This is a genomic window from Streptomyces sp. NPDC102274 (assembly GCF_044766385.1).
Taxonomy (GTDB): Bacteria; Actinomycetota; Actinomycetes; order Streptomycetales; family Streptomycetaceae; genus Streptomyces.
In genome coordinates this window covers 1-54,544 of record NZ_JBIWLW010000010.1, presented here as the reverse complement: position 1 = coordinate 54,544, position 54,544 = coordinate 1, and the positions used below count along the sequence as shown (strand labels likewise).

General features: G+C 68.0%; 58 protein-coding genes, 1 tRNA gene and 4 pseudogenes (1 of these 63 cut by a window edge). 28 read left to right on the top strand and 35 right to left on the bottom strand.

The window, feature by feature from the left end; all coding sequences use genetic code 11:
* The 5 genes from ACIRQP_RS16235 to ACIRQP_RS16215 form a co-directional block, all read left to right on the top strand.
* Positions 1-256, top strand: partial view of a serine/threonine protein kinase gene (locus tag ACIRQP_RS16235; RefSeq protein WP_403889602.1) — the 3' portion only. The gene continues 1,517 nt to the left of window position 1, outside the view; 256 of the gene's 1,773 nt are visible here — the last part of the coding sequence; its start codon lies off the left edge, out of view; the stop codon is at positions 254-256.
* 37 nt (positions 257-293) lie between these two features.
* The gene (locus tag ACIRQP_RS16230) at positions 294-665 is read left to right on the top strand and encodes a hypothetical protein (RefSeq protein WP_403889599.1); all 372 of its coding nucleotides are present in this window, start codon (positions 294-296) and stop codon (positions 663-665) included.
* A gap of 124 nt (positions 666-789) precedes the next feature.
* Complete coding sequence (locus ACIRQP_RS16225; RefSeq protein ID WP_403889596.1) at positions 790-915, top strand: hypothetical protein; 126 nt, start codon at positions 790-792, stop codon at positions 913-915.
* Positions 916-969: 54 nt separating this feature from the next.
* Positions 970-2,427 carry a dihydrolipoyl dehydrogenase family protein gene (locus tag ACIRQP_RS16220; protein WP_403889593.1) on the top strand — a complete coding sequence of 486 codons (1,458 nt, stop codon included), beginning with the start codon at positions 970-972 and terminating at the stop codon, positions 2,425-2,427.
* A 436-nt stretch (positions 2,428-2,863) separates the two neighbouring features.
* Positions 2,864-3,424: an HPP family protein gene (locus ACIRQP_RS16215; RefSeq protein WP_403889590.1), complete on the top strand. Its 561-nt coding sequence runs from the start codon at positions 2,864-2,866 to the stop codon at positions 3,422-3,424.
* A 339-nt stretch (positions 3,425-3,763) separates the two neighbouring features.
* Here ACIRQP_RS16215 and ACIRQP_RS16210 read toward each other — a convergent pair whose 3' ends face one another.
* Positions 3,764-3,961: a hypothetical protein gene (locus tag ACIRQP_RS16210; protein ID WP_403889587.1), complete on the bottom strand. Its 198-nt coding sequence runs from the start codon at positions 3,959-3,961 to the stop codon at positions 3,764-3,766.
* Positions 3,958-4,377 (bottom strand): ATP-binding protein, encoded by a 420-nt coding sequence (locus ACIRQP_RS16205; RefSeq protein WP_403889584.1) that lies wholly within the window; start codon positions 4,375-4,377, stop codon positions 3,958-3,960. The genes ACIRQP_RS16210 and ACIRQP_RS16205 overlap by 4 nt, the downstream gene beginning before the upstream one ends.
* Positions 4,378-4,606: 229 nt before the next feature.
* Between ACIRQP_RS16205 and ACIRQP_RS16200 the strand changes: the two genes are divergently transcribed.
* Genes ACIRQP_RS16200 through ACIRQP_RS16190 form a run of 3 tightly spaced genes read left to right on the top strand, consistent with a single transcriptional unit; the run spans position 4,607 to position 6,975 of the window.
* Positions 4,607-5,872 (top strand): XRE family transcriptional regulator, encoded by a 1,266-nt coding sequence (locus tag ACIRQP_RS16200; RefSeq protein ID WP_403889581.1) that lies wholly within the window; start codon positions 4,607-4,609, stop codon positions 5,870-5,872.
* Entirely contained in the window at positions 5,869-6,396 is a 528-nt protein-coding gene (locus ACIRQP_RS16195) for a GNAT family N-acetyltransferase (RefSeq protein ID WP_403889578.1), read from the top strand. The genes ACIRQP_RS16200 and ACIRQP_RS16195 overlap by 4 nt, the downstream gene beginning before the upstream one ends.
* 57 nt (positions 6,397-6,453) lie before the next feature.
* Entirely contained in the window at positions 6,454-6,975 is a 522-nt protein-coding gene (locus tag ACIRQP_RS16190) for a hypothetical protein (protein WP_403889574.1), read from the top strand.
* 81 nt (positions 6,976-7,056) lie between these two features.
* Here ACIRQP_RS16190 and ACIRQP_RS16185 read toward each other — a convergent pair whose 3' ends face one another.
* The 7 genes from ACIRQP_RS16185 to ACIRQP_RS16155 form a co-directional block, all read right to left on the bottom strand.
* Complete coding sequence (locus ACIRQP_RS16185) at positions 7,057-7,734, bottom strand: hypothetical protein (protein ID WP_403889571.1); 678 nt, start codon at positions 7,732-7,734, stop codon at positions 7,057-7,059.
* A 217-nt stretch (positions 7,735-7,951) separates the two neighbouring features.
* The gene (locus ACIRQP_RS16180; protein ID WP_403889568.1) at positions 7,952-9,943 is read right to left on the bottom strand and encodes an AAA family ATPase; all 1,992 of its coding nucleotides are present in this window, start codon (positions 9,941-9,943) and stop codon (positions 7,952-7,954) included.
* Positions 9,940-10,095, bottom strand: coding sequence for a hypothetical protein (locus ACIRQP_RS16175; protein ID WP_403889565.1), 156 nt, complete (start codon positions 10,093-10,095; stop codon positions 9,940-9,942). The genes ACIRQP_RS16180 and ACIRQP_RS16175 overlap by 4 nt, the downstream gene beginning before the upstream one ends.
* Entirely contained in the window at positions 10,086-10,277 is a 192-nt protein-coding gene (locus ACIRQP_RS16170; protein WP_403889563.1) for a hypothetical protein, read from the bottom strand. Before ACIRQP_RS16170 ends, ACIRQP_RS16175 begins: the two co-directional genes overlap by 10 nt.
* 187 nt (positions 10,278-10,464) lie before the next feature.
* Positions 10,465-10,824 (bottom strand): hypothetical protein, encoded by a 360-nt coding sequence (locus tag ACIRQP_RS16165; RefSeq protein WP_403889560.1) that lies wholly within the window; start codon positions 10,822-10,824, stop codon positions 10,465-10,467.
* 11 nt (positions 10,825-10,835) lie between these two features.
* The gene (locus ACIRQP_RS16160; protein ID WP_403889557.1) at positions 10,836-11,033 is read right to left on the bottom strand and encodes a hypothetical protein; all 198 of its coding nucleotides are present in this window, start codon (positions 11,031-11,033) and stop codon (positions 10,836-10,838) included.
* A gap of 1 nt (position 11,034) precedes the next feature.
* Positions 11,035-11,283 (bottom strand): helix-turn-helix transcriptional regulator, encoded by a 249-nt coding sequence (locus ACIRQP_RS16155; protein WP_403889554.1) that lies wholly within the window; start codon positions 11,281-11,283, stop codon positions 11,035-11,037.
* A gap of 274 nt (positions 11,284-11,557) precedes the next feature.
* Here ACIRQP_RS16155 and ACIRQP_RS16150 point away from each other — a divergent pair, with 274 nt between their 5' ends.
* Positions 11,558-11,920 (top strand): helix-turn-helix domain-containing protein, encoded by a 363-nt coding sequence (locus tag ACIRQP_RS16150; protein WP_403889551.1) that lies wholly within the window; start codon positions 11,558-11,560, stop codon positions 11,918-11,920.
* Positions 11,921-11,922: 2 nt separating this feature from the next.
* A complete protein-coding gene (locus ACIRQP_RS16145) occupies positions 11,923-13,179 on the top strand; it encodes a tyrosine-type recombinase/integrase (protein ID WP_403889549.1) in 1,257 nt (418 codons plus the stop codon).
* Positions 13,180-13,275: 96 nt separating this feature from the next.
* Here ACIRQP_RS16145 and ACIRQP_RS16140 read toward each other — a convergent pair.
* A tRNA-Pro gene (locus ACIRQP_RS16140) sits at positions 13,276-13,349 on the bottom strand.
* Between the two features lie 138 nt (positions 13,350-13,487).
* Between ACIRQP_RS16140 and ACIRQP_RS16135 the strand changes: the two genes are divergently transcribed.
* From ACIRQP_RS16135 to ACIRQP_RS16125, 3 genes are all read left to right on the top strand, one after another.
* On the top strand, positions 13,488-14,189 hold the full coding sequence (locus ACIRQP_RS16135) for a transketolase (protein WP_403889547.1): 702 nt from the start codon (positions 13,488-13,490) through the stop codon (positions 14,187-14,189).
* Between the two features lie 90 nt (positions 14,190-14,279).
* The gene (locus ACIRQP_RS16130; protein ID WP_403889544.1) at positions 14,280-15,182 is read left to right on the top strand and encodes a transketolase family protein; all 903 of its coding nucleotides are present in this window, start codon (positions 14,280-14,282) and stop codon (positions 15,180-15,182) included.
* A gap of 238 nt (positions 15,183-15,420) precedes the next feature.
* Entirely contained in the window at positions 15,421-15,933 is a 513-nt protein-coding gene (locus ACIRQP_RS16125; protein WP_403889542.1) for a DUF664 domain-containing protein, read from the top strand.
* A 57-nt stretch (positions 15,934-15,990) separates the two neighbouring features.
* Here the strand turns inward: ACIRQP_RS16125 and ACIRQP_RS16120 are convergent, their stop codons facing one another.
* Positions 15,991-16,902, bottom strand: a complete 912-nt coding sequence (locus ACIRQP_RS16120) for a LysR family transcriptional regulator (RefSeq protein WP_403889539.1) — start codon at positions 16,900-16,902, stop codon at positions 15,991-15,993.
* Positions 16,903-17,060: 158 nt separating this feature from the next.
* On the opposite strand from ACIRQP_RS16120, the gene ACIRQP_RS16115 reads away from it, so the two are divergent.
* The 3 genes from ACIRQP_RS16115 (at position 17,061) to ACIRQP_RS16105 (ending at position 22,567) form a co-directional block, all read left to right on the top strand.
* Positions 17,061-17,918 (top strand): aldo/keto reductase, encoded by an 858-nt coding sequence (locus ACIRQP_RS16115; protein WP_403889537.1) that lies wholly within the window; start codon positions 17,061-17,063, stop codon positions 17,916-17,918.
* Between the two features lie 354 nt (positions 17,919-18,272).
* Positions 18,273-21,671, top strand: coding sequence for a ThuA domain-containing protein (locus ACIRQP_RS16110; RefSeq protein ID WP_403890029.1), 3,399 nt, complete (start codon positions 18,273-18,275; stop codon positions 21,669-21,671).
* A 17-nt stretch (positions 21,672-21,688) separates the two neighbouring features.
* Complete coding sequence (locus ACIRQP_RS16105) at positions 21,689-22,567, top strand: sugar phosphate isomerase/epimerase family protein (RefSeq protein ID WP_403889534.1); 879 nt, start codon at positions 21,689-21,691, stop codon at positions 22,565-22,567.
* 269 nt (positions 22,568-22,836) lie between these two features.
* On the opposite strand, the gene ACIRQP_RS16100 is transcribed toward ACIRQP_RS16105, so the two are convergent.
* From ACIRQP_RS16100 to ACIRQP_RS16090, 3 genes are all read right to left on the bottom strand, one after another.
* Positions 22,837-23,709, bottom strand: coding sequence for an ABC transporter ATP-binding protein (locus ACIRQP_RS16100; RefSeq protein ID WP_403889531.1), 873 nt, complete (start codon positions 23,707-23,709; stop codon positions 22,837-22,839).
* The gene (locus ACIRQP_RS16095) at positions 23,706-24,725 is read right to left on the bottom strand and encodes an ABC transporter substrate-binding protein (protein WP_403889528.1); all 1,020 of its coding nucleotides are present in this window, start codon (positions 24,723-24,725) and stop codon (positions 23,706-23,708) included. The genes ACIRQP_RS16100 and ACIRQP_RS16095 overlap by 4 nt, the downstream gene beginning before the upstream one ends.
* Positions 24,726-24,821: 96 nt before the next feature.
* Entirely contained in the window at positions 24,822-25,649 is an 828-nt protein-coding gene (locus ACIRQP_RS16090; protein WP_403890027.1) for an ABC transporter permease, read from the bottom strand.
* Between the two features lie 282 nt (positions 25,650-25,931).
* On the opposite strand from ACIRQP_RS16090, the gene ACIRQP_RS16085 reads away from it, so the two are divergent.
* Entirely contained in the window at positions 25,932-26,981 is a 1,050-nt protein-coding gene (locus ACIRQP_RS16085) for a LacI family DNA-binding transcriptional regulator (protein ID WP_403890024.1), read from the top strand.
* A gap of 51 nt (positions 26,982-27,032) precedes the next feature.
* Here the strand turns inward: ACIRQP_RS16085 and ACIRQP_RS16080 are convergent, their stop codons facing one another.
* From ACIRQP_RS16080 to ACIRQP_RS16055, 6 genes are all read right to left on the bottom strand, one after another.
* Positions 27,033-27,572, bottom strand: coding sequence for a GAF domain-containing protein (locus tag ACIRQP_RS16080; protein WP_403889525.1), 540 nt, complete (start codon positions 27,570-27,572; stop codon positions 27,033-27,035).
* A 13-nt stretch (positions 27,573-27,585) separates the two neighbouring features.
* Positions 27,586-28,287, bottom strand: coding sequence for a GTP-binding protein (locus ACIRQP_RS16075; protein WP_403889522.1), 702 nt, complete (start codon positions 28,285-28,287; stop codon positions 27,586-27,588).
* Complete coding sequence (locus ACIRQP_RS16070) at positions 28,265-28,636, bottom strand: DUF742 domain-containing protein (RefSeq protein WP_403889519.1); 372 nt, start codon at positions 28,634-28,636, stop codon at positions 28,265-28,267. The genes ACIRQP_RS16075 and ACIRQP_RS16070 overlap by 23 nt, the downstream gene beginning before the upstream one ends.
* A 2-nt stretch (positions 28,637-28,638) precedes the next feature.
* Positions 28,639-29,076, bottom strand: coding sequence for a roadblock/LC7 domain-containing protein (locus tag ACIRQP_RS16065; protein ID WP_403889517.1), 438 nt, complete (start codon positions 29,074-29,076; stop codon positions 28,639-28,641).
* A gap of 7 nt (positions 29,077-29,083) precedes the next feature.
* Entirely contained in the window at positions 29,084-30,970 is a 1,887-nt protein-coding gene (locus ACIRQP_RS16060; RefSeq protein WP_403889514.1) for a sensor histidine kinase, read from the bottom strand.
* Between the two features lie 333 nt (positions 30,971-31,303).
* A complete protein-coding gene (locus ACIRQP_RS16055; RefSeq protein WP_403889511.1) occupies positions 31,304-32,191 on the bottom strand; it encodes an SIS domain-containing protein in 888 nt (295 codons plus the stop codon).
* 146 nt (positions 32,192-32,337) lie between these two features.
* Here ACIRQP_RS16055 and ACIRQP_RS16050 point away from each other — a divergent pair, with 146 nt between their 5' ends.
* Entirely contained in the window at positions 32,338-33,135 is a 798-nt protein-coding gene (locus ACIRQP_RS16050) for a DeoR/GlpR family DNA-binding transcription regulator (RefSeq protein WP_403889508.1), read from the top strand.
* A 130-nt stretch (positions 33,136-33,265) separates the two neighbouring features.
* Here ACIRQP_RS16050 and ACIRQP_RS16045 read toward each other — a convergent pair.
* Positions 33,266-33,667, bottom strand: a pseudogene (locus ACIRQP_RS16045) (MBL fold metallo-hydrolase); the annotation flags it as partial.
* A 205-nt stretch (positions 33,668-33,872) separates the two neighbouring features.
* Between ACIRQP_RS16045 and ACIRQP_RS16040 the strand changes: the two are divergent.
* On the top strand, positions 33,873-35,441 hold the full coding sequence (locus ACIRQP_RS16040; protein WP_403889505.1) for a recombinase family protein: 1,569 nt from the start codon (positions 33,873-33,875) through the stop codon (positions 35,439-35,441).
* Positions 35,442-35,893: 452 nt separating this feature from the next.
* Positions 35,894-36,358, top strand: a complete 465-nt coding sequence (locus ACIRQP_RS16035) for a GNAT family N-acetyltransferase (RefSeq protein WP_403889502.1) — start codon at positions 35,894-35,896, stop codon at positions 36,356-36,358.
* A 55-nt stretch (positions 36,359-36,413) separates the two neighbouring features.
* Here ACIRQP_RS16035 and ACIRQP_RS16030 read toward each other — a convergent pair.
* From ACIRQP_RS16030 to ACIRQP_RS16000, 7 genes and pseudogenes are all read right to left on the bottom strand, one after another.
* A pseudogene (locus ACIRQP_RS16030) lies at positions 36,414-36,988 on the bottom strand (helix-turn-helix domain-containing protein); the annotation flags it as partial.
* A 160-nt stretch (positions 36,989-37,148) separates the two neighbouring features.
* Complete coding sequence (locus ACIRQP_RS16025; protein ID WP_403889499.1) at positions 37,149-37,886, bottom strand: class I SAM-dependent methyltransferase; 738 nt, start codon at positions 37,884-37,886, stop codon at positions 37,149-37,151.
* Between the two features lie 61 nt (positions 37,887-37,947).
* Complete coding sequence (locus ACIRQP_RS16020) at positions 37,948-39,339, bottom strand: hypothetical protein (protein WP_403889496.1); 1,392 nt, start codon at positions 39,337-39,339, stop codon at positions 37,948-37,950.
* 2 nt (positions 39,340-39,341) lie between these two features.
* Entirely contained in the window at positions 39,342-40,106 is a 765-nt protein-coding gene (locus tag ACIRQP_RS16015; protein WP_403889493.1) for a hypothetical protein, read from the bottom strand.
* Between the two features lie 36 nt (positions 40,107-40,142).
* Positions 40,143-40,727: a CYTH domain-containing protein gene (locus ACIRQP_RS16010; RefSeq protein WP_403889490.1), complete on the bottom strand. Its 585-nt coding sequence runs from the start codon at positions 40,725-40,727 to the stop codon at positions 40,143-40,145.
* A gap of 155 nt (positions 40,728-40,882) precedes the next feature.
* The gene (locus ACIRQP_RS16005) at positions 40,883-41,182 is read right to left on the bottom strand and encodes a hypothetical protein (RefSeq protein ID WP_403889487.1); all 300 of its coding nucleotides are present in this window, start codon (positions 41,180-41,182) and stop codon (positions 40,883-40,885) included.
* Positions 41,183-41,262: 80 nt separating this feature from the next.
* Entirely contained in the window at positions 41,263-41,772 is a 510-nt protein-coding gene (locus ACIRQP_RS16000; RefSeq protein WP_403889485.1) for a nucleoside-diphosphate kinase, read from the bottom strand.
* A 407-nt stretch (positions 41,773-42,179) separates the two neighbouring features.
* Between ACIRQP_RS16000 and ACIRQP_RS15995 the strand changes: the two genes are divergently transcribed.
* Together ACIRQP_RS15995 and ACIRQP_RS15990 are read left to right on the top strand one after the other, a co-directional pair.
* A complete protein-coding gene (locus ACIRQP_RS15995) occupies positions 42,180-42,839 on the top strand; it encodes an NUDIX hydrolase (RefSeq protein ID WP_403889482.1) in 660 nt (219 codons plus the stop codon).
* Positions 42,836-43,249: an NUDIX hydrolase gene (locus ACIRQP_RS15990; protein WP_403889479.1), complete on the top strand. Its 414-nt coding sequence runs from the start codon at positions 42,836-42,838 to the stop codon at positions 43,247-43,249. The genes ACIRQP_RS15995 and ACIRQP_RS15990 overlap by 4 nt, the downstream gene beginning before the upstream one ends.
* A 233-nt stretch (positions 43,250-43,482) precedes the next feature.
* Here the strand turns inward: ACIRQP_RS15990 and ACIRQP_RS15985 are convergent, their stop codons facing one another.
* Both ACIRQP_RS15985 and ACIRQP_RS15980 read right to left on the bottom strand, forming a co-directional pair.
* Complete coding sequence (locus ACIRQP_RS15985; protein WP_403889476.1) at positions 43,483-44,424, bottom strand: IS3 family transposase; 942 nt, start codon at positions 44,422-44,424, stop codon at positions 43,483-43,485.
* A 90-nt stretch (positions 44,425-44,514) separates the two neighbouring features.
* Positions 44,515-44,778, bottom strand: coding sequence for a helix-turn-helix domain-containing protein (locus ACIRQP_RS15980; RefSeq protein WP_403889473.1), 264 nt, complete (start codon positions 44,776-44,778; stop codon positions 44,515-44,517).
* Between the two features lie 836 nt (positions 44,779-45,614).
* Here ACIRQP_RS15980 and ACIRQP_RS15975 point away from each other — a divergent pair.
* Both ACIRQP_RS15975 and ACIRQP_RS15970 read left to right on the top strand, forming a co-directional pair.
* Complete coding sequence (locus tag ACIRQP_RS15975; protein ID WP_403889470.1) at positions 45,615-45,827, top strand: DUF397 domain-containing protein; 213 nt, start codon at positions 45,615-45,617, stop codon at positions 45,825-45,827.
* Positions 45,828-46,111: 284 nt separating this feature from the next.
* Positions 46,112-46,909, top strand: a complete 798-nt coding sequence (locus ACIRQP_RS15970) for an SAM-dependent methyltransferase (RefSeq protein ID WP_403890021.1) — start codon at positions 46,112-46,114, stop codon at positions 46,907-46,909.
* Positions 46,910-46,931: 22 nt separating this feature from the next.
* Here the strand turns inward: ACIRQP_RS15970 and ACIRQP_RS15965 are convergent, their stop codons facing one another.
* On the bottom strand, positions 46,932-47,867 hold the full coding sequence (locus tag ACIRQP_RS15965; protein ID WP_403889467.1) for a helix-turn-helix domain-containing protein: 936 nt from the start codon (positions 47,865-47,867) through the stop codon (positions 46,932-46,934).
* A gap of 259 nt (positions 47,868-48,126) precedes the next feature.
* Between ACIRQP_RS15965 and ACIRQP_RS15960 the strand changes: the two are divergent.
* Positions 48,127-48,351 (top strand): annotated as a pseudogene (locus ACIRQP_RS15960) (transposase domain-containing protein); the annotation flags it as partial.
* Positions 48,352-48,413: 62 nt separating this feature from the next.
* Here the strand turns inward: ACIRQP_RS15960 and ACIRQP_RS15955 are convergent.
* Both ACIRQP_RS15955 and ACIRQP_RS15950 read right to left on the bottom strand, forming a co-directional pair.
* On the bottom strand, positions 48,414-48,836 hold the full coding sequence (locus tag ACIRQP_RS15955) for a hypothetical protein (protein WP_403889464.1): 423 nt from the start codon (positions 48,834-48,836) through the stop codon (positions 48,414-48,416).
* Entirely contained in the window at positions 48,833-49,663 is an 831-nt protein-coding gene (locus ACIRQP_RS15950; protein WP_403889462.1) for an IS5 family transposase, read from the bottom strand. The genes ACIRQP_RS15955 and ACIRQP_RS15950 overlap by 4 nt, the downstream gene beginning before the upstream one ends.
* Between ACIRQP_RS15950 and ACIRQP_RS15945 the strand changes: the two are divergent.
* The 3 genes and pseudogenes from ACIRQP_RS15945 to ACIRQP_RS15935 form a co-directional block, all read left to right on the top strand.
* Positions 49,556-50,314, top strand: a pseudogene (locus ACIRQP_RS15945) (IS4 family transposase); the annotation flags it as partial. The gene ACIRQP_RS15950 and the pseudogene ACIRQP_RS15945 sit on opposite strands and share 108 nt — an antisense overlap.
* Positions 50,229-50,792 carry a transposase gene (locus tag ACIRQP_RS15940; protein WP_403889459.1) on the top strand — a complete coding sequence of 188 codons (564 nt, stop codon included), beginning with the start codon at positions 50,229-50,231 and terminating at the stop codon, positions 50,790-50,792. The pseudogene ACIRQP_RS15945 and the gene ACIRQP_RS15940, both read left to right, overlap by 86 nt.
* Before the next feature lie 458 nt (positions 50,793-51,250).
* Positions 51,251-51,424 (top strand): hypothetical protein, encoded by a 174-nt coding sequence (locus tag ACIRQP_RS15935; protein WP_403889456.1) that lies wholly within the window; start codon positions 51,251-51,253, stop codon positions 51,422-51,424.
* A 44-nt stretch (positions 51,425-51,468) separates the two neighbouring features.
* Here ACIRQP_RS15935 and ACIRQP_RS15930 read toward each other — a convergent pair whose 3' ends face one another.
* Both ACIRQP_RS15930 and ACIRQP_RS15925 read right to left on the bottom strand, forming a co-directional pair.
* The gene (locus ACIRQP_RS15930; protein ID WP_403889453.1) at positions 51,469-53,301 is read right to left on the bottom strand and encodes a helix-turn-helix transcriptional regulator; all 1,833 of its coding nucleotides are present in this window, start codon (positions 53,299-53,301) and stop codon (positions 51,469-51,471) included.
* 850 nt (positions 53,302-54,151) lie between these two features.
* Positions 54,152-54,301, bottom strand: a complete 150-nt coding sequence (locus tag ACIRQP_RS15925; protein WP_403889450.1) for a hypothetical protein — start codon at positions 54,299-54,301, stop codon at positions 54,152-54,154.
* Positions 54,302-54,544 lie beyond the last annotated feature (243 nt).

Here is a 54,544-nt window from a genome sequence, read left to right as displayed (position 1 = left end):
CACCGGACGCCCCCTCAAGTCGGAGGGGAAGGGCATCGGTTTCACCAGCAAACCCATCGACCTCTACTCCCAGTGGTCGTCGGGCGGAACCATCAAGCTCACCTATCCCGACGACTTCCGGGCCCACTTCGGCGACCGGACCGTCGACGCGATCCCGGTCGGCGACGACCGGGGGGACTGGACCGTGGTGCTCTACCACGTCGAAGGCGGACCCACGAAGTACACGTCCATCGTGTGCAACGGCTTCCACGCATGAGCAGCGACGAGGAAGTGTCCGACGGCATAATGCGGTGGTGAAGATCAACCACGTGGTTCTCGACTGCGGCCTGCCCATCGAGGAGCGGCTCAAGCAGCTCGCCGAGGTGTGGATCCGCGACGGTCGTGGCCGCGACCATCTGGTGACCGGCAAGGCGTTCTTCGCGGTGTACTCCTGGCATCTGAGGCACTGGACCGACCACGACCTCACGTGGGCGGAGTATGTCGCCGCCTCGTACGACTCCATCGGTGGCGGCGACGGCTGGGCGGCCATGCTGCGTGAGCGTGCCTTCTGTGAGAGCTGTGGGGACAGATACCGGCTGGAGAACATCGGGCTGTGCACCGGGTGCATGCGGTACACCTGCTACTCCTGCGGCGCCCACGGGGCCTGCGTCGGCGAGATTGTCTGACCAGCACCGTTCGACGAACACCAGCCGGCCACACACCACCCGCGGTCAAGGCGGGAAGGGCTCAGCGGCAAGCCATGGGGACCGGCCCTTTCGAGTCCGGTCCCCGTGCCGAGGAAACGGTGCCGTGGTTGGTTCGGTCACCCCGCGGCAGGAGATCAGCCGCCGCGTGGCCGAAGGCACCCAGCTGGGCATGGCGGTCGAGGGCCTTACCGCCGCCGACCTCGCGTTCCGAAGCGGGTACGGAGCGTGACCGCCGCCGACCGCGAGCCGCGCGGATCGCCCTGATCCGAGGAACGATGAAACTATGAATACTTCACCCGAAAACCCTTCGGAAACCACTGCGGAAGACACCTTCGACGTGATCGTGCTCGGGGCCGGTCCGGTCGGCCAGAACGCCGCCGAGCACGCGCGCGCGGGAGGTCTGAGCGTCGCCGTGGTCGAGCGTGAACTGGTCGGCGGAGAGTGCTCGTATTGGGCCTGCGTGCCCAGTAAGGCTCTGCTGCGGCCGGTCATCACGGTCTCGGACACGCGCAGGGTGGACGGTGCCCGCCAAGCGGTCACCGGGCCACTCGACACCGCCCGGGTCTTCGCGCGACGCGATCACTACGTGACCGACTGGGACGACTCCGGGCAGGCCGGCTGGGTCAAGTCCATCGGTGCCGACCTGTTCCGCGGGCAGGGCCGGATCGACGGCCCACGCCGGGTAAGCGTCACGTCCTCCGGCGGCCGTCGCACCCTCACCGCCCGGCACGCGGTCGCGGTGGCCACCGGCAGCCGGCCCGCGCTGCCCGTCGTACCGGGCATCGACGAAGCCCACCCCTGGACCAACCGCGAGGGCACCGACTCCAGCCACGTGCCCGGCCGCCTCACCATCGTCGGCGGCGGCGGAGTGGGCGTCGAGATGGCGACCCTGTGGCAGGGCCTCGGCAGCCGGGTCACCCTGCTGGCCCGCCGCCCGCTCCTGCCCCGGATGGAGCCCTTCGTCGGTGATCTGGTCACCCGGGGACTCACTGAGGCGGGCGTGGACGTACGCGTCGGCGTCTCGGTGACCGCACTGCGCCGCCCCGACCCGGCCCGCCCCGTCACCCTGACCCTCGACGACGGAACACACCTGGAGGCCGATGAGGTCATGTTCGCCACCGGGCGGGCGCCGCGCACCGACGACATCGGCCTGGAAACCGTGGGTCTGGCCCCCGGATCCTGGCTCGATGTCGATGAGACCTGTCTGGTCCGAGGGGTGGAGGGCACCTGGCTGTACGCCCTCGGTGACGTCAACCACCGCGCGCTGCTGACCCACCAGGGCAAGTACCAGGCGCGGACGGCGGGTGACGCGATCAGTGCCCGCGCCAAGGGGCTGCCGCTCGACAACGGTCTCTGGGGCGACCACGCCACCACCGCCGACCAGCACGCCGTACCCCAGGTCTTCTTCACCGACCCCGAAGCCGCGGCGGTGGGCCTGTCCGCCGAACAGGCCACCGAGGCCGGCTATCGCATCACCGTGGTCGATGTCGACTTCGCCCAGGCCCAGGGGGCGAACCTGTACGCCGACGGCTATCAAGGCCAAGCCCGCATGGTCGTCGACCTCGACCGCGAAACCCTCCTCGGGGTGACCTTCGTCGGCCCCGGCATCAGCGAACTCCTGCACTCCGCCACCGTCGCCGTCGCGGGCGAGGTCCCCCTCAAACGCCTGCGGCACGCCGTCGCCTGCTTCCCCACCGTCAGCGAAATCTGGCTGTTCATGCTCAAGGCGTACCCGGGATAGCACGCACCCGCGCATGCCCGCGGGGGCAGTGCGGAGAGGCCGCGGCCCGCGGCCGTTTGATCGGCGGCGTCGATCAACCGATCGAGAAGCAGTCTTGGACGGCCGGTGATCCATCACGGCAGGATGTCGGGGCGTTCCCCGACTTTGCCGGACGACGAGCCGCCGTGAGCCGGGAGTGGGGGGCGCCCCTGAGGAGTCCTGTGCTGATTTCGCGCGCCCAGAAAACGTACGTCCCGCTCGGCGGTGCGGAGACCATACCCGCCCTCCGTCCGGCGCGGACGCACCGCGCTACCCCACCCAGCGCCTGCCGGGCGAGCGCGGCACTGGGGCGTGTTTCAGAAGTAGCGTCGCCCGCGCGCAGGGCGGTGCAGACGGGACTTCTGAAACACGCCCCAGGTAGACGTCGGCCCGCCACCGGGTCGGGGACGTCGTATTCATGACGCACAGCCGGTCCGAGATACGGGAAACCGAGGACGACACCCGCCCCGCCCGCCCCGCGAAGAAGCCTCGTACCCGATGGTGGAGAGTCGCCGAGCCCAGGCCGCCCCGGCGTACGGTCGCGTCGGCGGCCGTCACCACATCGGTCGCGCTGACCGTCCTGGTGGCCGTCGGGACGCTCATGCACCAGACGGTGCTGATACCGCCGCTCGCGGCTACGGCGGCGATCGTCACGGCGACTCCCGGCTCCCCACTCGCGCAGCCCCGCCATGTCCTGGGCGGACACCTGCTGTCCTGTCTCGTCTGTTTCGCGGTCCTCGCCCTCGGCTGGCACGGGCCCTGGGCCGCCGCCGTGGCCTGCGGCGCGGCCTGCGGCCTCGGGCTCGTACTCAAGGTGGCCCACCCGCCGGCCATGGCAACCGCCGTCATGATCATGCTCACCGATCCGCCTGCCACCCGCTTCGTGACCCTGCTGGCCGTCGGCGCGGCCCTGCTCGTCCTGGTGCAGCTGGTCTCCTCCCGTCTGCGGCGACAGGTGTATCCCACTTCCTGGTGGTGACTCGCCGTCCAGCCCCCCGGACACCACCCCGGACACCGCCGCTGGACCGACTGGTCCCCAACTGGTCCCCAGAACAACCGAAAAGGCGGTATCGGATTTCTCCGATACCGCCTACGACCTGTGAAAACACAAGTCGGGACGACAGGATTTGAACCTGCGACCCCTTGACCCCCAGTGAACGAAACACTGTCCAGGGGGGTCCGTGAGATCCAGGGAGTGCAGAAACGTCCAGGTCAGCGCCACAAATTCCGCGTCGGTCCGTACAGTCCGTGAGATCTGTGTGAGACGGACGTGAGACGACGAAGCCCCGCCCCTTGCCGGGCGGGGCTTCCCGCGTCTCTACAGCCGATCCCCCATCCGCTCTCGTGGCGTCACCACGGTCAACCGCTCGGGATGCTCGGAGGTCCAGCGGCCCGGACCGAGTTCCGGCCGCAACTCCCACACGGCGCCTCCCAGTACGTTCGTCACGATCCCGCGCCGGTCGGCGTCCTCGTCATGGATCAGGTCGCCCACCCAGGGCGTTCGTTCGCTGCTCATCCGTGTTCCTTCCCGCGCAGTTCTGCCCACACCCGCTTGCCCCACGGCAGCGGTTCGGTTCCCCAGTGATCAGCCAGCTCCGCTACGAGCGCGAGGCCGCGCCCGCCTTCTTCGTCGTCGTCCGGGACCTTGGGCTCCGGGAGCACCTTCGAGAAGTCCACGACGCCGATGCGCACGCACGCCCCTCCGGGGCGGTCGATGACGACCCGGATGGACTCCCGCCGGGCGTGCTGGACGGCGTTGGCCACCAGCTCGGAGACGATCAGCGCGCCGTCCTCGGTCAGCTCCTCCAGCTCCCAGGCGGCGCAGGCGGTGCGCACGAGGCGCCGGGCCGTCGCGGCGCTCTCCGGCTCGCGCGGCAGGGTCTCGCTGTAGCCGGGGTGCCCGGTGGGCCTGGAGGTGGTGGTCACGGTCATCAGGACCCCTCGTAGGTGAGCGGGAGGCACAGCCCGCCCCCGACGGGGGCCAGGGGCGGGCCTCTCTGACCTGCCACCGCGCTGTCCTTTCCGGTGGCGGCCTGTCACTCAGTCAACGACGCCTTGTGACTGCCCGTGAGGAAATGTCAGGCCGCCGTGCATCGCGGGCAACCGGAAATTTCGGCGCTGCTCCGCCGCCACGACCCTGCTACCTCGCTACCTTGAAGACGTGGAGGAGAACAGGCACCTGGCGGACGCGCTCAAAGAAGCAGGGCTGACCCAGACCGAGTTGGCGGAGTCGGTGAACGATTACCTTCGGTCCGTCGGCAGGGAGGGCACGGTCAGTGATCGCACGGTTCGCCACTGGCTGACCGGAAAGACCCGCTGGCCCCACCCTCGGCAGCGCGAAGCACTGGAGGCAGTATTCGGCTGTACCGCCGGGGAACTCGGCTTCACACCCCCAGCGGGCAGACCTAGCCCTACCAGGACGGAGGACCCTGTGCACCGCAGGAACTTCCTCACCGCCGCCACCGGTACAACTGCCGCCGTCGTGCCCCTGATCGCCGCCAGGCCGCACGCGGTCGGCACAACCGACGTGATCCGCCTCCGCAGCGGCCTGGACGCCCTGACAGCCCTGGACGCCTCCAGAGGCGGGCATGAGGCCCTGGAGCGGGCCGCGCTCGTGGGTGCTGCGGAGGCCCTAGACCTCCAGAGGCGCGCGGCCTCCCAACGCATCCGGCAGCGCCTCTTCAGCGTGGCCGCGAACTACACCGCGTCGGCGGCGTGGTCGGCCGTGGACGCCCGCCAGAGTGACCGAGCGCTGACCCACCTGAACCGCGCCCTCTACCTCGCGGGCATGGGCAAGGACCCTGTGGCGGAGCTGCGCGTGTGGAACAGCCACGCCATGCTCGCCGTCCATCGCGGGGAGTTCTCGCAAGCCGTGGACGCGGGCCAGGCCGCGCAGGCGACGGCCATCACACGGCGCGATCCCCTGTTCGCCTCCCTGGCGCACGCACGGACAGCCGTCGGACATTCGGTGGTCGGGGACCGCCGGGGCGCCCTGCGGTCACTGGGGCACGCGGAAGACGCTCTGGCGAAGGCGTCCCTGGAGGAGTCCCGACCGTCGTGGGTGGCGTTCTACGGCCCTGCGGAGCTACTGGCCATCACCGCCATCGTCCGGGACGACATCGGGGACTCTGCGGGCGCGGAGGCGGCCTCCCACCGGGCCCTGGCCGCCATCCCGAAGCAGTTCCGGCGGAACCGGGCGCTGGCCACCCTGCAACTCGCCCTGACGCAGCTTCACCAGCGGGACGTGGACCAGGCGTGCGCCACGGCGGATCAGGTATTCGCGCTCATGACCGGCAACCCCCTGCCAGGCCGGATGCGGTCCTACCTCGGAGACTTCCTCCGTGACTTGATCACTCTGGCGCCCACCTCCAGCACTGCGCGAGAGTGGGAAGACCGTTACCGATCAGAATGGAGCCAGGCCCGATGACCTCCGCCTTGGAGCTGCGCCACTACAGCCACGACGACCTGTCGGAGATCCGACAGACGTTGATCGACGTGCACGCGGATGTGCACGCCGACCGGATGGCGGACGACGACTTCCGGCAGAAGTTCCCCTGGTTCGTGGATCACTGGGGAGGCAACCCCGGCTTCTCCTGCGTGATCGCGTACGACGGCGCCGACGTGGTGGGCTTCGCGTACGGCGCCCCTGGCGCGGAGGGCCGCGAGTGGTGGCGGGAGCACCTGGACCCGGCGCCGGAGAAGGGCCGCACGTTCCACTTCTCGGAGCTGATGGTCCGCGAGCAGTGGCGGAAGACGGGCGCGGCCGAGCGCCTTCACCGGGCGCTCATGGACGCCCGAGACGAAGACCTGGCCGTCCTGCTGGTGGACGTGACGCACCCGAAGGTGGAAGCCCTGTACGAGTCGTGGGGATACCGGAGGGTCGGGAAGGACCAGCCGTTCCCGGACTCCCCGGTGTACGCCGTGATGCTCGTGGATCTCCCACTGTCCTGACGCCTCGTTCCCGGACCCGGGGCCCGGGGCGTTGCGGCGATCGAACATCATGCACGCATGGACTCAGGACTTGCAGCGGTGCTTGGCGCCGGGATCACGGGCGCCGTAGCGTCGTTGGGCGCGTGTCTCACCTACCGACAGTCGAAGGTCCAGATCAGGAGCAACGCGAAGCTGGCGCTTCGCGAGCCGAGGCGGAAGGTCTACAGCGACTTCCTGACTGCCTGCCGAGGAGCGGTTACCGCCGTACTGGATCTCGTAGATGAGGACACGGGAGAGGTTAGCCTCGGACCCCTCTGCCTTGCGCTTGACGAGCGCTTCCCAGCCCTGATGCATCTGCTTGCCGAAGTGGACCTGGAAGGGCCGCAAGCAGTGAGTGAGGCGGCGAACAAGGTGATCAAAGCACTCTCGGACCTGCATGCGACCGCTTACAGCGCGGACCTTTCCGGGCTGGTTGACGATGACGGTCGCCCTGTTCGGATCAGCGGCGACTTCATGGCCGAAGCCCGTACAGCGATGAAGGAGTTCGTGGCGGCGGGGCGCAAGGCACTCCAGACGGACGCGGACCCGGCGCGCAGCTAGTCGGATTGGCAGGACGCCGGCTCGCGTGTAAACGGCAGAAAGCCGCAGCTCTGACCGGCTGCGGCTTCCTTACGTCCGGGGTCACTCGGCAGGCAACTCCGGCGCCCCCTCCACGGCCATGCCACGGAGCAGACCAGCCATCACGTCCGGCACGCGCGCTCGCTGAACGGCCGTCAGCTCCAGGGCGTCCAGCGCTCGGTTCATCGCCTCGAACATGATCTTCGTCTGGATCTCCGCGATGTGGACCAGGCGCTCGTCCACGCCCATGCGGGACGCCACGGCGACCATCCGGACCAGGCGGTCCCGCTCTTCCCCGTAGAGGCGCACCCACCCGTTCACGTCGGCGGCGTACGTGGTGTCGACGCCGGGGAACTCCCCGCCCTCCCGGTGCACCTCGGAGGTCAGTCCCCACACCAGGGCGTCCGCCTCCGTCTCCCGGACCCGCTCAAGCAGCCACGCCACATGCCCGGACGCCTGCCGGATGAGCCGGGACATCACCACCGCAGGGTCCTCGGCCGGGCCGATCTCCCCGAAGGTGGTGCCCCACTCAGTGAGGGCCGCCCGGCGCCGGTCGTCCGCCTGCCGCTCCGCAGCCGCCGCAAGTACCTGCGGGGCGCTGCCCCCGTGAAAGCGGCAGACCGAGCCGCCCTTGATCGGGGAGTTCTTGCAGGGGCCGCGCTTGGTCTTGGCGGTGCACGTCGGCCGGGGCTTCCACCCATCGGCCGTAGCTTCGGCCGGGTACCCATCGAACGTCGTCATGATCTTGCCTTTCGGTGTCTGTGATCTTGTGTCGGATCGGGGTTCGTGGGACCTGTTCACCTGTTCACTCCTACGGAGTGTGAACAGGTTGAACAGGTAGGGTCCCGGCTGTTCCGAACAGGGCTGAACAGGTTGAACAGGTAGTGGCCTGACCTGCGGCGATACCTGTTCAAGCCGTTGAACAGGTCAGAGCCTCAGACCTGTTCAGAACAGGGGTTCATTTCAAGATCGTCTGAACAGGTCCGGCGGCCTTTTCGGCGTCCCCGAGGACGTAGCCCTTGACCCCGAGCTGAACGATCCGTCCGGCATCCTTCAGCTCCCCGAAGGCCGCCGACACGGCGGTGTTGTGGGTCTTCTCCGGCTTGTACGGGCCCGAACGGAAGCGGGCCTGCGACACCGGCTCGGGGTCGGACTGGCAAAGGTGCGCGAGGATCGCGGCCTTCAGCGGCGCCGCCTTGTCCGGGTCACGCGGGGCGTGCTTCAGCGGCACCAGGACCACGGACGTGACCGGGTCGCCGTCCTCGTCCGCCAGGCCGTCCAGGACCACCTGTCGGGGCTGGAACACCTTGTCCGGCAGTTCCTCCGCGTCCTTCTGCTTCTCGACCCCGAGCGTCACCGTCGTCTCGTCCAGCTCCTTGCCGTCCCGCTTCACGGACAGCTCGGTGTCCATCGCGCCCTTCACCGCCGACGCCCCGCGCGACCGGTCGGCGTTGTGCCCGGTGTGGTGCACCAGCCACACGCACGCCCCCGTGGTGGCCTTCAACCGGTCCACCAGGGCTACGACTTCGCCCATGTCGGTGTTGCTGTTCTCGTCCACACCGACCGTTACGCGGGCCTGCGTGTCCAGCACCACCAGCACGGGGCGCAGCCGCTCGCAGGCCGCCACCAGGGCGTCCCACTCGGGACCGGTGACCTGGACGGGGCGGGGCAGGAACTTCAGGTTCGGGCCGATCTTCTTACCGTGGTGCTGCTGCCAGGCGGCACCGCGCTTCCAGACACCGGCGGCGCCCTCGGCCACGATGTAGACCACCGGCCCGGCCTCCACGCGGTGCCCGTGCCAGTCCCAGCCGTTCGCCACGTGGACGGCAACATCCAGCGCCAGGAAGGACTTCATGGAGCCGGACGCGCCGTACATCCGCGCCACGGTGCCCCGGTACAGGTATCCCTTCAGCACGGGCCGCGCCGGAGGGATGGCCGCGAGGTCGTCCAGCGTGAGCATTTCGTCCAGCAGCGCGGCGGCCTGGTTCTCCACGGCCTCCGCCTCCGCCTGCTCGTGCTGCCGGGCCTCCGTGTCCCAGATGGACCGCATGGTCTTCAGCAGGTCAGCTTCGCCGATCGGATCGGCGGACGCGGAGTTGGCGGCGCGTGCCATGTCCGAGTACCAGGACCAGCCGCGCGGCGGGGCGAACTTCCAGGCGTCGGCGGCGTAGTGCCCGGCCACCGCCGCCAGCCAGTTGTTCCCGCGCGCGGGGTCGTCGGCAGGAAGAGAGAGCAGGTCAGAGAGGTGGGCCCCCTCCAGCCGGCCAGCTACCACGCTGCCACCCGTACCGGGCACCGCCGTGCGTGCCAGATCCGCCACCCAGGCGGGCAGCGGCGCCGGTTCGGCGCCGTGGACGACCGTGTAAACGTCGTACGTCTTGGACCCCGGGACCATGACGTACGCGCCCGGCCCCGTCTTGAAGTCCACGGCCTCCCCAAGGGTGTTCGAGTAGCCGTCGGCCTTGCCGCCGGTCTCCCCGTCGGGGAGCTGGAAGACCATCTGGAGGCCCGCGCGACCCGTTCGGTACGTCAGCGTCTTGGGCACGTCCTGAGCGGCGCTCAGCGCCTCCCAGGTGGCCTCTCCCGGCTTCCCCTCGGCCACGTCCACATCCACCACGGCGCGCCCGGTGAGCGTCTGCCCCAGGTTCAACCGCCCGTGCTGGCCCCACTTGATCCACCACATGCGGATCGTCTCCGGCTCGGTGGTGGCGTCCTTCGAGCCGTGGTCGTTGCGTGGATGCTTGCCGGGCGACTTGCAGGCGTAGTTGCCGCAGGTGCACCCGTCCTCGGTGACCCGGTGGCACGGGAAAACCTTCCCGCCCTCGGCCGCGAGAGCGAGGGCCGCCGCCAGCAGGCCGTCAGGGTCCGCCAGGGCGCCGTTCCCAGGGTCGGTGGACGTCGGGGCCACCGGAGGCAGTTCGGGGCGCTCAGCGCCCTTCACGTACTTCACGACTGTCCCCCTGCCTGAGCCTCGAACAGCTCGGCCAAGTGCAGCCAGAAGGCATCCCAGGGGTCTGCCGGAGCGTCCGCCCGGCCCTCGGGCATACGGCGGTCGGAGGGGTTCAACTCTCCGGCCGTTCCGTCGTTGCGGGTCACGTCCACGGCGATCCCTCCTTGGTGGGACGCATGGCGATCACGGTCCGCAGTTCGTCGATCGGCTGACCGGTCTCCCGCGCCACGGCTTCGAAGGCGTCCAGGGAGTCTCGGACCATCTCCGCGTTGTACTGCTCGTCCGTCTTGGACGGCATCCAGCTGCGCCCCTCATGAGCGCTGGACTTGATCATTTCGGCCCCTCCGCACGAGTAGGTTCGTCTCGCGTGCTCGGCCGATGGGGGATCGTCTGGGGACCGGAGACCAGGCCGGAGGGGCGGTATCCTGAATACGTAGATACCGGGCTCTCGGCGGGGCCAGGTCTGCACTTTGTCAGTCGGAGCGGCGTCCCCTGAGGGCGCCGCTTCGGCGTTTCCGGGGTCAGGCGGCGCGGCACTCGCCCGCGTGCTTGTTGGCATGCTCGCGGGCGCGGTCGTCCCAGCCGTAGCCGAACTCCCGGCGCTCACCGCAGCCGTAGCAGTACAGGAAAGCCACCTCGCCTTCAGCGGTGGTCGCCGTGGTGACGACGTTCCCGCCGACGGTCGTGTACTGCTTGCCGATGTGGTCGCCGCGCTCCGGCGCCATGGAGACCTCGCGGGCGTCGGCCGCATTGGACAGCTCGTACTGCCACTCGGTGTCGATCACGTCGTACATCTCGTCGTCCGTGATGTTGGCCAACGGGCCCTGCTGCTTGGCCGACAGCGTGATCCGGCCGTCTGCATCGGTGGTGTAGTTCGTCATGATCTTGCCTCTCAGAGGAATTGGTGCTGGAGGGTGTTGCGGTCGGTGGTGCATCCGGCGGCGTGCTTCTGGCCTTGCTCCTCGCCCTTGCCGTGCGCCTCGCAGGAAGAGCAGGACCAGACGCGTTCGCCGGTCTCGGGGTGGGTCACGCTCTCCACCCGGCCGCCGCCGTCGGCAGTCAGGTACAGGCGCGAGTCCAGGGCCGCCAAGTCAGGCCGCCACGAGCGCAGAGGCCGGGGCGGACGGGGTAGGGCCGCCGGTCTCCGAGAGCAGCGCCACCAGCGAGCTGGTGACCGCCACCGTGCGACCGGTGCCAAGCCGGAGCATCCGGACCGGCGCCTTGCCCTGCTTGACCAACTCGTACAGGGCGGACTTGCTGCACCCGAGCGCCGAGGCGCAACGCGTGATCGAGACCGTGGCGGGCCACGTGTTGATCTCTTCGAGCGTCGGCTGATTCATTCCATTGCCCTCGCTTTCTTGCCGGGACTTTCCGTCGTTGCACTAATTTTTCCACGGCACAGAGGGTGCTATCTGGCTGCATAGTGCCTGATCCCAGGTACTTTGGCAGCGTTTACACAGAACTTGATCAAGGACAGTGCAGGTCAGCCAATGAGGTAATGAACAGGCAAGTCTCCGCGACACAACATTTGCCGTTTAAACGGCGAGCATCGTCAGGTTATGCGGACTCCGCATCGTCTTGATGCGAACATCGCATCACTGCTACTATGCTGCTATGCCCAAGACCACACGCCCTTGGGGCGAACTCACGAAGCAGGTCGCACGCACCGTGCGTGACCTGCGAGAACGACGTCAGTGGACGACCGACGACCTGTCCCGTCGGCTCACCGAGGCGGGGTATCCCCTCGCGCAGTCCGGGGTGACCCGCCTGGAGAGCGGCGGCCGACGGATCACCGTGGACGACCTGGAAGCGCTCGCGGCCGTCTTCGGGGTCCACCCGACCGCCCTGCTCTCGTCCGGCGCCCCACCGGCCGACCCGTGTGCCGTCCACGGCCACAGCTACGACAACCGCGAGATCACCGGCCCCGGGCCGCGCACTTGCAACGACTGCGGCCACCCCGAAGACCTGGCGGTCTGACCATGCCCGACCCGATCAAGAAGCTGCCGCCGAACGCGAAGGGGCAGACGAGATACCGCGCCGTCGTGGACATCGGCTACGAGCCGCAGACGGACAAGGCCACCGGCGAAGTGGTCACCGACCCGGCCACCGGGCAGGCGAAGCTGAAGCGGAAGCAGCTCACGATCACCAAGGACACCAAGACCGAGGTGAAGAACGAACTGGCCCGCATCCGCCACCAGCGCAGTGCGGGCACGTACGTGGCCCCCGCGAAGATGACCGTGAGCGCCCTGCTGGACCTGTGGCTGAAGTCGGCCACCCGGGACGTGGAAGAGGCCACCGCCAGCAACTACGACAACGCCCTACGGCCCGTACGGAAGTACCTCGGACACAAGCCCGTCCAAGAGTTGAGCGAAGAGGACGTGGAAGCGTTCATCGACTGGATGGTGTCCGAGGGGCGCCAGCGCGGCGGGAAACCCGGGACGGGACTCGGCATACGGTCGGTGCGGCTCACCCTCGGGCGGTTCCGTGCGGCGCTGAACCTCGCGGTGCGGCGAGGTGTGGTGGTCCGAAACGTGGCGGAGCACGTGACCATCTCGAAGCAGGCGAAGGAAAAGGCGAAGAAGGCCACCGCCGTGCACAAGCCGTGGAACCAGGAAGAGGTGAAGAGGTTCCTGGAGGGCATCCAGGGCCACCGCTCGTACGCGCCCATGCTGCTCGCCCTGATCGCGGAGCGTCCGGCGGAGGTGTGCGGCGCCCGCTGGAGCCCGGACGTGGACCTGACGGCCGGGACGATCGCAGTCGGCACCAACACGCGGACGATCGTCTACGACCGCACGGCCGAGCGCGGCCAACGGAACAAGGTGGTGGAGAAGGGCGCCAAGACCGACGCAGGGAAGCGCACCTTGCCCCTGCCGAAGCCGGTCCTGCGGGCGCTGAAGGCGTTTCGGGCTCAGCAGGCAGTGGAGAAGCTGGCCGCCGGGGAGGCGTACACGGACAGCGGGTACGTGCTCGTGGACGACCTGGGACAACCGTGGAAGACGGACAAGCTGCGCCGCGAGGCGCACAAGCTGATGGCGGCCACCGGCGTACGGAAGGTGCGGCTGTACGACGCGCGGCACGCCTGCCTGTCGTGGATGGCGAACAACGGGGTGCCGGACACGGTGGTCTCCGCGTGGGCCGGTCACTCGGACCTCGGGTTCACGAAGCGGACCTACGTCCACCCCGACCCGCAGTCGTTGAAGGCGGGTTCGGAGAAGCTGGCCGAACTGCTCGGCTGACCTTGATCAACAGCGTTTGTGAGAAATTGTGAGACGGCGCCCCCGGAAACGATCAAGAGGGGCCCCGAAGGACCCCTCTGACCTGCTATCTCTCTGTCGGGACGACAGGATTTGAACCTGCGACCCCTTGACCCCCAGTCAAGTGCGCTACCAAGCTGCGCCACGTCCCGATGCCCGTCTGACCTGGGGTTTCCCCGGCCCGAACGCGCATGAGAACAATACCGCACTCGGACCGGTGGTCACGAATCGCTTTCCGGGCGGATCGGGCGCTTGACCTCAAGTGTGGTTGAAGTTGCACCGTGGATCGCATGACGACGACAGAGATGACTTCCGTTGCGGGATATCAGGATCTGAACCGGCTGCTGGCCCTCATGACGGGTGACGAGAAGCACGGACCGGCGGCGACCTCCACGCTGGACGCTCTGTGGGTGCTGTACGACCGGGTCCTGCGCGTGTCGCCCGGGACCGTCGACGCGCCGGGACGGGACCGGTTCCTGCTCTCGAAGGGGCACGGGCCGATGGCGTACTACGCGGTGCTCGCCGCCAAGGGGTTCCTCGCCGAAGAGACGCTGCCCGGCTTCGGCTCGTACGACTCGCCGCTCGGGCATCACCCCGACCGGACCCTCATCGAGGGCGTGGAGATCGGCAGCGGCTCGCTCGGGCACGGACTGCCGCTCGCCGTGGGCAGTGTGCTGGGGCTTCGTGCGCAGGGTCTCACCGACCCGCGGGTGTGGGTGCTGATCGGCGATGCCGAGCTGGACGAGGGCAGCAACCACGAGGCGCTCGCCTACGCGGGTCCGGCGGGGCTCGATCAGCTCCACACGCTGGTGGTCGACAACGCCTCCGCGACGTACGGCTGGCCGGGCGGCATCGCGTCGCGGTTCGAGGCGGCCGGCTGGTCGGCCGAGACCGTCGACGGCCGGGACCACGAGGCGCTGTACGCGGCCTTCACCGCGCCGCACGCGGGCCGACCACGGGCGGTCGTGGCCCGCGTCGAGCCCAAGTCCTGACCGCCGCGCCACGTTCGTCCGTCCGCGGCGCCCGCCGAAAACACCCGCGGAACCCATCCGCCGACCGCATCCGTCAAGAGGGGCATTTCCATGGACACCATGCGCGACCGCTTCATCTCCACCACCTCCCAACTGCTGGACGACGACCCGCGACTCGCCGTCGTCCTCGCCGAGATCAGCCGGGACGGCTTCGACGCGGCGGAGCGACGCCATCCGGACCGCGTGATCAATGTCGGGATCCGTGAACAGCTGCTGGTCGGAGTGGGCGGCGGGCTCGCCCTCACCGGGCTGCGGCCGATCGTGCACACCTTCGCGAGCTTCCTGGTCGAGCGCCCCTTCGAACAGGTCAAGCTGGATTTCGGGCATCAGGGCGTGGGCGGCGTGCTCGTCAGCGCGGGGGCCTCGTACGACTGGCCCGCGGGCGGTTTCACCCATATGGCGCCGGGTGATGTCGCGCTGATGGACACCCTCGACGGCTGGGCGGTGCATGTGCCCGGCCATCCCGACGAGGCCGAGGCCCTGCTGCGGCATGCCGCCGCCGGGGACGGACGGGATTACGTACGACTGTCCATGCAGAGCAACGAGCGGGCACGGCCGGTGACCGGCGCCGGGTTCAGCACCGTACGCCAGGGGCGCGCCGGGGTCGTGGTCGCCGTCGGGCCGATGCTGGACAACGTGCTGGCGGCGACGGAGGGCCTGGATACGACGGTGCTGTACGCGACGACCGTGCGGCCCTTCGACGGCGCGGCGCTGCGCCGGGCCGTCGCGGGCGGTGACGCGGCGGACGTCGTGCTCGTCGAGCCGTATCTCGCCGGCACCTCCACGGCCGCGGCCAACGACGCGCTGGCCGAGATCCCGCACCGGGTGCTGGGGCTCGGTGTGGCCCGCCGGGAGCTGCGCCGCTACGGACAGTTGGAAGAGCACCTGGCCGGGCACGGCCTCGACGCGCGGTCGCTGAGGGAGCGGATCTCGGGGTTCCTGACGCGCCCCTGAAGCGATCCTGATGCGGTCCTGGCAGAGTCCGAACGGGTTCGCATGGCATTCGTGAGGCGTCCCCGTCCGGATCGGTTCCTCGGAGCGCATGGCCGGGCCGCACGAGGCAACCTTGGATGGGGACCGGGACCCTCGATCCGGGAACGGCCGGCGTCGACGGCGCCGCGGAAGACGTGCGCAAGACGTACGGACGCAGAAGACGTACGGACGCAGAAGACGTACAGAAGTGGAGCCTGCCATGACCGCGAGCGGTGATCTGCTCATCGACGCCTTCGGCCGTATCCAAGAGACCGTCCATGAGGTGGTGGACGGCCTCTCCCTCGATGAGCTGGCCGTACGGCTGGACGAGGGGGCGAATTCGATCGCCTGGCTGATCTGGCATCTCACCCGGGTCCAGGACGATCACATCGCCGACGCGGCCGGTACCGAAGAGGTGTGGATCGCGCAGGAGTGGTCGGAGAGGTTCGAGCTGCCGTTCTCGCGCCGCTCCACCGGATACGGCCACTCCCCCAAGGATGTGGCCTCACTCGACGGGGTCACCGGGGAACTGCTCGTCGAGTACCACGACGCCGTTCACGAGCGGACGGTGAAGTACCTCGGCACGCTCAAGGACCCGGACCTCGGCCGGGTCGTCGACGACGCGTGGACCCCGGCCGTCACTCTCGGCGTACGGCTGGTCAGCGTCATTTCCGACGATCTCCAGCACGTCGGGCAGGCCGCGTTCATCCGGGGGTGGCTGGAGCGCCCCTGAGTCCAGCCGGAGACGACTGCCGGCGACGGCTCCGGGCGACGCCTCCAGGTGTTCTGTTCAGGGCGTGTGCGGTGCGGGGGGCCGCGCCCCGCCGTGCGTCAGGTACGACAGCAGCTCCCGGGCGGCCGGGCCCGTGCGCTGGTCCTCGGGAACGGCCGCCGAGACCTCCCAGAGGTGGTCCTCCGCACCGGCCAGCGGTATGGTCCGCAGCGCCGCGGCCTGCTCCTTGCGGGCGATCGGGCGGGGCACCACCGCGATGCCGAGGCCATGCCCGACCAGCTCGATCAGACTGTGCACGTCATTGACCTCCAGGGCGACCCGCCGCTCGATGCGGGCGGCGGCGAAGGCCCGGTCGGTGAGGCCGCGGGCGCCCCAGTCCTCGTGGAAGTCGACGAAGACCTCGCAGCCCAGTTCGGCCCACGCGGCCTTCTCCGCCCCGGCGAGCGGATGATCGGGATGGCAGAGCAGCACCATCGGCTCGCTGGCCAGCGGCACCAGTCGTACCCCCTCGGGCACGGCTCCGGACACGGCGACGAAGGCGAGGTCGAGCCGTCCGTCCGCCACATCCTCCAGGAGCGAGGCGGAGCCGGCCTGTCGCAGCCGTACCTCCACCTCGGGGTGCTCCGACCGGAACCGCGCGAGCAGGCCGGGTACGTGCACGCCCGTGACGCACTGCTCGGTGCCGACGGACAGGGTGCCGCGCAGCAGCCCCTGGACCGCCGCGACCGCCTCCCGGCCCGCCCGTACGCTCGCCAGCGCGCGTGCCGCCTCCACGAGCAGGGCGTGGCCGGCGCCGGTCAGCTCGACCCTGCGGGTGGAGCGCACGAAGAGCCGGGCGCCCAACTCGCGCTCCAGGGCGCGGACGGAGGCCGAGAGTCCCGACTGCGAGACCATCAGCCGCTGGGCGGCCCTGGTGAAGTGACGCTCTTCCGCGACCGCGACGAAGTATTCGAGATGCCGGAGTTCCACGACGTACGAGCCTAAGGGCTGTCGAGGCGATCCGATTGAGAACCCCGGCCACTCAATGCGTTCGTTTTCTTCTATTGGACGCCTCACGGGCCTGCGACGAAGCTGGAAGGTGTCCGCCGGATCCGGCGGGCGTCGCAGCAGGAAGGGTGCGCCACACCATGAAGACTCGCCGCATCGGAACCGTCGAGGTCAGCGCGATCGGTCTGGGCGGTATGCCGATGTCGATCGAGGGACGGCCCGACGAGGCCCGGTCCATCGCCACCATCCACGCGGCGCTGGACGCCGGGGTGACACTGATCGACACGGCGGACGCCTACCACCAGGACGCCAACGACGTCGGCCACAACGAATCGCTGATCGCCAAGGCGCTGGCCTCCCACAGCCGGGGCTCCGAGGTGCTGGTGGCCACCAAGGGCGGCCACCTGCGTCCCGGAGACGGCTCCTGGACGCTGGACGGCTCCCCCGAGCACCTCAGGCGCGCCTGCGAGGCGTCGCTCGGCCGGCTCGGTGTGGAGGCGATCGGGCTCTACCAGTTCCACCGTCCCGACCCGAAGGTTCCCTACGAGGAGTCCGTCGGCGCGCTGCGCGATCTGCTCGACGAGGGCAAGATCCTGCAGGCCGGTATCTCCAACGCCGACCCGGACCAGATCCGGTCGGCCAACGAGGTCCTCGGCGGCCGGCTGGCCTCCGTGCAGAACCAGTTCTCGCCGGCCTTCCGCTCCAGCGAGCCGGAACTCGAACTCTGCGCTGAGCTGGGCATCGCGTTCCTGCCGTGGAGTCCGTTCGGCGGTATCAAGCGCGCGGGCGATCTCGGCTCCTCGTACGCGGTGTTCGCCAGGATCGCGGAGGCTCACGGCGTGAGCCCGCAGCGGGTGTGCCTGGCGTGGATGCTGGCCAAGTCGCCCACCGTTCTGCCGATCCCGGGCTCCAGCCGCCCGGAGACCATCGTCGACTCGGTCGCCGCGGCGGATCTCGTACTGACCTCCGCCGAGGTGGCGGAGCTGGACGCGGCCTGAAGACACCGGCGACACCGGCGCTCACGGACACACACGCACCACTGACCCGCCCCGGCGCGAAGGCCCGGGGCGGGTCAGCCGTGTGTCGGGACGGAATGCCGCCGAGGACCGGCGCCAACTCTCGTATCACAGAGAGCCCTTCCGACCCATTGACCCCCTGTAAGTGCTGAACCTACGCTGTGCGACGTACTCCAGAAAGCGCTTTCTAACCCGCAGCTCGGCTCACCAGCACCGGGAGCGCCCATGAGAACACCCGCGAGAACGTCTTCCGTCAGAGCACTGTCCCCAACCTCCGCCTTCTTCTCCCCCTACCTCGCCATCCTCGCGTTACTGGCGCTCGTCCTCGGCCTGGGGATGGCCGCGCCGCCCCGCGCCGACGCGGCACCGTTCCGCGTTCTGGTCTTCTCCAAGGTCACCAACTTCGAACACGACTCGATCCCCGCCGGAATCGAGGCTGTTGAGCAGCTCGGCAGCGAGAACGGGTTCGAGGTGGAGGCCACCGACGACGCCGCGGCCTTCACCGCGGACAATCTCGCCCGCTTCCAGGCGATCGTCTTCAACAACACCAACTCCACCCCCGAGAGCGGTGATCTGCTCGACGCCGACCAGCGCACCGCCCTCCAGGGCTTCGTACAGGCGGGCGGCGGCTGGGTCGGCCTGCATGCCGCGTCCGCCAGTGAGCGTGACTGGGGCTGGTACGAGGGGCTGGTCGGCGCGATCTTCGACAAGCACCCCGCCGTCCAGACCGGCCGCGTGAAGGTACTCGACCAGACCCACCCCTCCACCCAGGGCCTTCCGCAGCTCTGGGAGCGTACGGAGGAGTGGTACAACTGGCGCACCAACCCCACCGGCAAGGTGCACACGCTCGCCCAGATCAAGGTGAACGACGGCGTCGACGGGCTGGACGAGGGCGTCGACCAGCCGTGGTCGTGGTGCCAGAACTACGACGGCGGACGCTCCTGGTTCACCGCGGGCGGGCATGACTCGTCCGCCTTCCAGGAGGACGCCTTCCGTAAGCATCTGCTGGGCGGGATCCAGTGGGCCGCGGGCAACAAGCCCGGCGACTGCACCGCCACCAAGACGGGCGCCTTCCAGCGCACCGCGCTGGCCACCAGCGATCTCGCCGACCCCTTCGAACTGGCCGTCGCCCCGGACCGCAGGGTCTTCTTCATCCAGCGCACCGGCAAGCTCAAGGTGATCGACCAGAACAACCTCAAGGTCTCGACCGCGCTGGACTTGGCGTACACCCCGGAGATGACGAGCCAGTCCGACGGGCTTCTCGGGCTGGCACTCGACCCGGATTTCGCGGCGAACAACTGGCTCTATCTGCTGCACTCCGACAAGACCGAGAAACGGCTCAATCTGTCCCGCTTCACGGTCACCGGAAACACCATCGATCCGGCCTCCGAGAAACGGCTGCTGACCGTTCCGACGCTGCGCGGCGAGGGCCGGGCCAATTCCCATATGGCCGGTTCGATCGCCTTCGACAAGAACGGCGATCTGTATGTCGCGACCGGCGACAACACCGATCCGTTCGCCTCCGACGGCTTCGCCCCGATCGACGAACGCGAGGGACGCCGCGCCTGGGACGCCCAGGGAACCGCCGGGAATACGAACGATCTGCGCGGCAAGATTCTGCGGATCACCCCGGAGGACGACGGCACCTACTCCATCCCGGACGGGAATCTCTTCGCGCCGGGTACGGAGAAGACCCGTCCCGAGGTCTACGCGATGGGCCTGCGCAACCCGTTCCGTATCACCACCGATCCCCTGAGCGGCGCGCTGCTCATGGGCGACTACGGACCGGACGCGCGGGAGGCCGTGGCCGACCGGGGACCCGAGGGTACGGTCGAGTACAACAGGATCACCGAGGCGGGGAATTACGGCTGGCCGTACTGCACCGGCAACAACACCCCGTTCAATGACTACGACTTCGCCACCGGGACCTCGGGGGCGAAATTCGACTGCGCCAATATCGTCAATGACTCGCCGAACAACACCGGTCTACGGGATCTGCCCGCGGCCAAGCCGGCGACGGTCTGGTACGCGTACTCCGCCTCGCCCGAATTCCCCGAGCTCGGCACGGGCGGCGCCGGGCCGATGAGCGGTCCCGTCTACGACTACGACCCGGCGAACACCTATCCGTCGAAGTTCCCGGAGTACTTCGACGGCAAATGGCTCACGTATGAGCTGACCAGGACCTGGTTCAAGGCCTTCTCGCTCCAGCGGGAGGACCAGACCTTCACGGATCCGCGGTTCGATCCGGTGAAGGCGGGCGATCTCCACTCCATCAACGGTGTCTTCGGCGATCTGAAGTGGAACCAGCCCTTCGACGCCGACTTCGGGCCCGACGGAGCGCTGTACGTCATCGACTTCGGACTCGGCAGCGGTACGGGCCGGGGCGGCAGCAACGAGGGCTCCGGCATCTACCGTATCGACTATGTCGCGGACGGCCGGCTGCCCGACGCCAAGTCCACGACGACCCCGGACAGCGGCCCGGCGCCACTGAAGGTGAAGTTCTCCAGCGAGGGGTCGGGGCTGCCCGGCGGCAAGCCGGTGACCTACGCGTGGGACTTCGACGGCGACGGGACCACCGACTCCACCGAGCCGAATCCCTCCCATGTCTACACGGAGAAAGGCCGGTTCACGGCCCGGCTGACCGTCACCGGGCCCGACGGGCTCACGGCGCTCTCCGTCCAGGAGATCACCGTCGGCAACACCAGACCGGTGGTCACGATCCAACAGCCCCCGAACGGCGGGATGTTCAGCTTCGGCGACACCATCCCGTTCACCGTGAAGGTGACGGACCGGGAGGACGGGAAGACCGGACCGGGCGGCGGAATCGACTGCTCGCGGGTGGTCGTACAGTCCCAGCTCGGCCATGACAGCCATCTGCATCCGCTGGACAACTACACCGGCTGTACGGGGGAGATCGTCACCGATGCCGGGGACAGCCACGGCCCCGGGCAGAACCTGTACTACGGCATCACCGCGCAGTACGAGGACAAGGGCGCCGAAGGCGTGCCCGCGCTGACGGGCTCGACGGCGCTGACGCTCCGTACGACCTTCCGGGAGGCGGAGCACCGTACCGCGACCGGCGGCGCGCACGAAGGCACCGTGATCGCCGACCGCGCCGACTCCTCGGGCGGTAAGCGGGTGACGGAGATCGAGGACGGTGACTGGGTCTCCTTCGAGCCGGTGAATCTCAAGGGCATCACCTCCGTGACGGTGGGCGCCTCGTCGGGCGGTCTCGGCGGCGACATCGAGTTCCGTAACGGCTCACCGACCGGACCGTTGCTGGGGAAGGTGACCATCCCCAACACGGGCGGCTTCGGCAACGTGGTCTCGCCCACGGTCAAGCTGAGGAGCCCCGGCGGCACGGTGACGGTGTACGCGGTGTTCACCAACCCGGACTGGTCGGCGGACAAGCCGGATCTGCTCGCTCTCGACTGGCTGCAGTTCAACGGCGCCGGGGTGGAGAAGAAACCGGCCACGAAGGTGTCGTTGAAGGCCGCGCCCGCCGAGGGAAGCTCGCCACTGGCCGTACAGCTCACCAGCACCGTGAAGCCGGCGGCCGGGCGCACCATCGCCTCGTACCACTGGGACTTCGGCGACAACACCAAGGGCACGGGTACGGAGGGTCCGAGCGCGGCCCACACCTACGCACGGCCGGGCGCGTACACGGCGCATCTGACCGTCACCGACGACAAGGGCGACACGACGACCGGCGCGGTCCCGATCAACGTAAGCTGAGAGGAGAGACAGTGACGATGAACAGCACCCGAAGAGCGTTCCTGGGCACGGCGGGCGCGGCAGTCGGTCTCGCGGCCCTGGGCGTGAGCACCCCCGCGGCGGCGGCCACCACCGGTTCCACCACCGCGGCCGGGCATCGCCGGCGGCGCATCCCGCCGTCCGGGATCGGTATGCACCTCTACACGATGCGCACCCCGCTCGCGACGGATTTCCGGGGGACGCTCGAACGCCTGGCGGAGATCGGTTACGCGACGGTCGGCGTCAGCGGCAGGCACGGTCACAGCGCCGCCGAGATCCGGCGGATGCTGGACGACACCCGGCTCAAGGCGGTCCTGGAACATGTCGCCTACACCACGGTCACCGGCAGCGGTCTGCCGCAGGCGATCGAGGACGTCCGCACGCTGGGCGGCTCCTGGGTGGTCGTACCGAGCCTGCCCGCGGAGATGCACTCACCGGCCGGATACCGCGAGGCGGCCCGGCAGTTCAACATCGCCGGGCGCATCGCCAGGGAGTCCGGGCTCAAGGTGCTCTTCCACAATCACGACGGCGATCACGACGTGGTCGACGGCGAGAGTCTGTACGGCATCCTGCTCAAGGAGACCGATCCGGAGCTGGTGGGCTTCGAGCTGGATGTGTACTGGGCGGCGAAGGGCGGGGACGACCCGCGCCGGCTGTTCGTGACGGACCGCCGCCGGTTCCCCGTGCTGCATGTGAAGGACATGGCGCAGAACGGCGGCTTCGAGGACGTCGGTTCGGGTGTCCTGGACTTCCCGGCGATGTTCGACACAGCGCGCAGCGGGGGCGTACGGCAGTGGCTGGTGGAGCACGACGCGCCGGCCGATCCGTTCGCGAGCGCGCTGAACAGCTACCGCTATCTGTCGACGCTGCGGTACTGACGCCCGCCGCGGTACCGAGCGTGCTGACCACCGGCGTGCGTCATCCGTAAGGGCCCCCGGCCGCCGTCACCGGCGGCCGGGGGCCCTTCGACGGGGAGACCGAGCGGCGGACGAGGCCGGGGGCCGTGTCCTTCCCTTCGGTCCGGTCCGCCGCTCGCACCGGTTGGGCCGGTTGTGCTTCCAGGAACGCGGCCGCGCTCGCCCCGCGGTTCAGCGGGGCGAGCGCGAGCAGTGCGTCGAAGGATCGGGCCCGTAGGCGGGTCCGGCGGTCAGTCCTGCGCCGAGGCGGCCCCCAGCAAGCCCCGGATATGCCCGGCCGCCTCCCGGAACTCGGGCCGTCCGAGGGTCTCCGTATAGTCCCGCTCGGGCTCCAGACCCACGTCGATGATCTCGGTGATCGTGCCGGGGCGCGGGCTCATCACCACGACCCGGTCGGCCAGATAGACCGCCTCGGAGATCGAGTGGGTGACCAGCAGGACGGTGGTGCCGGTCTCCCGCCAGATGCGGTTCAGCTCCATGTTCATCTGTTCGCGGGTGAGGGCGTCGAGCGCGCCGAACGGCTCGTCCATCAGCAGCACGGGCGGCTCGTGCAGCAACGCCCGGCACAGGGCGACCCGTTGCTGCATCCCACCGGACAGCTCATGCGGATACGCGTCCTCGAACCCGCTGAGACCGGTCATCTCGATGAGCTCGGCCACACGCCGTCGTGCCGGTTCCGCGGGCATCCTGCGCATCTCCGCCTGGAGGAGGATATTGCGCCGGGCGGTACGCCACTCCAGAAGCGCGGCCCGCTGGAAGACATATCCGATGTCGTGCCGCGGCGCTTCGACCCGCTCGCCCTGGAGCCGTACGGCGCCCGAGGAGGCCTTCAGAAGGCCCGCGACCAGCTTGAGGAGGGTCGACTTGCCGCACCCCGAGGGGCCGACGATGGCGACGAACTCCCCCATCGCGACATCGAGCGAGACCTCGTGGAGGGCCGTGACATCGCGCTTCTTCGTACGGAAGCGAACGGCCACGTCCTCAAGGCCGACCGCCGCCGTCTGCCCATCCCCCGTACCGTCTCCCGCGGTCCTCCCTCCCGCCGGGGAGCCGCCCTTCGAGGCGTCGGGCTTCCGGAGCGTCGTATCCCTGGCCATCGTCATCCCTTCAGCGCCGTGCCGCTGTCCCAGTACTCCGCGACGGCCTTCGGGCTCTTCACCAGACCGGCTTCGGCGAAGACGTCGATGGTCTGCTGCCAGTCGCCCTCGGTGTTGACGCCCGGGGCCTTGCCTCGCGTCGCGTCGGTGTGCAGCAGTGTGACGGTCGTCCTGAACTGCTCCAACAGGACGCTCGTGGGCGGCAGTTGCTCCGAGGCGCCGTCCATCTCCGCGACCGCCGCCTCCGGCACCTTCTCCGCCGCCGCCCATGCCTCGCTGACGGCCCGCACCATGCGCCCCGCCAGCTCGCTCCTGCCGGAGAGGACCTTCTGGCCCGCGATCAGGCCGTTGGAGTAGAAGTTGAGTCCGTGCTCCGAGAAGCGCAGATACGACACGTCCTTCTTGGCCTTGTCCTGCATGGTCGGACCCTGGTCACTGGCGTAGCCGAGCAGCGCGTCCGTCTTGCCGGAGATCACCGCGGCGATCTTGCCCGCCGGGTCGGTGTTCTGGATCCGGACGTCCGACTCCTTGAGATCGTTCTTCTCCAGGAAGATCGGGAACGTCTTGGTGAGCGCGTCGCCGGCCGTGCCCGCGATGGTCTTTCCCTTGAGATCGGCGGGGGTGGAGACATTCTCGCTCGCGAAGAACTGCACCGAGGAGGGCGTGGTCTGGAGGAAGACACCGAGGCTTTTCACCTTGACGCCCTGGTCCACCCCGCTGAGGACGGCGGGCGTGTCGGCCCAGCCGAAGTCGGTCTGGCCCGCGGCCGTCGCCTGCACGGTCTTCTGCGAGCCCTGGCCCGCCCGGATCGTCAGATCGATGCCGTGCTTCTCGAATATCTTCTGCTGCTTGCCGTAGTAGAACGGCGCGTGTTCGCCGTACGGATACCAGTTGAGGGTGAGCGTCACCTTGTCGAGCTTCTTGCCGGAGTCGCTGGTGGTCGTCCCCGAGCCGTCCTCGCCACAGGCCGTGGCGACCAGGAGCAGCGGTACGAGGCCGATCAGGAGTCTGCGCGCATGCATGGCTGGCCCTTCCCTGAACGGGATCGAGTCGAGTCGAGTCGAATTGATCGAATCGGTGGAGCGGTCGAGTCGGTCGAGCAGTCGAGTCGGTACGAGTCAGTACGAGGTGGTGACGTTGGTGTCCCGGCGGCTGGCGTGCCAGGGCAACAGCAATTTCTCGGCGATCTCGACCAGGACGAAGAGGACGACGCCGATCAGTGACATGACGAGCAGTCCCGCGAAGAGCATCGGGGTGTCGAGGTTGCCGTTCGCCTGGAGGATCACATAACCGAGCCCCTCGTTGGCGCCGACGAACTCACCGACGACCGCTCCGGTCACCGCCAGGGTCACGGCGACCTTGAGACCGGAGAAGAGATGCGGCAGCGAGGCCGGGAAGCGGATCTTGGCGAAGGTCTGCCAGGGCTTCGCGCCCATGGTGGCGGAGAGTTGGAGCATCTCGGGATCGACCGCCTTCAAGCCGGTGACCATGGAGATCACCACCGGGAAGAAGGCGATGAGGACGGCGATCAGGATCTTCGGCGTGATGCCGAAACCGAGCCAGACCACGAACAGTGGCGCGATGGCGATCTTGGGCACGACCTGGGCGAAGAGAAGAATGGGGTAGAGCGTCTTCTCGACGGTCGAGGAGTAGACCATGACGACCGCCGCGAGCACCCCGACCACCACCGCGATCACGAAACCGAGCAGCGTCTCATAGGTCGTCACCCATGTGTGCTGCCAGAGGTAGTCGGCCTTGCCCGTGAGTACATCGAGCGTCGCGCCGGGCGAGGGGACGAGATACGGCTCCACCAGTTCGGCCGCCGCGATGATCCACCAGAGGGCGAAACAGCCCGCCAGCAGGGCGACGGGCCGCCAGCCGGCCTCGACGGCACGGGCCAACCGCTCCCCCGTGCCCGGACCGTTCCGCTCGGCGACCCCCGACACTCCCTTGTCCGGTGCGGGCGCGGGTGCGGGTTCCGGCTGCGGCGCCGATGCCGGCGCGACGCTCTGGCTCACTGTGAACTCCTCGGGAAAACCGGGCAGTTATAAGTGCGCTGTTCGCCTACAAGCGCTTTCAGAAAGCGCTTTCTGATAGAGTGATCGCCACGCTAATGACTGCCCGTCCGTACGGTCAATAGGTCGTCCCGAAGTTTCGGGGTCCGCCACGGACCCCGCCGCCACCGCGACCCGGGGGTCGAGTTGAGTGAACGGGAAGCACAGACCCATGTGACGCTGGAGGCCGTCGCCCGCCGCGCGGGCGTCTCCCTGGCGACGGCCTCCAGAGCACTGAACGGCACGACAAGAGTCCGCGAGGAGCTGCGCCAGCGGGTGCACGCGGCGGCCGATCTGCTCGGCTACATCCCCAACGCCCATGCCCAGGCGCTCGCCAGCGCCTCCAGCAACACGGTGGGGCTCATCTGCCATGACGTGGGCGACCCCTACTTCGCCGCGATCGCGGGCGGGGTGATGCGGGCGGCGGCCGAACAGGACGTCCTGGTCATGCTCGCCAGTACGTTCCGGGAGCCGGCCAGGGAGATCGCCTATGTCTCGATGCTCCGCGCCCAGCGGGCCCGTGCCATTCTGCTGATCGGCTCGGGCTTCCAGGATCCGTCCTGGGAGCGGAAGATGGCCGCCGAGGTGACGCCGTACATCCGCGCGGGCGGGCGCGTCGCCGTGGTGAGCCGGCACCGGAGTCTGCGCGCCGACGCCGTGCTTCCGGAGAATCACGCCGGGGCCGCGGCGCTCGCCCGCGCTCTGCTGGCCCTGGGGCACCGGGAGTTCGCGGTGCTCAGCGGGCCGCGCGAACTCACCACGGTCTCCGACCGGCTGGCCGGGTTCCGGGAGGGGCTCGGCGAGGCCGGGGTCACCCTCCGGCCCGGGTCCGTCGTACATGGCGCGTTCACCCGCGACGGCGGCTACACGGCGGCCCGTGAACTGCTCGACGGCCCGGCTCGCCCCCGCCCCACCTGTGTCTTCGCGGTGACGGACGTGATGGCGGTGGGCGCGCTCGCTGGCTTCCGGGAGGCGGGCCTGCGGGTCCCGGAGGACCTGTCGCTCGCCGGCTTCGACGACATCCCGCTCGTACGGGAGCTGACTCCGCCGCTCACGACCGTCGCGCTGCCGCTCACCGCCATGGGCGAGAGCGTGATCTCGCTCGCGCTGCGGGAGCCGCGTGGAGCGCGCTCGCGGGTGCTGCGGGTCGGCGGCGAGGTCGTACTGCGCGCCAGCACCGCTCCTCCGTCACCCGCCACCACCCCTCTCTGGGACACATGTTGACGAACACTCGATGACGATCACTCAAGAGGCGAGCCATCAGGAAGCGGGCCGTCAGGAAGGTCGGATCAGCCCGTCCTCCCTGCGATGGATCTGCGCCATCAGCTCGGCGGCGAAGGACTTGATGGTGTCCAGACCGGTCCGCCCCCAACGCCTCGGCTCGGTGTCGGCCACACAGACGGTGCCGAGCGCCATCCCCGTACGGTCGATGAGCGGAGCCCCGAGATAGGAGCGGATGCCGGTCTCGTCGACCAGCGCGTTCCCGGCGAACCGGGGGAAGTCCTGTACGTCCTCCAGGACCAGCGCCTTGTGCCGTACCACCACGTAGGGGCAGTAGCCGTGGTCACGGGCCATGAACCGCTCCCTCCCGGCGCCCGGCGGAGCGTGCAGCCCGGCGAAGAACTGCCGCTCCTCGTCGATGAAGTTGACCACCGCGTACGGAGCGCCCGTCAGCTGGGCCAGCTGCTGGGCGACGGCGTCGAAGGCGGGTTCGGCGCGCTCCCCCAGCCCGAGCCCGCGCAGCCGGACCACACGGTCGGGTGCCTCGCGGTCGACGGGAGTGAGCAGCAGACGGCCGATCGGGTCGTACATCATGCGCGAAGCTCCGTCACTCTGAGAGGGCCGTGGGCGGGGCCGGGGTCGCGGTGATCAGATGCTGTACGAGGGTGACGAGCGTCTGGATACCGGAACTGGCGATGCGCGCGTCGCAGAGCACGATCGGCACCTCCGGCTTGAGATCGATCGCGGCCCGCACCTCCTCCGGCTCATAGCGGTACGAGCCGTCGAACTCATTGACGGCGACGACGAATCCGATCCCGCGCTGCTCGAAGAAGTCCACGGCGGAGAAGGAGTAGTCCAGCCGCCGGGTGTCGGCCAGCACGATCGCCCCGAGTGCGCCGCGCGACAGCTCGTCCCACATGAACCAGAAGCGCTCCTGCCCCGGCGTCCCGAACAGATAGAGCACATGGCGCTCGTCGAGCGTCAGTCTGCCGAAGTCCATGGCGACCGTCGTCGTTTTCTTGGCCTCGACGCCCGTCAGATCGTCGGTCGCGGTGCTGACCTGGGTCAGCAGCTCCTCCGTACTCAGCGGCGCGATCTCGCTGACGGCTCCCACGAATGTCGTCTTGCCGACTCCGAAACCGCCCGCGACCAGGACCTTCAGCGCGGTGGGAAAAGGCTCGGGAGCGACGGGAGCGACGGGAGCGACAGGGACGGCAGGAGGGGCAGGAGCGGCAGGAGCGGCAGGGGAGACGGGTACGGCAGGAGCGCCCGGGGCGGCGAGGGCGTCAGAGCTGTCGTCGTAGACCATCGAGGACTGCCTCCAGCAGGAATCGATCGGTGGGGTGGTCGAAGCTGTGGGGTGGCCGCGCGGTGATCGCCCCACAGTCCACGAGATCGGAGAGCAGCACCTTGGTGACCGTCACGGGGAGCCGCAGATGCGCCGCGACCTCCGCGACCGAGGTCGGCCCCCGACAGAGGCCGACGGCATGGGCGTGCTCGGGTCCGAGATGCCCCTGGGGTCCCGATCCCGTGGACATCACCAGCGTCAGCAGGTCCAGGGCTGCGGTCGGCCGGGTCCGGCCCCCGCTCACGGCGTACGGGCGGATGAGCCGGCCGGCCGCGTCATCGAGCCACGGACCGTCCATCGGAAGCGGCACCGTCAGTGCCCCGCGACGCTCGGGGAGAAGCCGGCCCCGCGCCTGAGCGGGGTGACCAGATACGGCCGTACGCTCTTGACCAGCATCGCCATCTCGTAGCCGAGGACTGCGGCGTCCGCCTCACGGCCCGCCAGCACGGCGAGACAGGTGCCCGATCCCGCGGTGGAGACGAAGAGCAGGGTCGAGTCGAGTTCCACGACGACCTGACGGACCTCCCCGCCGTCACCGAACCTCGCCCCGGCGCTGCGGCCCAGGGAGTAGAGGCCGGAGGCGAGCGCCGCCATGTGATCGGCGCTGTCGGGGTCCAGGCCGTGTACGGACCTCACCAGACCGTCGGAGGAGAGCAGCACCGCGCTGCGGGTGTACGGGACTCGCTGGACCAGACCGCTCAACAGCCAGTCGAGGTCGGAGACATGGCCGGTCGGCACATCGCTCGCCATGGTGCATCTACTCCTTGGGGGTGGTGTCGTGGCGCTGCGGTTCCGGCGGTTCCGCGGGGGACCCGGAGAGCGGATCGGGCACGGGATCCGGCAGGGGGTCGGTCAACGGGTCGGGCACGGAGGCCGATGGGCGGACCGGCTGGGATTCCGCGAGGCCGATGCCACGCTGGAAGGCGGCCATCAGCCCAGGGTCGTGGAGCACGGCCTCCTCGACGGGCGGTGGCGCGGGCGGGGCCTCGCGCAGTTGCGGGACCATGTGTTCCTGGCCGCGGCGTCTGGGCAGTTGGGGCCGGCTCGCGGTGGCGTGGAGGGTGCCGTCGCCGAGAGCCTCGACCCGCGGGCGGGCCGGGTCCGGTGGGGCGGGCGGTCGCCGCCGGTCGGGGTGGACGGCACCGGGGCGTGCGGCGGCGGGGGTGGGGCGGTCGGCGCCCGTCTCCCGTACGGGGAGCGGGGCAGGGGTGCCCTGGGGTGGTGTCGGTCCGTTCTGGTTCTGGTTCTGGGGCTGGGGCTGGGGCTCGGGCGGCGGCGATGGCTGCTGCGACGGGGGGTGGGGCTGCTGGGGCTGGGGCTGCCGGGGCTGGTGCTGCGCCTCGTACCTCTGCGGTTGCGGCTGGGGCTGTGCCCCGTACGTCTGGTGCTCGCCGTTCCGCTCGTCCGTCCGTTCGGAGCCGAGCAGCGCCTGCGGCAGGACCAGCACGGCCTGGATTCCGCCGTAGATATTGGACTGGAGACGCACGGCGATGCCGTGCCTGCGCGCCAGGGCCGACACCACGAAGAGCCCGATCCGCCCGTCCTGGAGCAGCTGCGCGACATTGACCTGGTCGGGGTCGGTGAGCAGTCCGTTCATCTTCTTCTGCTCGTTGAACGGCATCCCGAGGCCCCGGTCCTCCACCTCGATGGCCAGCCCCGCCGTCACATGCTGGGCCCGCAGCAGCACTTGGGTGTGCGGGGAGGAGAAGTCCGTGGCGTTCTCGACCAGTTCGGCCAGCAGATGGATGACATCGGCCACGGCATGGCCGCGCAGAGTGCCGTCGATCGGCGGTACGAGCTTGATCCGGGGGTACTGCTCGACCTCGGCGATGGCCGAGCGCAGGACCTCCGTCATGGTGACCGGCCTGCTCCACTGGCGCCGGGAGATCGCCCCGCCGAGGACGGCGAGGTTCTCGGCGTGCCTGCGGATGCGGGTCGCCAGATGGTCGACGTGGAAGAGGCCCTTCAGCAGCTCCGGGTCCTCGACCTCGTTCTCCAACTCGTCGAGGAGCTGGATCTCCCGGTGGACGAGGGACTGGAGCCGACGCGCCAGATTGACGAAGACCTCCACCTTCTGTTCGTCCCCGACGCTGCTGGAGAGCCGGGACGCCTGCACCACGGAGGCGACGGCGGCATCCCGGGAGCGGCCCAATTCCTGTGCCAGCAGATCGAATTCGTCGCCGCCGGGAACAGCGGGCGGAGCCGGTGCCGGGCGTACGGGCACCCGCTCGCCCCGTCGGAGCTGATCGACGACCGCACGCAGCTCGGTCTGCCCGCGCGCGCTGGAGCGGCGCATCGCGTTGCAGCGGTCCAGGACGGACTTCGCGGTACGTTCCGCGCCGAGGGCGGCCGCCGCGATGGCGGCGAAGGCGAGCAGCGCCATGCCGAACAGCGCCGTCCAGAGCGCGGCGGTCGGTTCCACCGCGGTGGAGCGCAGGATGAGCATGACGGCGGCGGCGCCGCTGAGCGCGGCGACTATCGCCGGAAGGACCGCGGTGCGCAGGAGTTGAGGCCGTACGCGGGCGTCGGGCGGCGTCGGCGTGTCCGTCCTGGCCGGGGACGAGAGCGAGCGGGAACCCGGCCTGCCGTGCCGCCCGCCCTCGCGGCGCTCCGGCCGCGCGACGGGTGCGCGAAGTTGAGACATCAGTGTCCTCGGTACGTGGGGCCCCAGGAAGCGGCGTCGTGCGGTTGTTCCGTTCCGGCGGCAGCGGCAGGACCTGCGCATACCGCGTACGCCCTCCGTTGATCACCGAGCACATACGGTAGTCGCCAAGCGTTCCCTCGCGGTGAGCAGTTGACGAAGTTCCCCACAGAGCATCCCGCTCTGGTATGAGGCATCGCACATCAGCGCGAAATACGACGTTCGGCCCGGTGTGAGGCACCGGGCCGAACTCCCCTACAAGGACCGGAGAGGAGGAAGGGAGAGGAGGAAGGGAGGGACAGGGGAAAGGGGACGGAGGAGCGGGGCGGGAGGGGCTCAGGAGGACGGCGACAGAATCACGGAGCGGCTGAGATGGCGCGGATTGTCCGGGTCGAGACCGCGCCGGCCCGCCAGCGCGAGGGCGAGCCGCTGGATCCGTACCAACTCGGCCAGCGGGTCCAGTGTCCCGGGCACCCACAGCCCACCGGTCGCGCCGACCTGTTCCCCCAGCCCCTCGGGGGCCGGCCCGAGCATCCACGTGGCCGTCCCCCGGGTCGTGATGCTGATGGGACCGTGGCGGTACTCCATCGCCGGATACGCCTCGGTCCAGGCCAGCGCCGCCTCCCGCATCTTGAGCGCGCCCTCCTCCGCGAGCCCCACCGTCCAGCCCCGGCCGAGGAACGTGAACTGCGTGCACTCGGTCACCCCCGCGGGCAGCGGCTCCACGAGGGCCGTCTCCGCGTCCGTGACCGCCGCGTCCGGGTGCAGACCGAGGTGCGCGCGGAGCAGCGTGAGCGCGGTGGTGGCGAAGCGCGTCTGGACGACGGACCGCTCGTCGGCGAAGTCCAGTACGACCAGATCGTCGGCGGCCGTACGCACCGGCGTCCCGGGGTCCGCGGTGATCGCGGTCGTACGGGCGGAGCCACGGACGTCCGCGAGCAGGGACAGCACCTCGGTGGTCGTCCCCGACCGGGTGAGCGCCACGATCCGGTCGTAGCGGCGTCCGGCGGGGAACTCGGAGGCGGCGAACGCGTCCGTCTCGCCCAGCCCCGCTCCCTCCCGCAGCCCGGCGTAGGCACGGGCCATGAACAGCGAGGTGCCGCAGCCGACGACGGCCGTGCGCTCACCGGGCTCGGGCAGCTTGTCGCGCGCCCCTTCGGCCAGGGCCGCCGCCCGGCGCCAGCACTCGGGCTGACTTGCAAGTTCCGTCTCCACATGCGACATGTGCGTCTCCACTCCCCTGAGCCGTATGACTTCGAACCTTATGATTGTTCCTGCATGCTAGACGACGCTTTCAATCACTAACAAGCATTCCGGACCAAGGTCACGAGCACATAGGATCAAGAGTCCACGGGATCGAGGGGGTTACGGTGAATCGCCATGAGCGGCATACGACCTTGCTTGAGCTGCTGACCGAGCGGCATCAGCTGGAGGTCGAGGCCGTCGCCGCGGAGCTGGGGGTGTCCGTGGCGACCATCCGCCGCGACCTCGATCACCTCGCCGAGCAGCAGTTGGTGACGCGCACCCGGGGCGGGGCGGTGGCGCACTCCGTCGCGTACGAACTGCCGCTGCGGTACAAGGCGGTACGGCACGCCGCGGCGAAGGAGCGCATCGCGCGCGCCGCGGCGGCGATGACCGAACGCGGCATGGTGGTCGGGCTGAACGGCGGCACGACCACCTCCGAGGTGGCCAGAGCCCTCGCCACCCGCGGTGAGCTGCGGGGAACGGCGGAGGAGCGGATGGCCGAGGAGCCCGCGCTCACGATCGTCACCAACGCGCTGAACATCGCCCATGAGCTGGCGGTGCGGCCGCACATCAAGGTGGTGACGACGGGCGGGGTGGCGATGCCCCAGTCGTACGAACTCGTCGGGCCGCTGGCCCGGCACATCATCGGCGAGGTCAGCCTCGACATCGCGTTCATCGGCGCGGACTCCGTCGACACGGAGTCGGGCGCCGGTGCCCACAGCGAGCACGAGGCGAGCATCAACGCGCTGCTCGCCGAGCGGGCGCGGACGCTGGTCGTGGTGGCGGACAGCTCCAAGCTGGGCGCCCGCGCGTTCGCGCGGATCTGTCCGGTGGAGAACATCGGGACGCTCATCACGGACTCCGGCGCACCGGAGTGGGCGCGCCGGTTCGAGGAGCGCGGCGTACGTGTTGTCCAGGTCTGAGGGGGTACGCGTTGTCCAGGTCCGAGCTGGACGCGTCGTCCAGGTCCGAGCGGACACCCGGACTCACGTGATCCGTCCGGGCGGCGTGGGGGCCGAATCCCCGGACCCCCACGCCCCCGCCCTCGCGTGCTTACGCGGAGGGCGTGCGCTCGACCGTCTCCTCCGTTTTCCCGCCGTCGCCCTTGCCGCCGGCGGGACCCGCCGTCCCCACCGTGGCGGCCGGGGCCCCGGCGGCGGAGCGCGCGGTCACGGAGGGCCAGCCCTCGGCCGGTACGGCGGCCACGGAGCGCCACCACGGGGCGTCGGGGACCTCGTCCCCGGTGGGCTCGAAGGGCTGGCCGGGGCGCGGCAGCGCGATCCCGGCACCCGCTTCGGCGGCGGCGGTGACCGTGCCCTCACCGGGCTCGGCCCACGGGTGCGGGGCGAGGTTGAACGTACCCCAGTGGATGGGCAGCATCACGCCGGAGGGACGGCCGCCCTGGAGATCGAGATGGGCGCGCATGCCCTCGTCCGGGGTCATATGGATATCCGGCAACAACCCCTCGTTCTGTACACGCCGTGCCGCGCGTCCAGCCGTGCGGTTATGGGTCCCGGTCCACACGCTCTGCGCGCGCACCCAGCCGTCAGCCCGTGTGGATCTCACCCAACAGGCACGCGCCGTGATGCCTGCATTACGGAAATGAAGGTGGAACTGCCCCAGAACCATCGATTGTGACCCCGATGGTTAGGATTGGCCAGTGCATGACGTCGAGTGGTCCCCTGCTGAGCTGCGGGAACTGGAGGACCTGAGGCAGAGGGAATCCCTGCTCCCGCCAGACGCCCCAAGGGCCCTGCTCTCGATTCGCCTGTCCGTTTTGACTGAGGAGACGACCTCCCCGGTCCGACAGGAATTGGATCTTCGCCGTTTCGCCGTGAATCGCGGCTGTCGTGTCGTGGGGGTAGCCCGGGATCTCAACGTCTCAGCGACGAAGGTTCCGCCGTGGAAGCGCCCCGAGCTGGGCGACTGGATCAACAACCGAGCGCCCGAGTTCGATCAGATTCTCTTCTGGAAGCTCGACCGGTTCGTACGCCGGATATCCGACCTGCACCTCATGATCGAGTGGTGCAGGGAGTACGACAAGGTGCTCGCGGCCGACAAGGATCCGATCGACCTCGACAGCGCGTACGGCGAAATGATGGTCACGATGATCGCTGGCATGGCGCGCATCGAGGCCGCGAATACCGGCGTGCGCCTAGAGTCCCTGTGGAAGTACGCGCGGACCACCGACCGGTGGGTAATCGGCAAGCCGACCTACGGCTACACGACGGAGGACGGCCCCGACGGGCGCAGGCTGGTCGTGCACCCGTTCCGCAAGCGGGTACTCCGGTGGATCTACGCCATGCTCATGCGCGGCCGGTCCATGTACAAGATCACGCAGATCGTGAACCGAGCGGGTGTTCCCGCGCCCAACGGCGGGAGGTGGTACGCGAGGAATCTGACAGCGATCTTGACGAACCCCGCACTCAAGGGCGTGCGGGTGATTCGGCCCCCCAAGGCGAAGAGCAAGGACATCTCGCGCATCGCTTACGGAACTGACGGTCAGCCGATCAGGCTCGCCCCTCCGATCTTCACTGACGAAGAGTTCGACGCCATCCAGGACAGGCTGAAGCAGAACGCCAAGCACGGGCGTAAGTCCTCCAAGGGGAAGAAGCTGTCGCTGTTCCTCGGTGTGATCAAGTGCGGCACGTGCGACGCCAACATGTACAAGCACATATCGACGAAGAAGCGGACAGACGGCACGGTCAAGCTGTATCCGAAGCTGCGGTGCTCGTCCTACACCAGGGAGCCGTGCGGAGCCCCGGTCTTCGACCCGGACGAGATGTACGGAGTCCTCGCTGACACCGTCCTTGATCAGCTGGGCGACTTCGAGGTGATCCATCGCGAGTACGCCCGGGGCACGGAGAACCTGGCCCGTGTCACGGAGCTCCAGGCATCGATCAAGCACTACATGGACGGTCTCGCTCCCGGTGGCGTGTTCGCAGTCGGGGGGTTCATCCAGGAGCAAGCGAAGGAAGCACTCCAGAAGCTCGGCGCCGAACTGAAGAGGATTGACCCGGAGAGCACGAAGGACCGCTGGACGTACCGGTCCATGGGCGTGACCTACCGCCAGCACTGGGCCAAGCTTGGGACGGACCAGATGGAAAAGGACCTTCTACGAGCCGGCATCACATTCGTGGTTCACCAGGAGTACTGCGACCTCCTCATACCTGACGACGTGAAGAGCCGACTGGTCGTGAAGGACGATTACTTCAAGAAAAAGCTGTAACACCAGAAGCTCCGCCGCACTGAGTGCGGCGGGGTTGGCTGCAGCGCTCTGTCACAGTTACGAGCTTTCGCTCACCAGTCCTGCTCACCTCATAGACGAACACCTTCAAGCCGTTCTCCAGATTCGTGCGATGCGTTCGGCAGCCGCCCTGAGGCGGCAGCCATGGTCAAGTTCGGGCTGCGCCGCTCCACCTTCAGGAGCAGCCGCCCACGACCATCAATGCTCTCCGGGATCGCCGGTTTGGCTAACCGGCGATCGTCGGCTATGTTGCCCGCCGCTTCACGCTCCCGACGCCATCTTGGCCTCGCCGTCGGCGGGGGGGGAGAAGGTACGTCGCTGTTACCCCACCCGGAGAACACCGGTGGCGCAGGCGTCGAGCGCGAGCAGGAGGTCGGCGAGGGCCTCGTAGTGCCGTATCAGGAAACGTTTGCCTCGTCTGCCAGACTGCTCGAGTGATCGTCAGACTCGCGCGGGAGCAGGATTTCCCCGCCTTTCTCGGCCTGGCGGCGCAGGTCGAGCAATGGTTCGGCCCGATGGCCGGGGATTCCGGTTTCCAAAGCGCCGTGGACAAGCACATTCGCCGGTCCACTGCGCTCGTCGCCGTCTCCTCGGGATCGGATGTCCTCGGTGGCCTGCTGTTTGGTGCAAAGACCCCGATTTACCATGTCCACTGGCTCGTCGTCTCGGAGGAGGAACGTGGGAAGGGCGCCGGTCGTGCGCTGATGGCCGAGGCAACACGAAGGTTCGTGCGGAGTCCGGGCAGCATTGAGATGGTCACCTTCGGGGCCGATCATCCTGGCGCCGTTGCCAGCGGCGCACGCGTCTTCTACGAGCGTCTCGGTTTCGCACCGGCCGAGGCCGCCGATCCGGGCCCGGAAGGCGGTTCACGCCAGATCTACCGCCGGGCCGTCACGTGATTCGAGCGACGTTGGCCTTGGCGACAACCTTGCGCAGGCGTTCATCGACGGTGTGGCAGAACACCACCTCCGGTTCGCGCTCCTCGGGCATCACCTCGCCGTCGGCGATCGCGTAAAGGTGCTCCATCCGCGCCTTCTTGGCCGCGTAGTCCGGGTCACGGGAGGTCTTCCAGGTCTTCACGCGTTGAAAGGAGACGCCTTCCTCGCGGAGCAGGATGCGCAGGCCCTCGTGGCTGATGTCGTCGACCACCCCCTCGGCGACCAGGAAGTCCGCCAGCTTGGTCAGACTCCAGGTGGAAAACGGCAGGTCGTGCTCGGCTGGCTTGGACTTCGCGATCTTCTTGATTTCGCGACGCTCGGGCAGCGTGAACGTCTTCGGCCGACCGCCCTTGTACTTCGGGTAGAGCGAGTCGAAGCCGTCGGTGTTGAAGCTGTGGATCACATCGCGGATTCGGTCGGCGCTGGTGAAGGTCACCTCGGCGATCTTCACCACGGGCATGCCCTGCGCGGACAGCAGGATCATCTGGGCCCGGCGCCAGGTCACCACCGACCCGGTGCCCCGGCGGTGATCCGCAGCAGCCGTCGGCCCTCGTCGTTATCGATCTCCGGGACACGTACTCGCTCTGCCACGAAAACAGCATGGCGTGTCCGCGCCACCCGGACCGACAGCCGGACGGCACGTCACAACAAGGCGAACGTTGCCTGATGCGGCAGTAGCATGCGTACCAGGCTTGCGAGTTCGGCTGGCTGCTGAACGGTCCCGCCCGCATCTCTGGCTGCCAATGGAGCGTTACTTCGTCGCGACGACGTAGACGCTGCCCCAGCGGCGCCTCGGGTTGGCCATGGCGGGGTCGAACGTCCAAGGTTCGATGGTGGCGAAGCCGGCCTCGGTGAAGAGTTGCACGAGCTTCTCGTGGTCGTAGGCCCACAGGTGTGGGGTGTACTTGGGGTTGTCGTCCTGGTCGCGGAAGACGAGGTTGACGAGGTCGAGGCGGGCGTTGATGTCGCCGAGGCAGTCGCGCTTGGCATACCAGCGCCCGATCATTTCGTCGGAGCTGTCCAGCGGGCCGGGGTACTGGCTCAGGGCGAATGCGGCGTCGGGGACGCCGGTGATGATCCGGCCATCCGGTTCAAGGACCCGGTACGCCTCTCGGACGTAGTGCTTGGCGGAGCGCGGGTAGTCGATGTGCTCCAGGAAGTGCTCGGAGAAGATCTCGGCGACGCTGTTGTCCCGAAGGGGGATGCCTTCGCGAATGTCCCAGAGGAGGTCGGCCGGCGGAAGGACGTCGATGTTGAAGAAGCCGTCGATGCGATGGGCTCCGCCGCCGATCTGCACCTTGGCGGGCTTGTCGTCGATGCGACCACTGGGCCAGGCGAGTCGGCTGGTGTGGTGGTAGCCGTGGAGTTCAATCTCCTTGGCGGCGGCCCGGAGGGTGCGGGCAAGGCCGTGGGTGGTGGCGGGGTCGGCGAGGACGGCGGTGATCTGCTCGCCGAGGAGGTCGACGGAGGGCATGCTGGAGGGACTCATCACGGATCTCCTGCGTGTGAGGTTGCTTGGGGTGGGGTGGGCCGCAGGTGGCGGCGGTGCATCAGGCGACGCTGGGCGCGGGTGCGGTCCACTGGTTGTTGCGCATGAGGGTGTACTTGATGTCCACCAGCCGCGGGGCGATGGTCAGCGAGAGTTCCTCGGCTGGCTGGAGGTGGCCGGTGTCGTCCTGCTCGGCGCGCCACACGCGGTAGTCCAAGTTGGGGTAGGCCGGGTTGATGCCGATCTCGCCCTTGGGCAGCGTGCCGTTGAACGGTGCGACGATGTCCATGTGGTTCCAGTAGTTCCAGGCTTGCAGCGCCTTGTGCTGGTCGAAGTAGAAGTAGAAGTCGGGGTAGCGGCCGAAGGTGCGCAGTTCCCGGTGGATCAGGTGGCCAAGGAGCGGTCCGAGCTGGGTGGAGAGGGAGTCGAACTCCCAGCGCGTGTGGTGCCAGGCTTCCGGGGCGTCACCAGGGGCGAAGAGACGGGCGGCGACGAGGTAGCTGATCCGCTCGACCAGGTATGCGCTCGCGTGACTAGTGTCGATGGTCGGATCGACCTGGTGGATGAGGGCGGCCAGCTGCTTCGGTCGGGGACGGAAGCTCGCGAGGTCGAACTTGCCGGCCATGGCGGGGAAGGAGGCGAACAGCATCTCCTTGTACAGCCAGTTGTTCAGCTCCCCGAGTTCGGCCAGACGCCGCGTGTGGTGCGAGGTCGAGTGGAGCATCAGGTACTCCGCGACCGCTTCGAAGTACAGGTAGCCGAGGATCGGCAGGCGCGGGATCGTCTCGTCGAGCAGCCGGAGAAATGGCTCGGTGTTGACCGGGGCGCCCTGGGCCACGGCGGAGGATGTGGCGAGGAACGCGGCCGAGTTCTTGACGCGGCTGACGACGGTCTCACGCAGCTGGTGTCGTTCGTTCTTACTCAGCAGGTATTCGAGGTGGCTGTAGATCTGCAGGTGGATGAGGCCCAGCCGCAGGTAGTCCACTCCGGCGAGTCCGCGGTACGCCTGTGGCGGGGTGTCGATCTCAAAGATCAGCGGGGTCGGGACGCGGTCAATGACGCCTAACTTGGCCAGGAAGGCCGGGGCTTCTTTGGTCAGGACGTACGAGCCCAGGTTGTGCATGCGGAAGCCTAGTTCGGTCGTGGTGAGCGGCGCGCAGTAGATGCTTCCGACGAGGCAGCCGCCCGACGGGTAGAGCACTCCCTGCTGACTGATCTCCTCCAGGGCATGGGTGACGTGGAGCAGGTGCAGCTTGCCGTTGCCCCTGAGCGCCTCGAAGAGGGCGTTCTGCCGCAGCAGATGGCCGTTCGGGGTCTCCTCGGCGAGCCGCCTGTCCCAGGCCGCCGCCTGGGTAGCGAGCGGGGCGGTGTGGTCGGCGAGGCCGGGGATGAGGGTGGAGTCGAAGAAGGCGTGTGCGTCGGCCCACAGGTGGTACGCGTCGAGGAAGTCCATGGTCAGACGAGGCCCTTCTCGGCAAGCGCGTAGCGGACGGCCGCGGTACCGCCGGCCCCGGCGAGGTAGGCCCGCTCCGAGACGAGGACCAGGTCGAAGGCGAGGCCACGCAGCTGGTCGAAGGCAGACTCGCGGACATACCGGGCGTCCGGCCACCACTTCAGCTTCGGTAGGCGGCAGCGGTCAAGGGCGTCGGCGGCCTTGAGCACGTCGGTGATGCGCTCGGCACGTGCGTGGTCGGTCCTGTCGTCGGCGGTGAACGCCTCGTACGGGACATCGTGGAGGCGGATGGCGGTGGCCGCCTGCACGATCCGGCGCGGTGTGGCGGTGAGGCCGAAGTGTCCCCAGACTGTGTCGGCGTTCGCGGCGAGCCAGATGGCCGCCCGGGCGCCGTGCCCACGGTCGTCCTTGTCGTTACGGCGCTGACAGTCGTGCACGGCGGCTGCAAGGATCGCCGTGGCGGTGTCGGCGTCGTCCAGGCTGTTGGCCTCCGCGAGGACGGCGGCTAGCGCCGCCGTCCTCATGGCGTGCCTGACGCCGTGGAGCGACGTGTACAGGCGGGGGTCGGCCAACCAGAGAGTCGGCAGCCCGCTCCGGGTGAGGAGTCTCTGTGACAACGGGCGCAAGGCCGGCTGCGTAGCCTGGGGGAGGTCGGGCCGGTTGTCGCTGATCCACTCGATGGTGGCCTGGTCCATGTGCTGGTGGAGCGGCAGTTGCCCTCGGGCAGCCAGATCGATCAGATTTGCGGTCGACGGGGTCGTGCTCATGTGCCCACCCCCTTGGTGGTCTCTGCGGTGATGTCTCTATCGGATGGGCGTGGCCTGCTGCTCGCGTTCCTTGCGCTTCTTCTCGGCGGCCTCGAAGGCGGCGGTGAAGTCGGCCAGCTCTTGCTCGGTCATCAGGGTCACGCCCAGCGCGGTGGCGACGTCCGTGATCTTGGCCGCTGCTTTGTCGCGGGCTGCATCCGAGGCGTCGTCTTCCAGCAACACCTCGAACTCGGCGTGGTAGCCCCACGCCTCGCTCCACTTGACTGCGATCTCGATGCCGTTGAAGCGGAAGTTGTGGCGGAAGTTGAACGCCTCGTGCATCACCGTCTCGAAGCCGAGGGCGTTGAACACCTTCACCGCGGCCGGGACGTCGGCGGGGGCGATGGCGAACTCGGTCTCTGCGAAGGCGGTGCCCTGTCCGATCCTGCTTCCCTTGAGAGTGATCTTGGCGGTGCCGGCGGCAGTGTTGTCGGTGACCTTCAGGAGCTGGTCGGGGAGCACGTAGAAGTAGATGTGCTTGTCGTCGGGTCCTAGGTCCTCTCCACCCGCCGTCAGGCGGGTGACGAGCTGGTCATGGGCTTCCTTGGTGAAGCGGGCACGCATCTCGATCTCGATGGCCACGTGGTACTGCCTCTCGATTCAGGCATGGCGAAGCCAGCCGGACCCTTGCCAAGGGGGCCTGTCCGGTCGGGCGAACGCTGTGAGGTTGATGGTAAAGCGTGGGGTGATGCGGCCGAGCCGGTGCCGGCCGCATCACCCGAAGTGGAGCTGTGATGTCAGCCGAGGTCGCCGAAGCGTCCCTGGACGACGCCCGCGTGCAGATAGGTCGGCAGCTGGACACCGCCGACCGACGTACGGCTGGTGGCGACGTGCTCCTCCGTCTCGCTGGGGAAGCCCTCCAGGAGACGCAGGCACTGCTGCACCCATTCGCGCGACTTGGGCCAGTCGCCCAGGTCGCGGTGGCGTACCGCCAAGGCGTACGCAGTCTCGGTGGCCGCCCACCGGTCGGTCACCAGCTCACGCTGGTAGATCGACTCCAGTTCATCGGCGGAGGCCAGGCGGGTCTGGTTGGTCATGGTGCCCTCTCAGTCAGACGGTCGTGTGCCCATTGGTGATCAACGCACCGGCGTCCCCGCAGTGACGCCGTGACCCGCTGTCAGTAGGTATAGATCTCGGCCAGCGTCTTGTAGTTCTGCAGCTCGTCCTTGTCGAACCACAGCTCCACCTCCTGCTTAGCCTCCTCCGCGTTGCCGGAGGCGTGCACGAGATTCGCGACCGCCTTGCCCGAGGCAATGCTGGCCGCGGCACTGTAGTGCGAGAAGTCGCCCCGCACCGTGCCGGCCGGAGCCTGATTCGGATACGTGCTGCCGACGATCTTGCGGACGGTGGCGATGGCGTCGAAGCCCTCCAGAACCAGGGCGATGACCGGCCCTTGCTGCATGAACGTCGACGTGACGTTGTAGACCTCCGAACCCAGCCGCTCCTCAAGGTCGAAGTAGTGCCGACGGGTGAACTCCTCGTCCATCCACTTCATCTTCGTGCCGACGATCTTCAGCGCGGCTTCCTCGAATCGCGTGATGATCCTTCCTGCCAGGCCACGCGCCAGCGCATCGGGCTTGAGCAGGACGAGCGTGCGCTCGACAGTGTGTGCCTGAACCTCGGCCATTGACTCCCTTTCACCTTGCTAACAACCGAACATGACGGGCGATCAACCGTCACCCGCTGAGGTTACCGGCGCTGGCAGGGGTGTTCGGGCGAGCGGCCACTGCCCTGGACGGGCGAACATCGGCGATGGTGCCGCTGACCAGCCGACCGAGGCGACTGATTGAGCCAACTTCCCTGTCCCTGTTATCCGCTAGGGGGACGCACCTAGAATCTCCTCGTGGTCGTCTAGCGCTTCCACGCCTCCTGCGCGCCTCCCAGGGATTGAGGCTTCGGCGGTGATTCCTTGGCCCCTGATGACTCCGATTCTTCCGCGGTTTCTTGTACGTGCCCATGAAGTGCCAGTGCAGTGGGGGTGCACTTTCCACGCGCAGGTTCCTGCACCAGAGCGGCGAAGAAGGGGGCAACACTGTGGACGTGGTCGAGCGCTGGAGCGGCCGTCACGCGTGCCTGCTGCAATCTGCCCTACGCCTCGGCAACGAACAGTTCGCCGCGCACCTGGGGATCGCAGTAAGGACCGTGGCCGCCTGGCACTCCGACGCGTCCGTCGTGCCTCGCAGGGAAATGCAGCAGCTCCTCGACACGGCCCACGAACAGGCCCCCGCAGCTGCGCGACAGCGCTTCGCGCTCATGCTGGCGAAAGAGCTGGCATCAGCGGAGTCGACGCCGCCAGGCGCGCAGGCGCTGCGCGTTGCCATCGCGGTAGTCGTCCGCGAAAGCGATGTCCTACTGGTCTGCCGACGGGACAACGAGGCTGCCGGGATCACCTGGCAGTTTCCGGCCGGTGTCATCAAGCCGGGAGGCAAGGCGGAGACCACAACCGTGCGGGAGACCTTGGACGAGACGGGTGTCCACTGCGCGGTCCGGCAGCAGCTCGGGAACCGGCTTCACCCGGTGACCGGAGTGCTGTGCGAGTACTTCCTTTGCGAATATCTGGCGGGCGAAGCCAGCAACACCGACACGGTCGAGAACATCGACGTCATGTGGGTCCCCAGAAAATCGGTGCCCCGCTTCATCCCCATCGATACGATCTTCCCACCCATCCTGGCCGTCCTGGAGGAGCAGACGTGACGCAGCAGAATACGGAGGAGCGACCGGGCATCGCCGCAGCCATCATCGTCCACGAAGGGCGCGTGCTCATGGTGCGCCGTCGGGTCAGCGAGGGGCAGCTCTCCTGGCAGTTCCCGGCCGGCGAGATCGAGCCCGGCGAGGCCCGTGAAGACGCCGCCGTTCGGGAGACACAGGAAGAGACCGGACTGAACGTGGCCGCTGTGAAACTGCTCGGCGAACGGATCCACCCGAAGACGGGCCGGCTGATGTCGTACACAGCCTGCGACGTGGTGGGCGGCACCGCCCATGTCGCGGACACCGAAGAGCTAGCCGAGCTCGCTTGGGTCCCCCATGGCGAGATCCCGCAGTACGTGCCGTACGGGGTGTTCGAGCCAGTGCAGGAATACCTCGACGCAGCCCTGACCACCTGAGTAGTCCAGTCTCAAAGGGGGGCAGTCGTGATTCCGAGCGAGTGCGCTGTTGTCGCCGGAGCCGGAACGGCGGCGCTGACCCCGTGCCGAGAGGCGATCATGCGTCTACGTAGCAGCAAACCAAAACGCCGATTTCAAGCCAACGTCCAGCTCTGTGGGTCACACAGTTCCCGAGAGGCCGGATCACGGCCCTCTCCCCTTCCGATTGAACCGCCCCGGGTTCGGTAGAGATCTCAGATTGTGGTTGTGACCTGGGGTTTCGTGGATTCCATGTAGTGATTGGCCTCGTACTCGACGGGCGGGACGTGGCCTATCTCACCGTGGAGCCGGCGGTGGTTGTACCAGTCGACCCACTCGGCGGTGGCCAGTTCGACCTGGGAGAGTGTCTTCCAGGGCCGGCCGGGTTTGATCAGCTCGGTCTTGAACAGGCCGATCGTGCTCTCCATCAGGGCGTTGTCGTAGGCGTCACCGACCGAGCCGATCGATGCCGCGATCCCTGCCCGGTTCAGGTGCTCGGCCAGCGCGAACGATGTGTATTGCGACCCTGCGTCGCTGTGATGTATCAACTCGCCCTTGGTGTAAGGGAGTCCGTCTCGGTCACGTTGCCACAGGGCCATCTCCAGAGCGTCCAGGACGAAGACGGTCTCCTTGACGGTGGCGGCCGACCAGCCGACGATCCGGCGGGAGAACGTGTCCACGACAAACGCGACATAGACCACCGCTGACCAGGTCTTGACGTGGGTGAAGTCCGCCACCCAGCAACGGTTCGGAGCGGCGGCGACGAAGTTGCGGTCGACCAGATCCGGGGCCCGCTCGGCCTGTCCGCCGGGAATCGTGGTGATGACACGCGTGCCGCGCACCGCACCCTGGATAGCGAGTTCCCGCATCAGGCGCTCGACGGCGCAGCGGGCCACCGCATGCCCCTGCCGGTTCAGCTCCCGCCAGATCTTCCGGGCCCCGTAGACACGGTAGTTGGATGTGTGGGCCTCCCGGATCAACTTCTTGAGCTCCGTGTCGCGCACGAAGCGGGCGGAAGGCGCTTCCAGACGTTTCTTGTGGGCGTAATAGGTGGAGGGGGCGATCTTGCAGTCATGCTCGGTGAGGGTTCTGCAGATCGGCTCGACGCCGCCGAAGCGGTCCCGGTGCTCGTCGATGAACCAGGTGGGGACGATCACAGAGATCCCGACTCCGACAGGCCGAATGTATGGCCCGAGGCTGACGCCACTCACGCAAGCGTACGTCCCTGTTTCGACTTCGATAACTCGTCATCGCGCCCGGCGACGCGCCTGTTCGTCTTCCCAGACCTTTAACAGGAGCTGAGGGTCCACTCCACTAGCGCGCGCGTAGCGGAGCGTAAAGAGTCGGCTGGGGAAGGCGTTGCCAGAGAGGATGTCAGTCACGTACGTAAGGTCGAAGTCGGTCTTCCGTGCCAGCGCCTCGGGTGTCAAGCGAGCCTGTAGACGGATCTGATCCAGGACAAGTCCGATGTGTACCGAGAGACTTCCGGCAGGTCGCTGAGACTGGTGCATGTTCGCTCCAGGGGCAGGCGGGCGGCGAAATGCCTGGGCGCCGCTCATGGCAGCGCCCAGGAAGTTGCTAGGACTGGCTCGGCCCATGGTTGGAGCGGTGCCGTTTCACGCACATGCCCAAGAGAGCTACGGTCACAGCCGTGTTCAGCCAGGTCTGGGACTGCTGGAGGAGCAGCGGCCCGATGCCGTGGCTAACCAGGAGTTGCAGGCAGTCCGCGAGGCAAGTTGCGCACAGTCGTACCGATGGTTTAGCGCGGGGTCGGGCGTGCTTCGGTTTGCTGCGTCGTCGGCGCGGGGAAAGCCCCACCACGTTCTCCTTCGAGAGTCGTCGACACGGGGCCCCGGCTGAGGCTCTCAACTTCAACGCCGGGGTCCTGATGCCGCTCAGCTCGATCGCTGAGCGCGGTCGACGTTAAACGGAGCGTGTCAATATTTCCCGGGCCGTTTCCGCGTCTGCGCTCACGAACGGGCCATAGAGAGAGGCAGATTCACTGCCTGCACCTGACCCCCCGGTACGCCCCCACCCACACCCCTCCCCCGTACTACCATCGGAATTCTCCCTGGTGAGAGGCCCCTAGAGGGGTTACTTGCGGGCGCCGTTCCCATGCCTGCGCGACCTGCCGACCAGGGCCCTGCGGGGCGTCGCGGGCTGCCCGACAGCACGATAAACACATCGGCGCCGTGGCAGCACTTGCACGTAACGCCAGCGGCGAAATCCAGACATTCTTTCCCAACCTCGCATACCTGTCCGACAGGGCGGCGATCCTCCCTTCGTCGGGTCTAGATGCAATTGCATCTAGACGACGGGGAGTTCATTCACCGCAGGAGGTAGTCCGGTGAGGAAGCCGACGAGTGCTGTACGACCAGCGGATGTCGTCTGGCGAAAAAGTTCACACAGCCTTCCCGAGGGGGCATGCGTGGAGATCGCGCAGCCGTTCACGGGGGAGGTCTTCTTCCGCGATTCGAAGGTCCGACGCAGTCCTGTCGTGGCCGTGTCTCACCCCTCTGCTGCGGCCTTCATGTCGGCGTTGGCCTCAGGCAGCCTCTGAGGCGATGCCAGTGCACCGCTACGCAGAGCGTGTGCTTCTGCAACTCTATTGCCGTTGAGGTGGCTCGCCCGGCCCCCAGAGGGGCCGGGCGAGCTGCGCGCTCATTTCATGACTCGCTTGTGACACACGGGTGAGAAGGTCGTTCAGCTTTAGACATCGGCGGTAACCGACCAGTAAGCATGGGAATAATGCAAGTGCATCCTGTTGCCTGGCGCGGGCAGCGGGACACTCGACGAACCTGGGAGACCGCAGTGGGAGACCAGTCCATACCCGAACAGGGCGGCATGGAAGTGGACTTAGGGCAGGACAGGGCTCACAGTGCGCGGATGTACGACTTCTACCTAGGCGGAAAGACGAACTACGCCGTGGACAGAGAGGTGGCCCGGGAGGTCATAAAGGCGTTTCCTGCAGTCGAGACGGTGGCCCGCGTGAACCGCGCCTACATGCACCGCGCCGTGCGGTATCTGGCGCAGCGGGGAGTGCGCCAGTTCATCGACGTGGGCGCCGGCATTCCCACCGCACCAAACGTCCACAATGTGGTGCAGGCGGTCGAGCCGGAATGCCGGGTCGTCTACGTGGACAACGATCCGATCGTCCTGGTCTATGCGGATTCACTGCTGTACGGAACCCCGGAGGGACGGACTGGCTACGCGCATGCCGACGCCAGGAGGCCAGATGAAGTTCTGGCCGCGGTGAGGGCCGAGAACATCATCGACTTCGACCGTCCCGTGGGCCTGTCCCTTCACGCCCTACTGCACTTCGTGCCCGACGAGCAGAATCCGTATGACCTCGTGCCTCAACTCATGGACCAGTTGCCCGCCGGCTCTTACGCGAGCTTGTCCCACTGCACCGGCGACTTCGCCCCGGAAGCATGGCAGGCCATAGTCGAGACATACACGCAGCGGGGAACCCCTCTCCAGGTGCGCTCCCGGGGAGAGGTTCTACGCTTCTTCGACGGCCTGGATCTCGTGAAACCCGGGGTCGCCCTGGCGCACCACTGGCGCCCGGAGCCAGGGAGCGGCCCCAGTCTCGTCAGTGACGCACAGGTGTCCTTGTACGCAGGTGTGGCGCGCAAGCCGTGACTGACGCCTATAGGGGCGGGGGTCAGCGGTAGTAGTTGGATGCCAGCAGATCGCGGAGCTTCTGTGTCGTCTTACCGGGCGCCAGGGAGCGGGCACGAAGAACGTCGAACGTCGTCACCCTACGGTCTACAGAGTCCCCGTCCTGGATGACCAGGCCGCCGTCGAAGCTCTCGGAGTAGGCGATGGTGGGGAGCAGGGTCTCCGCGAAGTCGAAGATGGTGGTGGGCCCGAGTTCCAGAGGGAGGTTGGGGCGGTTCAGCTCGGCGAGCCGGAGATGAAAACGACCGTCCTCGCCCAAGTCGATCAGATGCTCGACTTGTCGGCGCATGATCCCCGCATTACCGACGGTCCGCCGGACTGCCGCCTCATCGATCACGCAGATCAGCTCCTTGCCGGGCGACTCGGCGAACTTGGTCTGCCGCTCCTTGCGGAGCTGTGCCAGGGCGGTGTGATGGCTCCGCGTCCCTCGTCCCCGTTCGATGAGCGCCCGAGCGTATTCCGGGGTCTGCAGCAGCCCGTGCAGGTACAGAGGCTCGTAGGACTTGATGCGCCAGGCCATGTCCTCGAAGCTCAGCACGGCCTGCAGGTACTGAGACGCGATCTTTGACCACGGCTGCCACCACATGGGCCGGTTGGCGATCTGTGCCAGTTCGCGAAGCGGTACTTGCTCAGTCGCGTCGTCTATCTCGTACAGCGAGAACAGAGCCGGCAGATCTTGTTCCTTGACCTTGACCTGGCCACTTTCGATTCGGCTGGTCTTCGACAGCGACCAGTTCAGGCGCCGGGAGACCTCCTGTTGCTGCAGCCCCACAGCTTCACGCCGACGGCGCAGCTCCTTGCCCAGCACCATACGCGGAGCGGACGGTGCAGCCTCATTCTTCAGGAACCGGACCCGGGGGCTGGATTTCCAGTCGACACTATCGTCAGGTTCCTCGGCACCCGCCAACTGCTGGCCCACACGATCTCCTTGATTACCAGTGCGCTCAGTGATGCTCTCGATGCTCATAGTGCACGACCACCAGCCTCCCGGGCCGAGTATCGTAAGAAAGTCCTATATCACCCATCTGAGTGTCCTGAATATGCCGTTGGCCCATCCAGTGCCAACTCGGGCGTGTTGCGAAAGTCCCGCCTGGCTTGCGGGCGGACGGCGCTACTTTCGCAACACGCCCTAGCCTCAATACCGGTAACTTTGGGTTGGTTTGGTCGTTGTTGGTGATGTGCCGAGAGCTGGTCAACTGAAGTCATCTGGTGAGCGGTTGTCCGACCGAGTCGCGGTCGGGGTGCTGACGCAGGCGTTTCCTCAGTCACTTGTGGATGAGGTGTTGGTGGAGACGGGCCGGGTGCAGCAACGGAATCGGTTGTTGCCGGCCCGGCTGGTGGTCTACTTCGTGTTGGCGATGTGCCTGTTCTCGGGGCAGAGCTATGAGAGTGCGGAACGTGAGCTCTTGTCCGTTTCGTGGTTGAGGTTGGGGAAGGACCGCTGGTCGCGGGTGGGGTGTGGTCCTCAGGCGCCGGGGCAGGCGAACAAGCCGGGTTCGGGTTCGATGAGGATGCCCCGGCTGACCAGGCGTTTCGGTTTGCAGCGGATGCCTTCGGTGTTCTTCGGGAGGATCGGCAGGTCGAGGGCCTGGCAGAGGTCGCGGGCGCGCATCGGCCGGCCCGTGTTGGCCAGGGCGGTGAGGATCTGCTGGTAGGCGGGGTGGTCCGGGATGTTGGGGCGCTCCGGTCCGGTGTCGGGTGAGGGCAGTGGGAGAGTGAGGAGGGTCTTGCGGGTGATGCGCAGGTTCTCGCTCTCCGCGTCGAGTTCGCCGAGCTGCCGGGTGAGTTCTTCGATGCGGGCCTGGAACTGTCCGGCCTGGTCGGCCAGTTCGCGTTCGCGGGTTTCGATGTGTTCCAGGATGGCTTTGACCTGTGGGTTCTCGCTCATGCGGTCCTCCAAGAGGTGATGGTGGCTCCGGTGAGGCGGCGGCTCATGACGGAGGTCATCGCCCACAGAACGCGGGAGCGGGAGGAGGCGGGGAGGTGTTCGTAGTCGCGTACGAGACGGCGGTAGAACATCAGGATCCCGTTCGTCTGCTCCACGATCCACCGTTTGGCCTGTGGAACGAAGCCCTTGTCGTCCGGGTTGCGCTCGACGATCTCGACGTCGATGCCCACGTTCTTGCCGTGCTCGACGACCTTCTTCTTGAAGCCCTGGTCGACCAGGGCCTTCTTCACCGTGTCGCACTGCTCGGTGACACCGTCCAGCAGGGCGATGCCGGCGGTGTTCTCGTGCGCGGAGGCGGGCAGGACGACGCAGTCAATGACGAGGCCCAGCACGTCCACGGCCAGGCATCTCTTCCTGCCCGGCACCCTTTTCGCGGCGTCCCGGCCCGTCGTCGTGGCCGGGACGCCCACGGCCACGTGGATGCTCTGCGTGTCCAGGACGACCAGGCTCGGGTCGGCTGATCGTTTCCGCTTCTCCCGCAGCTGCCAGCGCAGCAGGTCGTGAATGTCCTGGTCGGTGCCCTCGTCGCGCCAGAGGTAGAAGTAGTACTTCACCGCTCCGGGCGGGGGCATGTCATGGGGCAGGAACTCCCACTGACAACCCGTGCGGTTCTGGTAGAGGATCGCGTTCACGATCTCCCGCATCGCGTATTTCCCCTGATGCCCGCTGACCGACGGGTGCCGGGCCTTCCATGCCGCGATCACGGGTTCGACGAGCTCCCACTGCTCATCGGTGAGATCGCTCGGGTACGGCTTGCGCATGCTCATGCCACAACTCAAGCGAACCCCGAACTCCTGACCGGCAGCGATGCCCCAACGTCACACCATCGAGCGATGACAAGACCGACGGAACGCCACATCCCGCACTCTGAGGAAGTCGCCCGGCTGCTGACCGCGGGCTTGCAGGGCGCGCGGCGTTGGCGTACGTCGTGGGCGGTGCCGAGTACGGCAGCGATCTGGAAAGCCAGGTCCCGGCTGGGTGTGGCGCCGCTGAGGCAGCTGTTCGCCAGGGTGTGCCGCCCGGTTGCCGCACCGGGTACGCAGGGCGCTTTCTACCGTGACTGGCGGCTGACCGCGATCGACGGGACCACGTTCGACCTGCCCGACACGAAGGCCCACGTGGAGGCGCTCGGCCGTCCGCCCCGTTCCGGGCGGGGCGAGCAGAACGTCGGCTACCCGCAGATTCGCATGGTCGGTCTGGTGGAGTGCGGTACCCATGTCATCTTCGACGCCGCGATCGGACCACTGCGCACCGGGGAGCAGACCCTGGCCCGGGAGGTTCTGGTTTCCCTGCGGCCGGGGATGCTGCTGCTGGCCGACCGCGGCTTCTACGGTGTGGCATTGTGGTGCAAGGCCGCGGCGACAGGAGCAGACCTGCTGTGGCGAGTCCGCAAAGACCTCGTGCTACCCGTGGTCGAGCAACTGCCGGACGGCTCCTACCTCACCGAGATCTTCGACCGCACCGACATTCACCACACCCGCCGCGGACTGCCGGTACGCGCGGTGGAGTACACCAATCGCCGGCCACGAGGGCGCCTACCGGCTCATCACCACGATCCTCGACCCGGACAAGGCCCCGGCCGCGGAGCTGGCCGCCCTCTACGCCCAGCGGTGGGAGTTCGAGTCCACCCTCGACGAGATCAAGACCCACCTCGGCGGTTCCCACCTGGTGCTGCGTTCGCAGCACCCTGACGGAGCCGAGCAGGAACTCTACGGATTCCTGCTCGTCCACCACGCCATCCGACACTTGATGCACCAGGCCGCACGACAAGCCGACCGCGATCCGGACCGCATTTCCTTCACCCGCTCACTGCGCGTCGTGCGCCGCCAGGTCACCGACCAGGCGGCGTTTTCCCCCCGGCAGACTCGCCCGCGCGATCAAAGCCACCCACACTGAACTCCTCGAACGACTCCTGCCACCACGACGCCGCCGGAGCAACCCCCGCGCCATCAAACACAAAGTCGCCAGCTGGCCCCTCAAACGCGCCGCCCTCAACACCGCAGATCGTCCAACCGTCGCGGCGATCACCATCATCGACGCCACCAAAACCAAACGAGTCAAACGCACACCAAAAACCATAAGTTACCGGTATTGACGTTAGCCGCGGGGCTACGGCTCAGTGCTGCGTTGGTCCCTTCAGTGCCCAGCGGGACGGTGGAAGTGCCGTCCGATATCGCTACGCCTCGCGGCCTGCTCGGCCCGCTGCCTTCTGGTAGCCAACCCAGCATGCATATCAACTCACGGCGCTTGCAAGATTGTTGTGGCCACCGCCGACGGGTCGTCGTGACCGCACGTGTGGTGGCGGATCTGGTTACATCGCGTGTCGTCGAGCAAGTTGGCCCGCGGAGGTATGGATGCCAGAGCACAGGATGACGGTCCGGGATGTGGCAGCGCTGAGGGTGACGCGGGTCGGCCGCGTCGAGAAGTGCGATGACCCGCTGCGCCTGTTCCGGCTCGTGGATGCCGATGGCACCGAGGTGGCGGCCGGGACCGTTTCAGTCGGTGTGTCGGTGGGGGACATCAGGTAGCCCCTGTCGGGGAGTTGCGGCAGCTTCGGTCTGACAGCGGTGGTTCAGAGTTGGTGGCGCAGGTCGCCGACGTTGAGGCGCAGCGTCTCGTACTGGGGGCTGCGTTCGGTGACTTCGAGCAGGTGGGCGGCCATGTGTGAGGGGCGTTCCTCCAGGGTGAGCGGGTGTTCGGGGTCAGGGTGTTCCAGGACTGCGAAGCTAAGGGCGCGGGCGAGGATTTCGGGACCGGTGCCGCCATATCCCCAGGTGACGTCGGCGTGAATGTCGCGGGAGTCGGTGGGCAGGATGTCGACCCGCCCGTCGGGCAGGACGATGAACGCAGTCATCTGCCCGTAGGTGGCGAGGATCTGGGCCTCGTCGGGGTAGGGCACGACGGGCACAGTGCGGGGCCGTTCGATGGCGAGTGTGTCGGTGGTGGGGTTGTGCAGGACCATGCGGCCGAAGGGGTCGTAGCCGGTGCGCAGACCATCGAGGTCTCTGTCCCACAGATGTCCACGCAGGGCGGCAGCCCGGTGGGCGTCGCCGGCGGCCGGACCCCACCAGGAGACGGTGGCGAGGTAGGCGCGTTCGGCCTCGCCGGGGCTGGAGATGGCGTGGGGGTCCGGCCCGGGGTCGTCAATCAGGCGGGGGTCGAGCAGGTGGCGGGCGCTGACGAGTCCGGGTTCCGCCGCGGTCAGGGCGTCGAGCAGGGCCGCATCGACGTGCGGTCCGTCGGTGGCGGCCTGGTCGGCGAGCGTGGAGGACAGGGTCCGCACCGTCGTCAGGGCCCGGTGCAGGGCTCCGGCGGACAGGTCCATGCCGGGCAGGTCAACGTAGCGCTCCAGCAGGTTGCTCTCCTCCGCACCGGGCTGGCGGAAGCGGCGTTCGACCAGTGCGGAACCGACGTCGTCGGCCCGGTGGTTCACCTGGTAGTCGTGCGCTGCCGCCATGGCGTCGGGGACCAGCACGCGCACGGCGATCCCGATCGCCTCGGAGGTGCGGGCCGTGCTGTCGTGGCCACCCCGGGCCAGCAGGTCGAGGGCGGGCAGACCGTCCCGGGTGTCGTCTCCGGAGAGCAAGGCTTGGCGGTAGGCGTGCAGGCAGGTGATCTGGCGCAGTTGAGCGCCGAGGCGGTACGGGTCGAAGTCAAGGACGGCGGGTCGTCGTCCGGCGGCCAGGTCGCTGACCACCGCCGCGGTGTAGGTGCCGGGCGGGAAGTCGAGATCAGGGGCGCTGCCCAGGACGCGGGTCAGCTGGGCGGGGGTGACCTTCTGCCAGACCGGACTGTCGAATTCGCCGTTCCACACGTCCTTGCTGCCGCGCCGCAGCAGGGCGTCGAGGAGCCCGCCGGAGGTGGCGGCCCGGGGGAAGGCGAACGAGACGTACTGGATTTTCAGTTCGGGTCGCGGGAAGCCCCTCGGCCAAAAGCCCAGCCACCAGGCGCTGCGCGCTTCACCGACGCCGAGGTGCCGGGCAGCGATCACACGAGCGATGTCCTCGGCGTAGTTGATGATGATGCCGTGGGACTCGGCGATGGCGCCGTAGAGCACCACGGTGCGCCGGGTGCCGACGGCCGACCCGCGCCAGATCCGTACGTGCACCCGCGGCGTCTCGTCGACCCACATGCCGGGCACGGCAAGCACCTCGTCAACGTCCAGACGCAGCGGGGCATCCGGCGCGGCGATGGTGTCCCAGTCGGGAGTGGGCGGCCGTCCGGTGGACGGATCGCTGCCCGCGAGGGCGAGTTCAATGTCGGAGGACCGCCAGAACCGGGTGCGCCCGGAGCGGCCCACCGGCTGCGGCAGTTGCCCGTTCTCCACGAGTTGGTCGACGCGCTGGCGAGTCACGCCGAGCCGCTTGGCTATCTGCGGACTGGTGTACAGCTCATCCAGGCTCACGTCCCGCCTCCTTCCTGAATCGGCGCCACGCCCTGTTGAGTAACCGTCAGGCAAGAGGATCCCACGCGCACTTGCTTTGAAGCAAGAGGCGCCATGAAGTGAGTAGCACTGTCGTTCATTGCTGACTCCCGCACGGGCGTGGATGCAAGGATCGCCGATCACGCCCCGGTTTGCCGCCTGGGATACCTGGACATAATCCGAGGCGAGACACTCCAGCGGCAGCGCAATGCTGTCCGGCGCCGGCGCCATACACACGCACGCGCACCAGCAGGGCCAGCCGACGCGCCGGCTGATCCGCAAGGAAAACCTTGCTCCTGGCACTGCCTCACAGGCAGCATCCCGATGACCCGAGACGCCGGCGGGTTCCCCGTTCCATCACCCGGGGACACTGCGCGCCTTGACCAGCTTGCAGCTCTCTGGCGGGATGTCGACCCCCAGGCGCAGCAGGACGTCATCGACACGGCGGACACGCTGCGCGCCTCCGCTATTCCCGATGGCGTCGTGCGGCTACTGGAAGCCCTTGACCGCGCGGGAGTCGTCCCAGCGAGCGACGACGAGAGTTGATTGGCGTCTCTGCTCTGTCGGGGAGGCAGGGACTGCAGAACTCCATCGTGCGGGGAGCCGCCGAGGGGGTCGCTCGGGAGATGGTGCGGAAGTTCTGAGCGGAGTTCTTCAACGGCTAGGGCTCGATGATCGGGGCGGCCCGCGTTGGCGCGGGCCTCCCCGACTCACTGTCCTGCTCGGTCACTGTGGTGGCGCTCCCCCGCCCGGGCGGAATGCCCGGTCAGCTTCACCTCGATGCCCGTGTGCGCCGCGGCCCGGGTGATGACCAGACGGCAGCCGTCCGGGGTCAGGCGGCCGCTGCGGTGAACTCGTAGTCGACCTTGCTGGCCATCGCCGCGTAGGTGATACCGAGACGCCAGCGCTGGGTTCTCAGCCATTGCGCCAGCACCTCGGATTGCCGGGTGGTCGCGGCGACGGCATTTTCATGCCGTCCCATGTGGGTCAGGCAGTTTCAGGAGACCGCTGTGCTATGCCTCGCAATGAAACGACGGAGCGGCAGGCGACATACAAAGCACCCGCGATGAACTCCAGGGCGCCGATCAACGGCAGTCCGCACGGCCCGTGGGACTAGGGCCTGTTGCAAAAGTGGATCTTGTTCGTTCATGATCGTGTTTTGTGGGACGTGGAGATCTGACGAACGACCAGTGGGCCCGGCTTGAGCCGTTGCTGCCGCTGGGCA

What these genes read in the sequence shown, in the direction of transcription:
- ACIRQP_RS16100 (WP_403889531.1), bottom strand. Translation starts at nt 23,709, where the DNA reads ATGACGATGGCCAGGGATACGACGCTCCGGAAGCCCGACGCCTCGAAG.
- ACIRQP_RS16205 (WP_403889584.1), bottom strand. Translation starts at nt 4,377, where the DNA reads ATGACCGTGACCACCACCTCCAGGCCCACCGGGCACCCCGGCTACAGC.
- ACIRQP_RS16150 (WP_403889551.1), top strand. Translation starts at nt 11,558, where the DNA reads ATGCCCAAGACCACACGCCCTTGGGGCGAACTCACGAAGCAGGTCGCA.
- ACIRQP_RS16020 (WP_403889496.1), bottom strand. Translation starts at nt 39,339, where the DNA reads ATGGACTTCCTCGACGCGTACCACCTGTGGGCCGACGCACACGCCTTC.
- ACIRQP_RS15980 (WP_403889473.1), bottom strand. Translation starts at nt 44,778, where the DNA reads ATGCACCAGTCTCAGCGACCTGCCGGAAGTCTCTCGGTACACATCGGA.
- ACIRQP_RS16155 (WP_403889554.1), bottom strand. Translation starts at nt 11,283, where the DNA reads ATGAATCAGCCGACGCTCGAAGAGATCAACACGTGGCCCGCCACGGTC.
- ACIRQP_RS16130 (WP_403889544.1), top strand. Translation starts at nt 14,280, where the DNA reads ATGGACACCATGCGCGACCGCTTCATCTCCACCACCTCCCAACTGCTG.
- ACIRQP_RS16185 (WP_403889571.1), bottom strand. Translation starts at nt 7,734, where the DNA reads ATGACGACGTTCGATGGGTACCCGGCCGAAGCTACGGCCGATGGGTGG.
- ACIRQP_RS15955 (WP_403889464.1), bottom strand. Translation starts at nt 48,836, where the DNA reads ATGAGCGAGAACCCACAGGTCAAAGCCATCCTGGAACACATCGAAACC.
- ACIRQP_RS16190 (WP_403889574.1), top strand. Translation starts at nt 6,454, where the DNA reads ATGGACTCAGGACTTGCAGCGGTGCTTGGCGCCGGGATCACGGGCGCC.
- ACIRQP_RS16115 (WP_403889537.1), top strand. Translation starts at nt 17,061, where the DNA reads ATGAAGACTCGCCGCATCGGAACCGTCGAGGTCAGCGCGATCGGTCTG.
- ACIRQP_RS15950 (WP_403889462.1), bottom strand. Translation starts at nt 49,663, where the DNA reads ATGAGCATGCGCAAGCCGTACCCGAGCGATCTCACCGATGAGCAGTGG.
- ACIRQP_RS16170 (WP_403889563.1), bottom strand. Translation starts at nt 10,277, where the DNA reads ATGATCAAGTCCAGCGCTCATGAGGGGCGCAGCTGGATGCCGTCCAAG.
- ACIRQP_RS16105 (WP_403889534.1), top strand. Translation starts at nt 21,689, where the DNA reads ATGAACAGCACCCGAAGAGCGTTCCTGGGCACGGCGGGCGCGGCAGTC.
- ACIRQP_RS15925 (WP_403889450.1), bottom strand. Translation starts at nt 54,301, where the DNA reads ATGGGACGGCATGAAAATGCCGTCGCCGCGACCACCCGGCAATCCGAG.
- ACIRQP_RS16075 (WP_403889522.1), bottom strand. Translation starts at nt 28,287, where the DNA reads ATGGTCTACGACGACAGCTCTGACGCCCTCGCCGCCCCGGGCGCTCCT.
- ACIRQP_RS16165 (WP_403889560.1), bottom strand. Translation starts at nt 10,824, where the DNA reads ATGACGAACTACACCACCGATGCAGACGGCCGGATCACGCTGTCGGCC.
- ACIRQP_RS16110 (WP_403890029.1), top strand. Translation starts at nt 18,273, where the DNA reads ATGGCCGCGCCGCCCCGCGCCGACGCGGCACCGTTCCGCGTTCTGGTC.
- ACIRQP_RS16015 (WP_403889493.1), bottom strand. Translation starts at nt 40,106, where the DNA reads ATGAGCACGACCCCGTCGACCGCAAATCTGATCGATCTGGCTGCCCGA.
- ACIRQP_RS16210 (WP_403889587.1), bottom strand. Translation starts at nt 3,961, where the DNA reads ATGAGCAGCGAACGAACGCCCTGGGTGGGCGACCTGATCCATGACGAG.
- ACIRQP_RS16065 (WP_403889517.1), bottom strand. Translation starts at nt 29,076, where the DNA reads ATGGCGAGCGATGTGCCGACCGGCCATGTCTCCGACCTCGACTGGCTG.
- ACIRQP_RS16125 (WP_403889542.1), top strand. Translation starts at nt 15,421, where the DNA reads ATGACCGCGAGCGGTGATCTGCTCATCGACGCCTTCGGCCGTATCCAA.
- ACIRQP_RS16095 (WP_403889528.1), bottom strand. Translation starts at nt 24,725, where the DNA reads ATGCATGCGCGCAGACTCCTGATCGGCCTCGTACCGCTGCTCCTGGTC.
- ACIRQP_RS16055 (WP_403889511.1), bottom strand. Translation starts at nt 32,191, where the DNA reads ATGTCGCATGTGGAGACGGAACTTGCAAGTCAGCCCGAGTGCTGGCGC.
- ACIRQP_RS16080 (WP_403889525.1), bottom strand. Translation starts at nt 27,572, where the DNA reads ATGATGTACGACCCGATCGGCCGTCTGCTGCTCACTCCCGTCGACCGC.
- ACIRQP_RS16135 (WP_403889547.1), top strand. Translation starts at nt 13,488, where the DNA reads ATGACGACGACAGAGATGACTTCCGTTGCGGGATATCAGGATCTGAAC.
- ACIRQP_RS15970 (WP_403890021.1), top strand. Translation starts at nt 46,112, where the DNA reads ATGGAAGTGGACTTAGGGCAGGACAGGGCTCACAGTGCGCGGATGTAC.
- ACIRQP_RS16145 (WP_403889549.1), top strand. Translation starts at nt 11,923, where the DNA reads ATGCCCGACCCGATCAAGAAGCTGCCGCCGAACGCGAAGGGGCAGACG.
- ACIRQP_RS16220 (WP_403889593.1), top strand. Translation starts at nt 970, where the DNA reads ATGAATACTTCACCCGAAAACCCTTCGGAAACCACTGCGGAAGACACC.
- ACIRQP_RS16195 (WP_403889578.1), top strand. Translation starts at nt 5,869, where the DNA reads ATGACCTCCGCCTTGGAGCTGCGCCACTACAGCCACGACGACCTGTCG.
- ACIRQP_RS16060 (WP_403889514.1), bottom strand. Translation starts at nt 30,970, where the DNA reads ATGTCTCAACTTCGCGCACCCGTCGCGCGGCCGGAGCGCCGCGAGGGC.
- ACIRQP_RS16000 (WP_403889485.1), bottom strand. Translation starts at nt 41,772, where the DNA reads ATGGCCGAGGTTCAGGCACACACTGTCGAGCGCACGCTCGTCCTGCTC.
- ACIRQP_RS16025 (WP_403889499.1), bottom strand. Translation starts at nt 37,886, where the DNA reads ATGAGTCCCTCCAGCATGCCCTCCGTCGACCTCCTCGGCGAGCAGATC.
- ACIRQP_RS15935 (WP_403889456.1), top strand. Translation starts at nt 51,251, where the DNA reads ATGCCAGAGCACAGGATGACGGTCCGGGATGTGGCAGCGCTGAGGGTG.
- ACIRQP_RS16215 (WP_403889590.1), top strand. Translation starts at nt 2,864, where the DNA reads ATGACGCACAGCCGGTCCGAGATACGGGAAACCGAGGACGACACCCGC.
- ACIRQP_RS16005 (WP_403889487.1), bottom strand. Translation starts at nt 41,182, where the DNA reads ATGACCAACCAGACCCGCCTGGCCTCCGCCGATGAACTGGAGTCGATC.